The sequence below is a fragment of the Paracoccus sp. S3-43 genome (assembly GCF_029027965.1).
Lineage (GTDB): Bacteria > Pseudomonadota > Alphaproteobacteria > Rhodobacterales > Rhodobacteraceae > Paracoccus.
In genome coordinates this window covers 167,548-224,027 of the sequence record NZ_CP119082.1, presented here as the reverse complement: position 1 = coordinate 224,027, position 56,480 = coordinate 167,548, and the positions used below count along the sequence as shown (strand labels likewise).

Sequence of the window (56,480 nt, the reverse complement as noted above, 5' to 3'; positions counted from 1 at the left end):
TTCGCATGGCCGGAATTCCGCACGACCATTACGAGCCGAAGACAGGCTTCGAGAAATGGCTCCACCGCCGCCTGCCGATCGTCAGCCTGGTCTATGACACGCTGATGATCCCCACGCCGAAGAACCTGAACTGGTGGTGGATCTGGGGCATCGTCCTGGCCTTCTGCCTGGTCCTGCAAATCGTCACCGGCATCGTCCTGGTGATGCACTACACGCCGCATGTCGACCTGGCCTTCGCCTCCGTCGAACATATCATGCGCAACGTGAACGGCGGCTACATGCTGCGCTATCTGCACGCCAACGGCGCCTCGCTGTTCTTCTGCGCGGTCTATATCCACATCTTCCGCGGCCTCTACTACGGCAGCTACAAGGCCCCGCGCGAGGTGACCTGGATCGTGGGGATGCTGATCTATCTGTGCATGATGGGCACCGCCTTCATGGGCTATGTGCTTCCCTGGGGCCAGATGTCCTTCTGGGGCGCGACCGTCATCACCGGCCTGTTCGGCGCCATTCCCGGCATCGGCGGGGCCATCCAGCAATGGCTGCTGGGCGGACCGGCCGTTGACAACGCCACGCTGAACCGCTTCTTCTCGCTGCATTATCTGCTGCCCTTCGTGATCGCGGCCCTGGTCGCCGTGCATATCTGGGCCTTCCACACCACCGGCAACAACAACCCCACCGGGGTCGAGGTGCGCCGCGCCAGCAAGGAAGAGGCGGATAAGGACACCCTGCCCTTCTGGCCCTATTTCGTGATGAAGGATCTGTTCGCGCTTGGCCTCGTGCTGATCGTGTTCTTCGCGGTCGTGGGCTTCATGCCGAACTATCTGGGCCACCCCGACAACTATATCGAGGCCAACCCGCTGGCGACGCCCGCCCATATCGTGCCGGAATGGTATTTCCTGCCCTTCTACGCGATCCTGCGCGCCTTCACGGCGGATGTCTGGATCGTGCAGATCGTCCAGTTCCTGTCCTTCGGCATCATCGACGCCAAGTTCTTCGGCGTTCTGGCCATGTTCGGCGCGATCCTGGTCATGGCTCTGGTGCCTTGGCTGGACACCAGCCGCGTGCGCTCGGGCCGCTATCGCCCGCAGTTCAAGTGGTGGTTCTGGCTTCTGGCCTTCGACTTCATGCTGCTGATGTGGTGCGGCGCGATGCCGGCCGAGGAACCCTATGCCTCGATCTCGCTGGTCGCCTCGGCCTATTGGTTCGCCTATTTCCTGATCATCCTGCCCCTGCTGGGCGTGATCGAGAAACCCGAGCCGATGCCCGCCACGATCGAGGAAGACTACCTCGCGCATTACGATTCGCCCACGCGCATGGCCGAGTAAGGAGAGCCGGACAATGACCCTGAGAACCAAGACGCTCTCGGCTGCTCTGGCGCTGGCGATCTCTGCGGGGGGCTATGCCCTGGCGCAGGACGCGGCCACGCCCGCCCCGGTCCAGCAACCGACCGGGACGCAGCAGTCGTCCGAACCGGCCGCGACCCCTGCCCCCGCCGGGCAGGCTCCGGCCCAGACGCCCGCCGCCCCGGCGGAAGCCGGGTCCGGGCAATCCCCGACCGGGGAAAGCGCGACCGCCCCCACCCAGTCGTCCGAGCCGACATCGACTCCGGCCCCGGCCGAGCAGACCCCGATGGAGGCACCCGCCGCGCCGTCGGCCACCGCCGACACCGCGCCCGACACTGCGCCCGACACGGGGGCCGACACTGCGGCCGAGCCTGCTGCGGACGCGGCGGCGCCCGCGCCTGCCCAAGCGGCCCCCGCCGCCGAGGAACCGGCGGCCGAGGCAGCGCCTGCGGCCGAAGACCCCGCAGCCGAAGAACCTGCCGCCGAAGAACCTGCTGTCGAAGAGGCCCCCGCTGCGGAGGAACCCGCGGCTGAAGCCCCGGCTGCCGAGGGCACCCCGGCCCAGGAACCTGCCGCCGAGGAACCTGCCGCCGAGGCCGCCGAGCCGGAGGCGGCCGGTGAACCGGCCGCGGATGCCGTGCAGGTGACCGAGGGCGAGGAGGCCGCCGCTCCGGCCGAGACGACCGAGACCGTGGTGGCCGAGGAAGGCCATGACGACGTCGAGGGGGCGGCCGGGGAAGAACACGCCGCCGCCAGCCACGGCGCCCCGCATATCGAGGACATCTCGTTCAGCTTCGAAGGGCCGTTCGGCAAATACGACCAGTTCCAGCTTCAGCGCGGCTTGCAGGTCTATACCGAGGTCTGCGCGGCCTGCCACGGCCTGAAGTTCGTGCCGATCCGCACGCTGCACGACAATGGCGGCCCCGGCCTGCCGGAAGATCAGGTCCGCGCCTATGCGGCGAACCTGACGCCGATCCTGGATCCCGAGACCGGCGAGGAGCGCCCGCGCCTGCCGACCGACCATTTCCCGACCGTGTCGGGCGATGGCATGGGCCCGGATCTGTCGCTGATGGCCAAGGCCCGCGCGGGCTTCCATGGTCCGCAGGGCACCGGCATCAACCAGTTCCTGCGCGGCATCGGCGGGCCGGAATACATCCACGCCATCCTCACCAGCTATACCGGCGAGGACGTGGAACAGGCGGGCAGCGTCTTCTATCAGAACACCGCCTTCGCCAGCGGCAACATCGCCATGCCGCCGCCGCTGTCGGACGATCTGGTGACCTATGAGGACGGCACCCCCGCGACGGTCGACCAGATGGCCCGCGACGTGTCGGCCTTCCTGATGTGGACCGCCGAACCCAAGCTGACCGACCGCAAGCAGGTCGGCCTGGTGTCGGTGCTGTTCCTGATCGTGCTGACCTCGCTGCTGTATCTGACCAACAAGCGGCTGTGGGCGCCGCACAAGCGCAAGCTGCACCGCAAGCAGTGACCCGCAGTTCGACGAACCGGACGCGCCCCCAGCGGGGCGCGTTTTCCATTGCGCGGCCGGGCTGGACAAGCCGCGCGCTTCCGGCAACATCGCGCCAGGCAGCGGAGGGGGCGGTCTTATGGCAATCTGGAACCTGGGGTCGATCAATATCGACCATGTCTATCGGCTGGACCACCTGCCGCGACCCGGAGAGACGCTGGCCGCATCCCGCTATGTCCAGGGGCTGGGCGGCAAGGGCGCGAACCAGTCGGTCGCGGCGGCCTGCGCGGGCGCCGACACCCATCACCTGGGCGCCATGGGTCCGGCCGACGACTGGGTGATCGACCGGCTGTCGCGGCGGGGCGTCGTCACCACCGACATCCTGCGGATGGCGGACCAGGCCACCGGCCATGCCATCATCCTGCTGGACGGGCAGGCCGAAAACGCCATCGTCATCCATCCCGGCGCCAACCGGGCGCTGACGCCCGCGATGCTGGCTGATCCGCTATCGGAAATCGTGGCGGGCGATACGCTGCTGGTCCAGAACGAAACCAGTTGCCAGGTCGAGGCCGCGCGCGCCGCCCGGCAGGCTGGCGCCCGCGTGATCTATTCCGCCGCGCCCTTCGACATCGCCGCCCTGCGGGCGATCCTGCCCCATGTCTCGATCCTGGCGATGAACGCGGGCGAGGCCGAGGCGCTGTTCGCCGCCATCCCCGGCGACCTGCCGGTCGAGGGCCTGCTGATCACCCGAGGCGGAGAGGGTGCGGAATATCGCGATCTGGCCACCGGCACGGTGCATCGGCAGGCGGCGTTTCCCGTCGATCCGATCGATACCACGGGCGCGGGCGATACGTTCGCGGGGTATTTCGCGGCCTCGCTGGATCGCGGCGATCCGATTCCCCAGGCCCTGCGGCTGGCTTCCGCCGCCGCCGCGCTGAAGGTCACGCGGCACGGCGCGGGCGAGGCGATCCCGACCAGGGCCGAGGTGCTGGACTTCCTGGCCGCCCGGCCCGCAGGTCAACCCGCCAATCAGCCCACCAATCAGCCCAGCGAATAGCCGGTGCCGCGCACCGTGCGCACCGGGTTGTTGCCGCCGTTCTGCATCAGCGCCTTACGCAGCCGGCCCACATGCACGTCTATGGTGCGCGTATCCACATAGATGTCGCGGCCCCAGACCCGGTCCAGCAGCTGTTCGCGGGTCCAGACCCGGCCCGGCTTTTCCATCAGCGTGGACAGCAGCCGGAATTCGGTCGGTCCCAAATGCAGCGCCTGGCCCGCGCGAAAGACGCGGTGTTCGGCGGCATCCAGGATGATGTCGGCGAAGGACAGGCGTTCGCCCATGCTGGCAGGCCGGGTGCGGCGCAGCTGGGTGCGAAGCCGCGCCATCAGTTCCACCACGGAATAAGGCTTCACCACATAATCGTCGGCCCCGGTTTCCAGGCCCCGCACGCGGTCGGTTTCCTCGCTGCGCGCCGACAGCATGATGATCGGGATGCCGCGGGTCGCGGGGTCGGCCTTGACCTGGCGGCAGACCTCGATCCCCGAGACCTTGGGCAGCATCCAGTCCAGCACCATCAGGTCGGGCTGCTCCTCCTGGACCAGCAGCAGCGCGTCCTCGCCATTGTCGGCAACCACGACCGCGAAACCCTCGGCTTCCAGGTTGTATTGCAGAACCTCGCGCTGCGCGCCTTCATCTTCGACCACCAGGACGCAGGGGGCTTGCCGCGCCATCGCCTCAGCCCCCGGTGGTCGCGTCCGTCTCGACGAACGGCACGCTGTTGTCCTTGGGGCGCGAATCGTCGGGCAATTCGCCGAGAACCAGATAGATCACCTGTTCGGCGATGGCGGTGGCCAGATCGCCCATGCGCTCGACGTTCTTGGCGATGAAATGCAGGTGCATGCAGGCGGTGATGTTGCGCGGATCCTCCATCATGTGGGTCAGGAATTCGCGGAACAGCGCATTATACATCTGATCCACTTCCAGGTCGCGCTGGCGCACGTCCTCGGCCAGTTGCGCGTCGCGGCGGATATAGCTGTCCAGCGCGTCCTGGACCATCTGGCCGACGGCCGTGCTCATCCGGCGCAGGGCCAGGCCCGCGCCCTCGATGGGCGGCATCTGCGACAGGACATGGGTGCGCTTGGCCATGTTCTTGGCATAGTCGCCGATCCGTTCCAGCGAATGCGAGATCTTCATCACCGCCAGCACCATGCGCAGGTCGGTGGCGGTCGGCGCGCGCAGGGCGATCAGCCGGGCGGCATCCTCGTTCAGTTGCAGTTCAAGCGCGTCGACGGACTTGTCTCGGCGGCGGACCTGTTCGGCCAGCTCTTCGTCGCGGGTTTCCAGGGCGGTCGCGGCGTCCTGGATCGCGGCCTCGACCATGCCGCCCATCTTGACGGCAAGGGCCTGGATGGTTTCCAGGTCGCGGTCGAAGGCCGACGAGATATGTTTTTCGCGGTTCATGGATCCTGCCCTTTTGCTGCCTCAGCCGATCCGGCCCGAGATATAAGCCTCGGTCCGGCTGTCCTGCGGCTTGGTGAAGATGTCGTCGGTATCGCCGTACTCGACCAGGCTGCCCAGGTGGAAGAAGGCGGTCTTCTGGCTGACGCGGGCGGCCTGCTGCATCGAATGGGTGACGATCACCACGGAAAACTGGCTGCGCAGTTCCTCGATCAGTTCCTCGACCTGGGCCGTGGCGATGGGATCGAGGGCCGAACACGGCTCGTCCATCAGCAGAACCTCGGGCGAGGTGGCGACGGCGCGGGCGATGCACAGGCGCTGCTGCTGGCCGCCGGACAGGCCGGTGCCGGGTTCCTGCAGGCGGTCCTTGACCTCGTTCCACAGGGCGGCGCCGCGCAGGGCCTTTTCGACGATGGCGTCCAGCTCCGCACGGCTGCGCGACAGCCCGTGGATGCGGGGGCCGTAGGCCACGTTGTCATAGATCGACTTGGGGAAGGGGTTCGGCTTCTGGAACACCATGCCGACCTTGGCGCGCAGCTGCACCGGATCGACGCGGCGGTCATAGATATCCTCGCCGTCCAGCAGGATCTGGCCCTCGACGCGCGCGATGGGGATCGTGTCGTTCATGCGGTTGATGCAGCGCAGGAAGGTCGACTTGCCGCAGCCCGAGGGGCCGATGAAGGCGGTCACGGTCTTGTCCTGGATGTCCACGTCGACATCCTTCAGCGCGTGCTTGTCGCCGTAATAGACCTGGACCTTGCGGGCCGAGATCTTGATGTCTGTCTGGGTCACGGCGGTCTCCGCGCGGTTTATGTCGTACATCATAATGTCCTCTCTCGGTCCGATTACCAGCGGCGTTCGAACTTGCGGCGCAGCCAGATGGCAAGCAGGTTCATGCAAAGCAGGAAGACCAGCAGCACGATGATCGCCCCTGACGCCCGTTCGATGAAGGCCGGGTCCGACCGCTGCGTCCAGTTGTAGACCTGCACCGGCAGGGCCGAGGCCGGATCCATCAGCCCGCCCGGCAACCCGTCGGGGAAGTTGCGCACGAAGGCCACCATGCCGATCAGCAGCAAGGGCGCGGTCTCGCCCAAGGCCTGGGCCAGGCCGATGATGGTGCCGGTCAGGATGCCCGGCATCGCCAGCGGCAGGACGTGGTGGAACACCGACTGCATCTTCGACGCGCCGACGCCAAGCGCGGCGTCGCGGATCGACGGCGGCACCGCCTTCAGCGCCGCGCGGGTCGAGATGATGATCGTCGGCAGCGTCATCAGGGTCAGCACCAGGCCGCCGACGATGGGCGCCGATTGCGGCAGGCCCAGGAAGTTGATGAAGGCGGCCAGGCCCAGGATCCCGAAGACGATGGACGGCACCGCGGCCAGGTTCGAGATATTGACCTCGATCACGTCGGTCAGGCGGTTCTTGGGGGCGAATTCCTCAAGATAGATGCTGGCGGCGACGCCGATCGGCACGGCCAGGACCAGCACCACCAGCATCATGTAGAACGATCCCAGGATGGCGATGCCCACGCCGGCGGCTTCGGGACGCTGGTCCGAGGCATCGGCATTGGTCAGGAAGTTCCAGTTGAAGCGGGTGACCATCTCGCCCCGGTCGGCCAGTTCCTGCGCCAGCTGCAACTGCTGGGGCGAGGTGTTGCCGTCGCGCGCGGCGCTGTCCATGGTGACGCGGCCCTTGAAGAAGCCGTCGATCCGGCCCCCCACCAGCACGTCGAAATCGACGGTCTGGCCGATCAGGTCGGGATCGGCCAGCACACGGTCGCGAACCTGGGCCGAGGCGTCCTTGGAAATCAGGCTGTCGATGTCCTTTTCGGTCAGCCCCTCGATCTGGATGCCGTGGCGGGCGACCGTCGCCTCGACGGCGGTATCCAGCACCCGGCCATAGGCCAGGGTCAGAACCTTGGCCATCTCCTCGGGGTCGCGGTTGCCCTTGGGATCCAGGGCGGCGGCGTCCAGCGTCACGGGGATGTTCAGGTAGGTCTGGCGGAAAGCGCCCGACCCGTCGCGCAGGATCGTCGCCAGCAGCACCACAAGCGCGATCATGGAAATCGCGATTGCAGCGACGCCATATCCGCGGAAACGGCTTTCGGCGGCGTTGCGGCGGCGGGTGCGGGCGTCCTTGGCCAGCAGCGATCCGGTGCGGCGCGCGGGCGCGGCGGCGGGCTTGGAAAGCGGCATGTCGGTCATTCGTACTGCTCGCGATATTTGCGCACGATGTAGAGCGCGACCACATTGAGGGCGAGGGTAATGACGAACAGCGTCAGCCCCAGGGCGAAGGCCACCAGCGTCTCGGGCGAGTTGAAGTCGCTGTCGCCGGTCAACTGGCTGACGATCTTGACGGTGATCGTGGTCATCGCCTCCAGCGGGTTGAGGCTCATCTGCGCGGCGGCACCCGCGCCCAGCACCACGATCATCGTCTCGCCGATGGCGCGGGACGCGGCCAGCAGGACGGCGCCGACGATGCCCGGAAGGGCCGCGGGCAGCACCACCTGGCGCACGGTTTCCGAGGGCGTGGATCCCAGGCCCAGGGCGCCGTCGCGCAGGCTTTGCGGCACGGCGTTGATGATGTCGTCGGACAGCGAGCTGACGAAGGGGATCAGCATGATGCCCATCACCAGCCCCGCCGTCAGCACCGACGACCCCGAATTGCCCAGGCCCAGCGGTTGCGCAAAGTAATCGCGCAGCAGCGGCCCGACGGTGATCAGGGCGAACAGGCCATAGACGATGGTCGGGATCCCGGCCAGCACCTCGATCGCGGGCTTGGCGATGCTGCGGACCCGGCGGGTGGCGTATTCCGACATGTAGATCGCCGCGAACAGCCCGATGGGGACCGAGACCAGCAGCGCGATGAAGCTGATATACAGCGTACCCCACAGCAGCGGCACGATGCCCAGCTGCGAATTGCCCTGGAAGCGCGGCGTCCATTCGGTGCCGAAGAAGAAGGTTTTCCAGTCGTAAAGCTGGAAGAAGCGCCCGGTCTCGAAGACCAGCGACAGCACGATCCCCGCCGTGGTGACGATGGCGATCAGCGAACACAGCATCAGCAGGCCCAGCACCATCCGTTCGACCGCGTTGCGGGCCTGGAACTCCCGGCCGACGCGCATCACGCCCAGGCCCAGCCCGGCCACGGCGACGGCCAGCACCACCAGGCCGGCGACGGAACCGGAATTATCGGACAGCACCCCCGCCATGCGCAGGATCGAGGCGACGACCAGCACGGCCAGCGGCGGCAGCAGCGCGGTCAGCGCGACGCTGTAGCCGTGATAGGTCGGACGGCTGTGCAGCTTGCGGATATCCGGGCCGGCCGCCGCGAGGGCGCGACTGCGGCCAATGACATAGCCGGCGGCAGCCAGCAGGAAACTTGCGAAAACGGCCCATGACAGCGGCATTCGGGCGGTCCTTCATGAGGAACGGGAAGGACGGGCGGCACGGATCACCCGCGCCGCCCGCCTTAAGCGTTATTGCATGGTGGTTTCGTTGGCGACGGCTTCCTGGGTTGCGGCCAGTTCCGGGTCCGAGACCAGGCCGTATTCGGCCAGCGGGCCGTCGGGACCGGCAACCTCGTCCGAGACGAAGAATTCGACGAATTCCTTCAGGCCGGCGATTTCGCCGATATGCGCCTTCTTCACATAGAAGAACAGCGGGCGCGACACCGGGTATTCGCCCGAGGCGATGGTTTCGGTCGACGGGGTGACGCCGCTGATCGTGCCGACCTTCAGCTTGTCGGTGTTGTTTTCATAGAAGGACAGGCCGAACACGCCGATGCCGTTGGGCGAGCTTTCGATGCGGGCCAGCGTTTCCGTGTAATCGCCGTCGATGTCCACGGCCTTGCCGTCGGTGCGCAGCGTGGTGCAGGCTTCCTCGGCCGCGTCCTCGTCCATGCCCGAGGCCTTGAAGGCTTCCAGCGCGCCCGATTCCTCGCAGCCCGCCGCGATCACCTTCTCTTCGAAGACCTCGCGGGTGCCGTGCTTGGTGCCGGGGATGAAGGCCAGGATCTCTTGCTGGGGCAGATCCGGGTTCACCTGGTCCCAGGTGGTGTTCGGGTTGTCGACGACCTGGCCGTCCTTGACCACCTTGGCGGACAGGGCGTTGAACCAGTCGGCGGGGGTATAGGTGAAGTCCGGGCCGCTGGCGGCGTTGGCGAAGACGATCCCGTCATAGCCGATACGGACTTCCATGATGTCGGTCACGCCGTTGGCGGTGCAGGCCTCGCGTTCCTTGTCGCGGATCGGGCGGCTGGCATTGGCGATGTCGATGGTGTTTTCGCCGACGCCCTCGCAGAATTTCTGCAAGCCGCTGCCGGTGCCGCCGGATTCCACGACCGGAACGGGGAAACCGGCGTTCTCACCGAACAGTTCGGCCACGATGGTGGAATAGGGCAGGACGGTGGACGAGCCCGACACCTGAACCTGATCGCGGGCGGCAGCGGCGGTGGCCGAGGCGGCGATCACGGCCAGGGCCGAGACGGTGAATTTCACGGTGGACATGGATCTCTCCTGTTACTTCACGCCCAGAGTGGGGCTGTGCGTGACCTAAGCGCCACAGGTGACGCTTGTGCGAAAGAAACATGACAGTCGTGTGACAAGTCGCGGATTCATGGCGATTCCGCGCCGAAATTGTGACAATCAGCCGATCCGGCCGCGCGCGCCGCCGGTCTGGGCGCGGTCCATCAGCAGGTGGTCCAGAATCACGCAGGCCGCCATCGCCTCGGCCACGGGCACCGCGCGGATGCCCACGCAGGGGTCGTGGCGGCCCTTGGTGATCAGGTCGATGTCGCGCCCGTGGCGGTCGATGGTTCGGCGCGGCGTGGTGATGGAACTGGTCGGCTTGACCGAAAAGCGGACGATGATCGGCTGGCCGGTGCTGATGCCCCCCAGGATGCCGCCCGCGTGATTCGACAGATAGATCGGGCCGTCATTGCCCATGCGGATCTCGTCGGCATTGTCGGTGCCGGTCAGGGCGGCCGCCGCCATTCCCTCGCCGATCTCGACGCCCTTCACGGCATTGATCGACATCATCGCGGCGGCAAGGTCGGTGTCCAGCTTGGCATAGACCGGCGCGCCCAGGCCGGGGGGACAGCCCTCGACCAGCACCTCCACTGCGGCGCCGACGCTGTCCTGCGCCTTGCGGATGGCGTCCAGATAATCGGACCACTGATCCACCGCCGTCGCGTCGGGCAGGAAGAACGGGTTGTCGCCGATGGCGCGCGCGTCGAATTTCGCGCGGTCCAGATGCAGGGCGCCCATCTGCACCATGTATCCGGTGATCCGCAGGTCGGGCAGCAGATCGCGCAGCACCGCCTGGGCCACGCCTCCCGCCGCGACCCGCGCCGCGGTTTCGCGGGCAGACGAACGCCCGCCGCCGCGATAATCGCGATGGCCGTATTTCAGGTGATAGGTGATGTCGGCATGTCCCGGACGGAAGGCCTGCGCGATCTCTCCGTAATCCTTCGACCGCTGGTCGGTATTCTCGATCATCAGCTGGACGGGCGTGCCGGTGGTGCGGCCCTCGAAGACGCCCGACAGGATGCGGACCTGATCGGCCTCGCGCCGCTGGGTGGTGTGTTTCGAGGTGCCGGGGCGGCGGCGGTCCAGGAATTGCTGGATAAACCCCTCGTCCAGCGCCACGCCGGGCGGCACGCCGTCAACGGTCGCGCCCAGGGCGGGGCCGTGGCTTTCGCCCCAGGTGGTGAACCGGAATGCGCGGCCGAAGGTGTTGTAGCTCATGCGGTCTCTCCGGTCAGGGCCTTGAGTTCATAGATCAGGTCCAGCGCCTCGCGCGGGGTGAGGGCGTCGGGATGGATATCCTTCATCCGCGCGTCCAGCGGGCTCGGTTTCGCCCTGGCGGGCGGCGGCGCGGGTGGGGGGGCGCGGAACAGCGGCAGGTCGTCGATCAGCGCGGCGGGGCGGGCCGCGCCCTCGCGTTCGCCCGATTCCAGCGCGTCCAGCACGGAGCGGGCGCGGTCCACCACGGATGCGGGCAGCCCCGCCAGCCGCGCCACCTGCACGCCATAGCTGCGGTCGGCCGCGCCCTTCCTGACCTCGTGCAGGAAGATCACCTCGCCGTCCCATTCGCGCACCGCGACGGTGGCATTGTCCACGCCGTCCAGCTTGGCCGACAGGGCCGTCATCTCGTGGTAATGGGTCGCGAACAGCGCGCGGCAGCGATTCGCCTGATGCAGATGCTCCATCACCGCCCAGGCGATGGACAGGCCGTCCCAGGTCGCGGTTCCGCGCCCGATCTCGTCCAGGATCACCAGGGCGCGGTCGTCGGCCTGGTTGAGGATCGCGGCGGTTTCCACCATTTCCACCATGAAGGTGGACCGGCCCCGCGCCAGATCGTCGGCGGCGCCCACGCGGCTGAACAGCTGGCTGACCAAGCCGATATGGGCGCGGCGCGCGGGCACGAAGGCCCCGGCCTGCGCCAGCACGGCGATCAGCGCGTTCTGGCGCAGGAAGGTCGATTTCCCGGCCATGTTCGGCCCGGTCAGCAGCCAGATCGCCGGAGTCATGCCCTCGGTCAGCGCGCAGTCGTTGGCGACGAAGGCCTGCGCCTTGCGCTTCAGGGCGCGTTCCACGACCGGGTGGCGGCCCCCCTCGATGACAAAGGCGCGGCTGTCATCGACCTGCGGACGGATCCAGCCCTCGCCCGTGGCGATGTCGGCGAAGGCGGCGGCAAGGTCGATCTCGGCCAGGGCGCGGGCCGCCTGGCCGATCTGCGCCGCGCGGTCCAGCACGGCGGCGCGCAGGCGGTCGAAGATGCCCCGCTCGATCTCCAGCGCGCGGTCGCGGGCGTTGAGGATCCGGGTCTCCAGTTCCGACAGATCGACGGTGGTGAAGCGGATCTGGTTGGCGGTGGTCTGGCGGTGGATGAAGGTCGCGTTCAGGGGCGGGGCCATCATGCGTTCGGCATGGGTGGTGGTCGTCTCGATGAAATAGCCCAGCACATTGTTGTGCTTGATCTTCAGGCTTGGCACCCCGGCCAGCGCCGCATAATCGGCCTGCATCCCGGCGATCACGCCGCGCCCCTCGTCGCGCAACCGGCGGGTCTGGTGCAGGTCGGCGTCATGGCCCGCCGCCACGAATCCGCCGTCGCGGGCCAGCAGCGGCGGTTCGGCCACCAGCGCGTCGTCCAGCAGCCGGATCAGGTCATCCTGCCCGGTCAGGTCGCGCGCGGCCTCACGCAGCACCGGCACGGCGTCGCCGGCCAGGCGCGCCGCGATGGCCGCGCCCTGCGACAGCCCCGCCCGGATCGCCGCCAGATCGCGCGGCCCGCCCCGGTCCAGCGCCAGCCGCGACAGCGCCCGGTCCATGTCGGGCACGCGCGCCAGCGCGTCCCGCAGATCGGCCATCAGGCGCGGATCGTCCACCAGCGAGGCCACCGCGTCCTGCCGCGCATGGATCAGCGCCAGATCGCGGCTTGGCGCACCGATGCGGCGTTCCAGCAGCCGCGCGCCCGGTGCCGTCACCGTGCGGTCGATGGCCGCCAGCAGCGATCCCTCGCGCCCGCCGGACAGGGCCTGGGTCAGTTCCAGGTTGCGCCGGGTCGCCGCGTCGATCTGCATCGCCCCGCCCGCCCGTTCGCGCAGCGGCGGGCGCAGCAGCGGCAGCTTGCCCTTCTGCGTCAGATCCAGGTAATCGACGATGGCCCCCATCGCCGCCAGTTCCGCGCGGGTGAAGCTGCCGAACCCGTCCAGCGTCTCGACCCCATACAGCGCACACAGCCGCCGCCGCCCCGCCGCGCTGTCGAAGGCGGATGCGTGCAGGTCGGTCAACGCCGCCCCCGCATCCGCCGCCAGATCGTCCAGCCCCGACCCGTCGCAGGCCAGCAATTCGCGGGGCGCCAGCCGCGCCAGTTCCGGGGCCAGGCGCGGCAGCGGGCAGTCCATCACCTGAAAGGCGCCCGTGGAAATATCCACCCAGGCCAGCGCGCAGTCCTCGCGCACCTGCGCGAAGGCCGCCAGATAGTTGTGGTGCCGGGCCTCCAGCAGCGATTCCTCGGTCAGGGTGCCGGGCGTGACCAGCCGCACCACGTCGCGGGCCACCACCGATTTGGACCCGCGCTTCTTCGCCTCGGCCGGATCCTCCATCTGCTCGGCGATGGCCACGCGGAACCCCTTGCGGATCAGCGTCAGCAGATAGGATTCCGCCGCATGGACCGGCACGCCGCACATCGGGATCGGTTCGCCCCGATGCGTGCCGCGCTTCGTCAGCGCGATGTCCAGCGCGGCGGATGCCGCGATGGCGTCGTCGAAGAACATCTCGTAGAAATCGCCCATCCGATAGAACAGCAGCGCGCCGGGATTGGCGTCCCGGATCGCCAGGTATTGCGCCATCATCGGGGTGGGTTGATCGGTCACGTCCTTCGTCATGGCCGCTGTTCTAGCGGCTTGCGTGCCCGCGTGAAATCCCTACATTCAGCAGAACCTCGGGGAGCCATCCGGCTGAGACGCGGCGACGCGGACCCGTTGAACCTGATCCGGCTAACACCGGCGGAGGGAAGGTGGCGCTGTCCTTTCTTTCGTAATCCCATGAGAGGAGGCAGCGATGAAGATCCCCCTGATGATGGCCCTGCTGGCCGCGACCCCGGCCTTCGCGCAGGACAAGCCGGTCCTGACCGTCTATGCGGGCGAATCCATCACCAGCGAATGGGGCCCCGGCCCGAAGATCGAGCAGGGGTTCGAGGCCTTCTGCGCCTGCGACCTGCGCTTCCTGTCCGGCGACGAGCTGTCCCGCCTGCTGATGGAGGGCGAGCGGACCGAAGCCGATATCGTCTTCGGCCTGAACACCGACGTCACCGCGCGCGCCCGCGCATCCGGCCTGTTCGCGCCGCATGGGCAGGATACGTCCGATCTGTCGCTGCCGATCGCATGGACCGATCCGATCTTCCTGCCTTACAATTGGGGCGAAACCGCCTTCGTCTATGACGAGACGCGTCTGGAAAACCCGCCCGAAAGCTTCGCCGACCTGCTGGACGCGCCGGACGACCTGAAGATCGTGATCCAGGATCCGCGGTCCTCGGTCTCGGGGCTGGCGCTGCTGCTGTGGGTCAAGGCTGTCTATGGCGACAAGGCGCCGGACGCCTGGGCGAAGCTGGCGCCCAAGGTGCTGACCGTGACCAAGGGCTGGTCGGAATCCTACGGCATGTTCACGGAAGGAGAGGCCGACATGGTCCTGTCCTATACGACATCGCCCGCCTATCACATCGCCTCCGAAAACGACCGGACCAAGAAGGCCGCGATCTTCCCCGAAGGCCATTACTTCATGGCCGAGGTGGCGGCGCAGGTCCGCACCACCGACCAGCCGGAACTGGCGCAGCAATTCATGGACTGGATCCTGACGCCCGACTTTCAGCGGGTGATCCCGCTGGCGAACTGGTCGCTGCCCGCCAAGCTACCGCAGGCCGAATGGCCGCAGGTGATGCGCGGCCTGCCGCGCCCCGAAAAGACCCTGTTCTATACCGAGGACGAGGCCGAGGCGCTGCGACAGCCCGCGCTTGACGAATGGTTGCGGGCATTTTCCGGCTGACGCGAGCCGAGGTCGGGGGCGCAGCCGTCGCCACCGGCCTGGGGCTGCTGATCCTGGGCACGCTGACCGCCGTCACCTGGTCCGCGCGGGGGCTGACGGGGCTTGGCCCCTGGGACTGGCGCGCGGTGTGGTTCACGATCTGGCAGGCGGCAGTATCGGCCACGCTGTCGGCGGCCCTGGCGGTCCCGGTGGCGCGCGCCCTGGCCCGGCGGCGCTTTCCGGGGCGCGGGGTTCTGGTCACGCTGCTGGGCGCGCCCTTCATCCTGCCGGTGATCGTGGCGATCATGGGGCTGATCGCGGTCTTCGGCCGCAGCGGCGCGGTGAACGACGCCCTGCGCCTGATCGGCCTGCCCGAGGTCAGCATCTATGGCTGGCAGGGGGTGATTCTGGCGCATGTCTTCTTCAACCTGCCGCTGTCGGTGCGGCTGATCCTGCAAGGCTGGCAGGCGATCCCGGCGGAACGCTTCCGTCTGGCCGCGTCGCTGGGCTTTGCCCCCCGCGACACCGCGCGGCATCTGGAACGGCCGATGCTGCGGGCGGTGCTGCCGGGTGTCTGGCTGGCGGTGTTCCTGGTCTGCCTGACCAGCTTCACCGTCGCCTTGGCGCTTGGCGGCGGGCCGCGCGCGACGACCGTGGAACTGGCGATCTATCAGGCCTTCCGCTTCGATTTCGACCTGGGCCGGGCGGCCAGCCTGGGGCTGATCCAGATCGCGATCTGCGTGGCGGCGATGGGCCTGGCCCGATGGATCGCGATCCCGGCAGCGTTCGGGGCGGGGCTGGACGCGGCCCACCACCCCGCCGTGCCGGGGGGCTGGCGGCGGCTGGCCGATGCGCTTGTGATCACAGGGGCGGCGGGCTTCCTGATCTGGCCGATGGCGGCGGTCACGGCGCGCGGCCTGCCCCGCATCCCCGCCCTGCCGCCCGAGATGTGGGAGGCCGCGCTGCGGTCCATCGTCATGGCGCTGATCTCGGCCCTGCTGGCGCTGATCCTGTCGCTGGTGCTGGCCCTGTCGCTGGCGCGCGGGCGGATGCGCTGGATCGAGGCGGCGGGGATGCTGCCGCTGATCGCCTCGCCCCTGGTGCTGGGGACCGGGCTGTTCATCCTGCTGCGCCCCTGGGTCGCGCCGCAGGCGATGGCGCTGCCGGTGACGGTCGCGATCAACGCGGTCATGGCCCTGCCCTTCGGCCTGCGGGCTCTGATCCCGGCGGCGCGGAGCCTGCATCAGGACTATGGGCGGCTGGCCGATTCGCTGGATCTGCGCGGGCTGGCGCGGCTGCGGCTGCTGACCCTGCCGCGCCTGGCCCGGCCGCTGGGCTTCGCGGGCGGGCTGGCGGCGGCCTTGGCGATGGGCGATCTGGGTGTGATCACATTGTTCGCCGCCGACCGGCCGACGCTGCCCTTGCAGCTGTATCAGCTGATGAACGCCTATCGCATGGACGATGCGGCGGCTTGCGCGGTGCTGCTGATGGCGATCAGCTTCGGGCTGTTCTGGATCTTCGACAAGGGGGGCCGCCTTGCTTGAATTCGACGCCCTCCGCGCGACGCGCGGCGCCTTCAGCCTGACCGCCGACCTGACCGTCGAAGCGGGCGCGCGGGTGGCGGTGATCGGCCCGTCGGGGTCGGGAAAATCCACGCTGCTGTCGCTGGTGGGCGGGTTCCTGGCGCTGGATCGTGGGCGGATCCGGCTGGCCGGTCAGGACATCACCGCCCTGCCGCCGGGGCGGCGTCCGGTGTCGATGCTGTTCCAGGACCAGAACCTGTTCCCGCACCTGACGGTGGCGCAGAACGTGGGCCTGGGCCTGCGCCCCGACCTGCGGCTGTCCGAACCCCAGCGCTGCCGCGTGGCGCAGGTTCTGGCCGAGGTCGGGTTGGAGGGGATGGAGAATCGCCGCCCCGCCAACCTGTCGGGCGGCCAGCAAGGCCGCGTGGCCCTGGCCCGCGTGCTGCTGCGGGCGCGTCCGGTGCTGCTGCTGGACGAGCCCTTCGCGGCCCTTGGCCCGGCGCTGAAGGCCGAGATGCTGGGGCTGCTGGGGCGCATCGCCGACCAGACCAGGGCCACGGTGCTGATGGTGACGCATGATCCCGACGACGCCCGCAGCTTTGCCCCGCAGACGATCCTGGTCGATGACGGCGTGGCCCATCCGCCGGTCGCGACCGGGCCGCTGCTGGACAATCCGCCGCCGGGGCTGCGGGCTTATCTGGGGTGATCGACCGGAGTTGGCGAAGGCCATCGCCTTCCCCCCGTCGCGCCATATCAAGCTGAACCGCCGGGCCTTCAAGGCCCGGCCAGCGCCCGCCCCGCCCTCGGCGGGCGCCGGCCTTCCGTGGTCGTGGGACTGCGCCGTCTCTGGTTGCACCGTAGCGCGAAGGGCGGGGGAAACGCAGTGCGTTTCCTGATCCCGCCCTCCAAAGCGGGCTACAGGTTGAATACCCGTTCCGGCTGCACCGTGCCACCCTGATAGCGGCCGATGCAGACCGGCCCCTTGGCATCCGCGACCCAGACCAGATCGCCCCATTCCGCCGTGCCCGTCACCTGTCCCGGATTGCCGTTGCGGATCCGCACCGCGCCCTCGGGCGTGGCGCGCAGCATCGGCAGGTCGGCCAGCGCCACCTCCAGCGGCAGAAGCTGGCCGTCGAGCCAGTCCTGCGCCTCGCGGTCGATGCGGTCGAAGGGCACCGCCTCGCTGGCGTCGAAAGGCCCCGACCAGATGCGGCGCAGATGCGCGACATGGCCCAGGCAGCCGAGCGTGCGGCCCAGGTCGCGCGCGATGGAGCGGACATAGCCGCCCTTGCCGCAAACCATCTGAAACCGCGCGGTGTTGTGATCACAATCCAGCAAGCTCAGGCTGTCAACCCAGAGGGGACGGGCGGCCAGGTCCAGTTCCTCGCCCTCACGCGCCAGGTCATAGGCGCGCAGGCCATCGACCTTGACGGCGGAAAAGGCCGGGGGAACCTGCATGATCTGGCCGGTAAAGGCGGGCAGCGCGGCCTGGATGGCGGCACGGTCGGGCCGGGCCTCGGACCGGCGCAGCACCTCGCCCGAGGCGTCGTCGGTCGTCGTCTCGGCCCCCCAGGTGACCGTGAAGTCATAGCATTTCAGCGCGTCGGTAATGGTGGCGACGGTCTTGGTCGCCTCGCCCAAGGCCACGGCCAGGACGCCGGTCGCGTCGGGATCCAGCGTTCCCGCATGGCCCGCCTTCTTCGCATCCAGCGCCCAGCGGACCTTGGCCACCACCGCGGTCGATCCGACCCCGGCGGGCTTGTCCACGATCAGCCAGCCATTGATGTCGCGGCCCTTCTTGCGTGCCATGGGCTCCCCTTGCAAACGGAAGGCGGCGGCATAGCCAGCCGCCCGCGCAAGGTCAACCTGCGCTGTCCACCAGCCCGATGATCGGCCCCAGCGACCGGCCGAAATCGGCCCGGTTCACCCCCGGCGCATAGAGCCTGCTGATCGACCCGTCGAAATAGAGCGCATCGCGCACCCCCAGCCCGTCGCGGAACAGCCGCCCGAATTCGTGGAAGGTCACCGCCCGGTCGGAAATCGCGAACCACGCCCTCTGCCCGTCGGGCGACACGCCGACGCCGTTGCGGATATAGCGGCTGTCGGAATCGACCAGAAAACGCGGGTGCAGGTCGCCGTCGATCACCAGCATCGGCCCGGATTGCGTGGCAAGGCGGCAGTTGGGGCGGGCGGCGGCAAAGGTGCGGCTTTCGATCACCTGGAAGGGCCGCGCGCCGCCGGTGCAGAAGACGCCGTTCGGCAGCATCCCGAAATTGTCGTTGCTGCCGCCGGTGACGAGGGGCTGCAACTCCTCCCCGTCGATGACCAGCAGGCCCACCGGGCGGTAATCGGCGTGATACATGCCCGCGTTCATCGCGAAGGCCAGGCTCTCGCCCTGTGCCAGCGTGGCGCGGACATTGTTGAAATTGCGCAAGGGCTGGCCGTCCGGCCCGTCCTGCCACAGCCGCAGCGCGGGTTCCTGATCGGCGGATACCTCGCACACCACATAGCCCTGGCCGTCATGGGTTATCCGCCCGCAGCCGTCCGCCGCAGCCGGGATCGCCATCGCCAGCAGCATCCCGGCCGCCACGCCCAGGGGACGCAGGTCAATCGTCATCCGCGCCTTCCACGTCGCGGCGCACGCGTTCCTCGGCGAACAGGCGGCGGGTGTCGTCCATGCGGTCGAAGGTCTCGTCCAGCTGGAAGCGCAGTTGCGGCGCGTATTTCAGCGTCATCGCCTTGGCGACCAGATGGCGCAGTTCGGGCGCGTTGCGGCGCAGGGCGGCCAGCGCGTCCTCGGCATCGTGACCGCCCAGCGGCAGGACATAGGCGGTCGCCACCTTCAGGTCGGGCGAGGTGCGGACCTCGCCCACGGTGATCGAATGGCGGTTGAGATCCGGGTCGTGCACGCCGGCGCGCAGCAGCACGTCCGACAGGGTGCGGCGGATCAGCTCGCCCACGCGAAGCTGGCGCTGCGAGGGGCCGGGGCCATGGGAAAAACGGTTCTGTGCCATGCGTCCCGATGTAGGGGGTCGCGGGCCGCGCCGCAACGGGATATGACGCGGGGGACAGCCAGCGGAGGCCCTCATGAGCGATTTGCAGAACACCGACGCGCCCGCCCTGCCGGGGATCGTCGTCACCGGCGCCTCGGGGCGGATGGGGCAGATGCTGGTCCGGCTGATCGCGGACAACCCCGAGGTGCGGCTGGCGGGCGCGCTGGAACGGCCCGGCCATGCGTGGATCGGGCGCGACGTGGGCGAGGCGATGGGCGGCGCGCCCTTGGGCGTCACGGTCAGCGACGATGCGGTGGCGGTGATCGCGCAGGCGCAGGCGGTGATCGACTTCACCGCGCCCGCCGCGACGGTCGCCTTCGCCGAACTGACCGCGCAGGCCCGCGCGGTGCATGTGATCGGCACCACCGGGCTGGAACAGGCGCATCTGGATTACCTCAAGGCCGCCGCCCGCCACGCGCCGATCATCCGCGCGGGCAACATGAGCCTGGGCGTCAACCTGCTGGTCGGCCTGACCCGCAAGGTCGCCGCCGCCCTGGGGACCGATTGGGACATCGAGGTGGTCGAGGCGCATCACCGCATGAAGGTCGACGCGCCCTCGGGCACCGCGCTGATGCTGGGCGAGGCCGCCGCCGAGGGGCGCGGCGCTGCCCTGGCCGACCTGCGCACCCCCGCGCGCGAGGGGATCACCGGCGCGCGGGTGCCGGGGTCCATCGGTTTCGCCGCCATCCGCGGCGGCGACGTGGTGGGCGAACATGACGTGATCTTCGCGGGCGAGGGCGAACGGATCGTGCTGCGGCACCTGGCGACCGACCGGGCGATCTTCGCGCGCGGCGCCATCCGCGCGGCGATCTGGGGCCAGGACAAGGGGCCGGGCGAATACGACATGCAGGACGTGCTGGGGCTGAACTGATGACGGCCGCCGAAGATTGCCTGTTCTGCCGGATCGCGGCGGGCGAACTGCCCGCCCATGTCCTGCACGAGGACGACCATATCCTGGCCTTCCTGGATCTGTATCCGGTGCGGCCGGGCCATGCCCTGGTGATCCCCAAGGCGCATCATGTCTGGTTCGAGGATCTGCCCCCCGATCTGGCGACCCGCATCACCACCTGCGCGCAGGGACTGGCCCGCGCGATGAAGCGGCTTTACGGCGTGCCGCGCGTGGCGATGGTCTATACCGGCGTCCATGTCGCCCATGCCCACGCCCATGTCGTGCCGATGCATCATGTCCATGACGTGACCTCGCTGGCCTATCTGGGCGAGGGGCCGGACGGCTTCACCACGCCGCCGCAATTGCCGCCCGAGGAGATGGCGCGGATCGCGGGCGACCTGAAGGCGGCGCTTCAGGGCTGAATCAGGCAGCAGCCCGACAGCATCCGGGGCCGGTCGCCATGGATCACCAGCGTTGCCGACAGCCCATGAAGCCGGTCCGACATGCCGTCCGAACAGATCCGCGGCTGCGCCACCAGCGTCATGTCCCGCGCCACCACCACCCGCGCCGGATCGCGGAAGATGCCCGTGTCCAGCACCGCCTGGACGGGGCGGCGGTCGCCCCCCTGATCCTCGGGGCTGCGCAGGACCAGATCGCCGTCTTCGCGCTTGGCGTCCCAGAACGGCTCGGTCCCCAGGCAGCGGAAACCGGCGGGCAGCGCGCCCGGCTGCCAGACATCGCTGCGATAGGCCAGATGGCGCATCGAGACCCAGCCCGACGACTCACCCGCGTTGACCCGGCCCCAGCCGCGCCGTTCCTCGATCACCTCGATCCGCCGGGCGTCGGGGGCCAGGGTGCCGATGACCGTCGCCTGGGCGTTCGGTTCGGCCCGGATGTTCAGGACATCGCTTGCCACGACGCCCGTCACGTCGAACAGGGTGGGTAGGATATAGTCCTGCGTCGCGGCGGCGGGCCGGCCAGGGCCAGCGTCAGGGCAAGGGTGCGGAACATGAGCAATCCTTTTTCCGGCAGTCTAGCGGTTTCGGCGCCGAAGGCCACCGGGGTCCGTTCACGGATGGTTCCCCCCGCCCGCCGAAGCGGCTAGAACAGCCCCATGACGACGCGCCTGACCGCAGACCAAGACCTGACCGCCGCCCTGGCACGGATGCTGGCCGCCACGGCCCGGCCCGGCGACACGATCCTGCTGGACGGGCCGGTGGGGGCGGGCAAGACTCATTTCGCCCGCGCCTTCATCCGCGCCCGTCAGGGCGAGGCGGCCGAGGACGTGCCCAGCCCGACCTTCACGCTGGTCCAGACCTATGACGACCCGCTGGGCACCGAGATCTGGCACGCCGATCTGTATCGCCTGACCGATCCGTCCGAACTGGCCGAACTGGGCCTGGACGAGGCGCTGACCGACGCCATCTGCCTGATCGAATGGCCCGACCGGCTGGAGCACCTGCCGGACGGCGCGATCACCGTTGCCATCGCCGCCCAGGCCGACCCGGATCTGCGCGACATCACCCTGATCGCCCCGGACGCCGCCCGCATCGCCGCCCGCGCGGGGTTCGTGGCGCGGGCGGGATGGGGGGATGCGCGGGTGGTGCCGCTGGCCGGCGACGCCTCGGCCCGGCGCTATTTCCGGCTGGTCGGGAAGCGGGGCAGCGCGGTGCTGATGGACGATCCCTCGGGCGGCTGCGCGGCTTTCCTGGCGATGACCGGCTGGCTGCGCGGCCACGGCTTCGGCGCGCCCGCGATCCTGGCGCAGGATCCGGCGGCGGGGCTGCTGCTTGTTCAGGATCTGGGCGACGATCTGGTCGCCCGCGTGCTGGAACGCGACCCGGCGCTGGCCCCCGCGATCTATGACCGGATCGCGGATCTGCTGGTCGATCTGCACCGCCATCCGGTGCCGGATTTCGTGTCGCCGCTGGATGGGCCGACGCTTGCCGACCAGGTGGGCCTGTTCGCGGAGTGGTATCCCCAGGCGGCGGGCGCGGCGGGGGGTCAGGACATCGCCCCCCTGATCGCCCGGCTTCATGCCGACCTTGCCGCCGACATCCCCCCGGTCCTGTCCCTGCGCGATTTCCATGCCGAGAACCTGGTCTGGCGCGGCGACGCCCCTCTGGGTCTGATCGACTATCAGGACGCGGTGACCTGCCATCCGGCCTATGACCTGGTGTCCGCGCTGCAGGACGCGCGGCGCGACGTCGACCCCGCCATCGAGGCCGCCTGCGTCAGCCGCTATCTGGCCGCGACCGGCATGGACGCCCGGCGATTCCGCGCCGCCTATGCGCTGCTGGGGGCGCAGCGGAACCTGCGGATCCTGGGCATCTTCACCCGGCTGTGCCTGCGCGACGGCAAGCCGCGATATCTGGACTTCATGCCGCGCGTCTGGGGATATGTCGGGCGCAACCTCGCCCATCCGGCGCTGGCCCCGCTGGCGCGGGCGGTCCACGCCCTGCCCGCCCCCGACGCCGCCGTTGTCGAAAGGATCCGCGCCCGATGCGCCCGCTGATGATCTTTGCCGCCGGGCTCGGCACGCGGATGCGGCCGCTGACCGACACCCTGCCGAAGCCCCTGATCCCGGTCGCGGGCCGCACCCTGCTGGACCGGGCGCTGGATCTGGGGCGGGACGCCGGGGCCGGGCCGGTGGTCGTGAACACGCATTACCTGGGCGACCGGATCGCCGCGCATCTGGCGGGCCGCGACGTGGCGATCAGCGATGAACCCGGCACGATCCTGGACACCGGCGGCGGCTTGCGCCAGGCGCTGCCCTTGCTGGGCCAAGGCCCGGTGATGACGCTGAACCCCGATGTGGTCTGGACCGGGCCGAACCCGCTGGCCGCGCTGAACGCCGCCTGGCAGGCCGAGATGGAGGCGCTCTTGATGCTGGTGCCGCTGGACCGGGCCACCGGGCGGCAGGGGGCGGGCGATTTCAGCCTGGACGCGGCGGGCCGCATCAGCCGCCGGGGCGATTTCGTCTATGCCGGCGCGCAGATCATCCGCACCGACCGGCTGGCCGGGATCCCCGAGGCCGCCTTTTCGCTGAACCGCCTGTGGGATCTGCTGATCGCCGAGGGCCGGGCCTTCGGCATCGTCCATCCGGGCGGCTGGGGCGACGTGGGCTATCCCGAGGCGATCCCCCTGGCCGAGGCGGTGCTGGATGCGTGAGCCTGCTTTCCGCGGCCTTTTCGCCCTGCCGCCGGGCGTCGATTTCGCCCATGAATTCGTGGCGGGCTTCCTGGACCGCATGGCCGGACAGCCGCCCGAGGCGATGGCCCGCGTCACCATCTATGCCAATGCCGCGCGCACGCTGGCGGACCTGAAATGCGCCTTCGACCTGCGCGGCCCGCTGCTGCTGCCGCGCCTGCTGCCGGTCACGAACCTGGACATCCCCGCCCTGCTGAACCAGCCCGAGGCCGCGCCGCTGGCCCGGCGGCTGCAACTGGCCCGGCTGGTGGCGGGGCTGCTGAAGACCCGGCCCGACCTGGCCTCGGGCCATTCCATCGCGGCGCTTGCCCGGTCGCTGGCCGATCTGATGCAGGAAATGCAGTCCGAGGGCCTGGCCGCCGACGCGCTGGAGGGCATCGACACCGGCGATCACGCCCGGCACTGGCAGAACGCCCTGATCTTCCTGCGCATCGCCGCGCGGTTCCACCTGGACGGCCCGCCGATGGACCGCGCCGCGCGCCAGAGGCTGGCTGCGGAAACCCTGCTGCATGACTGGTCGCGGGGCGTGGACCTGCCCGACGGGCCGGTGATCGTCGCCGGATCGACCGGATCGCATGGCGCCACGCGGCTGTTCATGCAGGCGGTGGCCGGCCTGCCCGAAGGCGCGGTGGTGCTGCCGGGCTTCGATTTCGACCAGCCGCAAGCGGTCTGGGACGGCCTGGACCACGCGGTCGAGGATCATCCCCAGGCCCGCTTCGCCCCGCTGATCCAGGCCCTGGGCCGCCCGGCCCGCTGGACCGCCACCCTGCCGCCGGTGCCCGCCCGCAACCGGCTGGTGTCGCTGGCGCTGCGCCCCGCGCCCGTCACCGACCAGTGGATCGCCGAAGGCCCGCGCCTGCCCGACCTGATCGCGCCGACCGAGGGGCTGACCCTGATCGAGACCGAACAGCCGGGGCAAGAGGCCGAGGTGATCGCCCTGATCCTGCGCGATTGCGCCGAACGCCACGCGCCCGCCACGCTGATCGCGGCGGATGGCAACCTGATCCGGCGGGTCGGGGCCGCGCTGGACCGCTGGCGGCTGTGCCCGGACGAAAGCGCGGGCCAGCCGCTGTCCTTGACCGCGCACGGGCTGTTCCTGCGCCAGATCGCCGCCCTGTTCGGCGAGGCGCTGAGCATCGACCGCCTGCTGGTGCTGCTGAAACATCCCTTGGCCCTGACCGGATCGCCCCTGGTCGGCGCGAACGAGGCGCGGCTGCTGGCCCGCGACCTGGAACTGGACCTGCGCCGCAACGGCCCGGCCTTCCCGGACGGCGAATGCCTGCGGAACTGGGCCGCGAGGGGCGACGCGCTGCGCAAGACCTGGGCGGAATGGCTGGCCTCTATGCTGGACCGGATCACCCCCTTTGCGGCCGACCGCCCGGCGCGGCCCCTGCCCGACCGGCTGCGCGACCTTCTGGCCCTGGCGGATGCGCTTGCCGCCGGTCCCGGCGGCGATCCCGCCGCGTCCCGGCTGTGGCAGGACCGCGAAGGCTCGCTTCTGCGATCGACCATGGATCATCTGGCGGAACACGCGGCCCAGGGACCGGATCTGGGCGCGCAGGATTTCTGCGCCCTGCTGCTGGACGAACTGCACCAGCAATCCGTGCGGATCGACGGCGACGCCCATTACCTGCATATCCGCGGCCCGCGAGAGGCGCGGATCGTCGGCCACGGCCTGGTGATCCTGTCGGGGCTGAACGAAGGCGGCTGGCCCCAGCAGCTCAAGCCCGATCCCTGGCTGTCGCGGCAGATGCGGCTGGCCGCCGGGCTGCCGCTGCCGGAACGCCAGATCGGCCTGGCCGCGCATGACTTCCAGCAGGCGATGGGGGTGGAACAGGTGATCCTGACCCGCGCCCGCCGCGATGCCGAGGCCGAGACGATCCCGTCCCGCTGGCTGAACCGGCTGACCAACCTGATGGGCGGCCTGCCCGAACGCGGCGGCCCGCAGGCGCTTGCGGCGATGCGGGCGCGGGGCGACGCCTGGCTGGCCCTGGCGGCGGCGGTGTCCCGGCCGGCGCGCGCGCGGCCGCCCTGCGCCCGGCCCGCGCCGATCCCACCCGCGCCGCCCTTCCGCGACCTGCCGGTGACGGATGTGTCGCTGCTGATCCGCGATCCCTATGCGGTCTATGCCAAGCGCGTCCTGGGCCTGCGCCCGCTGCCCGCCCTGCGCCCCGAACCCGATGCCGCCCTGCGCGGCCAGACGCTGCACTCCATCGTCGAGGCCTGGCTGGGCACCAGGCCGGATCCCGGCATGACCCACGCGGCGCTGAAGGCCCGGTTCCTGGCCCTGACCGCCGCGATCCTGGAACGCGACGTGCCCTGGCCCGCCGCCCGCGCCTTCTGGGCCGCGCGGATGGAGCGGATCGCCGACCGGATCGTGGCCGACGAACTGGTCCGCCTGGCCGAGGGCCGCCCGGTGATCGTCGAAAAGCGCGGCAAGGTGGCCCTGGGGGGCATGGATTTCACCCTGACCGCCAAGCCCGACCGGATCGACCTGCTGCATGACGGGCGGGTGATGATCTATGACTACAAATCCGGCAAGCCGCCCACCGACAAGCAGATCGCGGCCTTCGACAAGCAGCTGATCCTGGAAGCCGCGATGGCCCGGCGCGGCGGCTTCGACGCGCTTGGCCCGGTGGATGTCGCGGGGATCCGCTATATCCAGCTTGGCGGAGAGGGCGAGACCCAGATCCGCGACCATTCCCCCGATCTGGAGGACGAGAACTGGGACGGCTTCCTGCGGCTGGTCGCGGCCTATCTGGCGGGGGATACCGGCTTCACGTCGCTGCGGGCGCCCGAACAGACCACCTATGCGGGCGATTACGATCATCTGGCGCGGTTCGGCGAATGGTCGCTGGCCGATGCCCCGCAGGTCGAGAAGGTCGGGGTGGACCAGGGAAACGCGCATGAATGAAGCCAGCCTGAACCAGATCGCCGCCGCCGATCCCTTGCGGTCCACCTGGCTCACGGCCAATGCCGGGTCGGGCAAGACCCGCGTGCTGACCGACCGGGTGGCGCGGCTGCTGCTGGCGGGGACCGCGCCCGAACGCATCCTGTGCCTGACCTATACCAAGGCCGCCGCGACCGAGATGCAGAACCGCCTGCTGCGCCGCCTGGGCCAATGGGCGATGCTGCCCGAGGACGCGCTGCGCCGCGAACTGGCCGACCTGGGCGAGGACCGCGAACCCGACCTGGCCGAGGCGCGCCGCCTGTTCGCCCGCGCCATCGAGACGCCGGGCGGGCTGAAGGTCCAGACCATCCACAGCTTCTGCGCGGCCCTGCTGCGCCGCTTCCCGCTGGAGGCGGGCGTGCCGATGGGGTTCCGGGAACTGGACGACCGCTCGGCCCGCGTGCTGCGCGCGCAGATCCTGGACCGGATGGCCGCCGACGGCGATCCGGCGATCCGCGACCTGACCTCGCTTGTCTCGGGCGACGACCTGGACGGCTTCCTGTCGGGCCTGGCCGAGGCCGATTTCGCCCGCGACCCCGATCCCGCGCCGATCTGGCGGTCCTTCGGCCTGCCCCCCGGCCTGGACGAAGGATCGCTGCTGGCCCGCGCCTTCGACGGGTCCGAGGGCGACCTGCTGGGCGCGCTGATCCCGATCCTGTCGGGCAGCGGCGCCAAGGACAGCAAGCTGGCCGAACAGCTTGCCAAAGGCAATTGGCGCGATCCGGGCCTGGCCGACCTGCATCTGCTGTGCAGATGCCTACTGTTCGGCGCGACCGCCAAGGCCCCCTTCGGTCCCAAGATCGGCGACATCCCGACCAAGGCCCTGCGCCAGGGCGCCTGCGCGCCCTTCATGGCCGATCTGGACGCGCTGATGGCCCGCGTGGCCGATGCGCGCCCCCTGGCCCTGGGCCTGACGTTGGCGCAGAAGACCCTGGCCCTGCACCGCTTCGCCCACAGCTTCACCCGGCTGGTGGCGGTGGAAAAATCCGCGCAGGGCTGGCTGGATTTCGACGACCTGATCCGCCGCACCGCCGAACTGCTGGAGGAATCCAGCATGGCGCAATGGGTTCTGTGGCGGCTGGACGGCGGCATCGACCATATCCTTGTGGACGAGGCGCAGGACACCAGCCCCGAACAATGGCGGGTGATCCGGCGGCTGACCGACGAATTCACCAGCGGCCAGGGCGCGCATGACCGTCCCCGCACGCTGTTCGTGGTGGGCGATCCGAAACAGTCGATCTATTCCTTCCAGGGCGCCGACATCGCGGTCTTCGAATCGGTCCGCGACCGCTTCCGCCAGGATTTCGAGGCCGTGGCCCAGCCCATGCAGCAGCGCGAGCTGGCTCATTCCTTCCGGTCGTCCCCGGCGATCCTGTCGCTGGTCGATACCGTCTTCCAGAGCGACGCCGCGCAGGGCCTGGGCGACCCGCCCCGCCACATCGCCTTCCGGGACAGCCTGCCCGGCCGGGTGGACATCTGGCCGCCGCTGCCCGAACCCGACAAGCCCGACCGCGGCGACTGGACGACGCCGGTCGACGCGCCCGCCGAAAACGCCGCCGACACGCAACTGGCCCGCGCCGTCGCGCGCGAGGTCGGGGCCATCGTCGGCACGCCCATCACCGACGCCAAGACCGGCCAGGTCCGCGCCATCGGGCCGGGCGACATCCAGATCCTGGTGCAGCGCCGGGCCGGGCTGTTCGACGACCTGATCCGCGAATTGAAGGCGGCAGGCCTGCCCGTGGCGGGCGCCGACCGGCTGAAGCTGGCCGCCGAACTGGCCGTGCGCGACATCACCGCCACGCTGTCTGTCGTCTCGACCCCCGAGGACGACCTTTGCCTGGCCGCGATCCTGCGCTCGCCCCTGTTCGGGCTGACCGAGGACGACCTGTATCGCCTGGCGGCAGGCCGGGGGCCGCATTACCTGTGGGAACGGCTGCGCGCATCGCCGCATCGCCTGGCCTACGAGGTGCTGAACGACCTGATGTCGAAGGCCGACCAGCTGCGCCCCTATGAACTGATCTCTCGGCTGCTGGTGCGCCACGGGGGCCGCGCCGCCCTGCTGGCCCGCCTTGGACCCGAGGCCGAGGACGGCATCGACGAACTGCTGTCGCAGGCCCTGGCCTATGACGCGGTGGAAACGCCCTCGCTGACGGGGTTCCTGGTCTGGCTGGGCCGCGACGACGTGCAGGTCAAGCGGCAGTTGCCGGGCGGCGGCGGCGGGCTGATCCGGGTGATGACGGTCCACGGATCGAAGGGGCTGGAAAGCCCGGTGGTGATCCTGCCCGAAACCCGCAGGCGCCGGGCCGGGCGCGGCCAGCCGCTGATCCGCCTGGACGACCGGCCCGCCTGGCGCGGCAGCGCCGCCGACCGCCCCGACCCGGTGGCGGAAGCCGTGGCCGACCTCGAGCTGCGCCAGGAACAGGAACGGCGGCGGCTTCTGTATGTGGCGATGACGCGGGCGGAAAGCTGGCTGATCGTGGCGGCGGCGGGCGATTGCGGATCGGGGCTGGACTCGTGGCATTCGATGATCGCCAGCGGCGCCGAACGCTGCGCCCTGCCCCGCGCCGACATCGAGATCGAAGGCATCGGCACCGCGCAGCGCCTGTCCTTCGGCGACTGGCCCGATCTGCCGGTCAGCCTGGCGCGCGCGCCCGCGCCGCCGGTGCGCCGCCCCGACTGGTCCGACCGCCCCGCCCCGCCGCCGCCGCCGCGCCTGCGGGCCGTGGCCGCCACTGCCCTGGGCGGGGCCAAGGTGATCGGCGGCCCGGAGGGGGACGGCGATCCGACGGCGGCCATGCTGCGCGGCACCCGGCTGCATCTTCTGCTGGAACGCCTGCCGCACCTGCCGCCCGCCGATTGGCCGCAGCGCGCGCGCGCCCTGCTGGCGGGGGCCGATGGCGGGCTGCCCGACGCGGCGGAACTGGCGGATCTGCTGGCCGAGGCGGCGGCGGTCATCACCGCCCCCGACCTGGCGGGGATCATGACGCCCGGTCCCGGCGCGCAGATCCTGTCCGAGGTCGCGCTGACCGCGCCTCTGCCGGTCCTGGGCATGATCCATGGCGCCGTCGACCGGCTGATCGTCACCGACGACCGGATCCTGGCCGTGGACTATAAATCGAACGCCGTCGTGCCCGACCGCCCCGAGGACACGCCCGAAGGGATCCTGCGCCAGATGGCCGCCTATCGCGCCGCGCTGCGGATGATCTGGCCCGCCCGTCCGGTGCGGATCGCGGTGCTGTGGACCGCCGCCCGCCGCCTGATGCCGATCCCCGACCCGGTCCTGGATCAGGTCATGGCCGCCCTTGACCGGCGCGCCATGGCTTCTTAGCTGTAGAGACCAGCCTTGCCGCATTCCCGCCGGCACCCATGAAGGAGCGAAAGCATGGCCACCGTGCATGTCAACGACAACCAGTTCGACAGCGAAGTCCGTCAGTCCGACACCCCGGTCGTGGTGGATTTCTGGGCGGAATGGTGCGGCCCCTGCAAGCAGATCGGCCCGGCCCTGGAAGAACTGTCCGCCGAATATGCGGGCCGTGTGAAGATCGTGAAGGTCAATGTGGACGAAAACCCCGAACAGGCCGCCGCCCTGGGCGTGCGCGGCATCCCGGCCCTGTTCCTGTTCAAGGGCGGAGAGGTCGTGTCGAACCGCATGGGCGCCGCCCCCAAGGCCGCGCTGAAAAGCTGGATCGACGAATCGATCTGACCTGTCCCCGCCGGTGAAGGGGCGGCGGCCTTGCATGGGCCGGCCGCCCTTTTTCATGGCCGCGGACAGCCGGCTTGCGAAGCCGGGGACGCGGCCATATCTGCAAGCCGAACGGTAAGGAAGATCCCGATGGCAGATGACAGATTCCCCGGCTGGCACGGCACCACGATCCTAGCGGTCCGGCGCGGCGGCAAGGTGGTGGTCGCGGGCGACGGACAGGTCAGCGTCGGCCCCACGGTGATGAAGGGCACCGCCCGCAAGGTGCGCCGCCTCAGCCCCGGCGGGCGCGACGTGGTGGTGGGCTTTGCCGGATCGACGGCGGATGCCTTTACCCTGCTGGAGCGGCTGGAAAAGAAGCTGGAGGCCGCGCCGGGCCAGTTGCAGCGCGCCTGCGTCGACCTGGCCAAGGACTGGCGCATGGACAAATACCTGCGCAACCTCGAAGCCATGCTGATCGTCACCGACGGGCAGGGGCTGTATGTCGTGACCGGCGCGGGCGACGTTCTGGAACCCGAACATGACGTGGCCGCCATCGGATCGGGCGGCAACTTCGCCCTGGCCGCCGCGCGCGGGCTGCTGGAAGGCGGCGGCGACGCGGAGGCCGTGGCCCGCAAGGCGATGGCCATCGCGGCGGATATCTGCGTCTATACCAACGGCAACCTGACGGTCGAGGTCATTGGCGGCTGACATCTCCTTCACGCCGGTCACCACAGCGGACCTGCCGCTGCTGGCGGCTTGGCTGGCGCAGCCGCATTGGCGCGACTGGTGGCGGGACGACGCCGAAACCGAGCTTGGCTCTATCCGCGACATGATCGAGGGCCGCGACAGCACGCGGCCCTTCTTGTTCCGGCTGGACGGCCAGCCCGTGGGCTATGTCCAGGTCTGGCGCATCGCGGATGCGCGGGTGGACCCCTGGATCACGGATGCGCCCTGGGTGATGGCCCTGCCCGACGATGCCGTGGGGGTCGATCTGTCCATCGGCCCTGCGGACCTGCTGTCGCGCGGCCTCGGCTCTGGCGCGCTGGCGGCCTTCGTCGCCCTGCTGCGGTCCGAGGGGCACCGGACGATCCTGATTGACCCCGATGCCGCCAACCTGCGGGCGGTGCGGGCCTATGAAAAGGCGGGGTTCCGGCCGATCCCGGAATTCCTTGGCCGCACCGGCGGCTGCCTGCTGATGCGGCACGAGGCGGATCCGGCTTCCTGACCCGCCCGTGGGCCGCCGCGCTGTTCCGCCGCCCTTCAAATTTCCGGCCTGAACATATATCTGCCGGACAGACCACAAAGGCAGACCCATGACCGACCTGACCCCGCGCGAGATCGTATCCGAACTGGATCGCTTCATCATCGGCCAGAAGGACGCCAAGCGCGCCGTGGCCGTGGCGCTGCGCAACCGCTGGCGCCGCAAGCAGTTGGGCGACGACCTGCGCGACGAGGTATACCCGAAGAACATCCTGATGATCGGCCCGACCGGCGTCGGCAAGACGGAAATCAGCCGCCGCCTGGCCAAGCTGGCGAACGCGCCCTTCATCAAGGTCGAGGCGACCAAGTTCACCGAGGTCGGCTATGTCGGCCGCGACGTGGAACAGATCATCCGCGACCTGACCGACGCCGCGATGATCGACACCCGCGACCGGATGCGCGAGGCCGTCAAGGCCCGCGCCCACAAATCGGCCGAGGATCGCGTGATCGAGGCCCTGGCCGGCAAGGACGCCCGCGACGGCACCCGGCAGATGTTCCGCGACAAGCTGAAGCGGGGCGAGCTGGACGACACCGTGATCGAGCTTGAGGTGCAGGACACCTCGAACCCGCTGGGCGCGATGGAGATCCCCGGCCAGCCCGGCGCCAGCCTGGGCGGGATGATGGACCTGTCGGGGCTGATGAAGGCCTTTGGCGGGCGGCGCGTGCGGCGCAAGGTCAGCGTGGCCGAAAGCTATGACCTGCTGATCGCCGAGGAGGCCGACAAGCTGCTGGACGACGACGCGGTCAAGGCCGCGGCCCTTGAGGCCGTGCAGCAGAACGGCATCGTCTTCATCGACGAGATCGATAAGGTCTGCGCGCGATCCGACGCCCGCGGCGGCGATGTCAGCCGCGAAGGCGTGCAGCGCGACCTGCTGCCGCTGATCGAGGGCACGACCGTCAGCACCAAATACGGCCCGGTGAAGACCGACCATATCCTGTTCATCGCCAGCGGCGCGTTCCATGTGGCCAAGCCCAGCGACCTGCTGCCGGAATTGCAGGGCCGGTTGCCGATCCGGGTCGAATTGCGCGCCCTGACCGAGGATGACTTCATCCGCATCCTGACCGAGACCGACAACGCCCTGACCCGGCAATACACCGCCCTGATGGCGACCGAGGGCGTCACCGTGGGCTTTGCCGACGACGGCATCGCGGCGCTGGCCCGCATCGCCGCCGAAGTGAACGCGGCGGTGGAAAACATCGGCGCCCGCAGGCTGTATACCGTGATCGAGCGCGTGTTCGAGGAACTGTCCTTCAGCGCCCCCGACAAGGGCGGCGAGACGGTCCAGGTCGACGCGGCCTATGTCGAACGCCATCTGGGCGACCTGGCGCGGTCGACGGATCTGTCGCGTTACGTCCTTTGACGGAACCGCCCGGCCCGGTCTAGGGTTGGCCAAGCGGAACAAGGGGACAGGGCGACATGGGTTACGTCTTTGGAATCATCGTCTTCGTGCTGGATGTCTGGGCCATCGCCTCGGTCATCAACACGAATGTCAGTCTGGGCACCAAGATCCTGTGGATCGCCCTGATCGCGATCCTGCCGGTGGTGGGGCTGATCATCTGGTATTTCATGGGGCCGAAGGCCAATTACGGCTAGGCGCGCGGGGACTGGTCCCGCGGGCATTTCTCTGACAGGTTTGCCGCAACCGTTTCCGTAAAGGTGGCGTTTGCGGCATCTTCTTTTGACCTTCGTCCTGATCCTCGCGGCCTGCGCGCCGCGCGGCGCCCTGGTCATGGCGCCGCCGGGGTTCCAGCCGCCCATCGCGGAAACGATCTGGGTCGCCTCGCAGCGCAGCCTGTCGGGCCAACACCTGCCGCAGCCCTGGTATTCGCGCCTCGACGTGTCGGTTCCGGTGGACCGGGGGCCGGGCATCCTGGCCTATCCCCGGTCCGACGGCGATCCCGACAGCCAGTTCCTGATCAGCGGCGGCGGCCGCCTGGCCGATGCGGCGGCCTTCCGCCGCGCCATCGAACGCGACCTGGCCCGGCGCGCGCCGGACGACCGCGACATCATCCTGTTCGTGCATGGCTATAACTACAGCTTCGCCGAAGGGGTCTATCGCAGCGCGCAACTGGCCCATGACCTGCAACTGCCGGGAATCCACGCGCATTTTTCCTGGCCCTCGCAGATGAAGCCCTATGCCTATTCCGGGGACCGGGACGCGGCGCTGTATTCCCGCGACGGGCTGGTGCAGGTGATCGACCTGCTGGCGCAGGCGCGGGGCCGGGGCCGGATCGTGCTGATGGCGCATTCCATGGGCGGGCAGCTGCTGATGGAGGGGTTGCGCCAGATGGCGCTGTCGGGGCGGCGCGACCTTCTTGACCAGATCAATTCGGTGATCCTGATCTCGCCCGACCTGGATCTGCGGTTGTTCCGGTCCCAGGTCAGCGCCATCGGGCGCCTGCCGGAACCCTTCATCATCATGACCTCGCCCCGCGACCGGGCGCTGCAACTGTCGGCGCTGATCTCGGACGAGCCGCTGCGGCTGGGCAATATTCCCGATGCGCGGCCGGTGGCGGACCTGAATGTCGTGGTGGTGGATACCGGCGCCTTCGACACCGGCTATGGCCATTTCAACGTGGCCAATTCCCCGGCCCTGCAAAGGATCCTGGCGCGGACCCGCGACCTGGACCGGATCCTGCCCGACCGGGGCGGGTCCGGTCCCGACCCGATCGGCGGCGCGGTCAGCCGGATCGAACAGGCGGTGCAGGTGGTGCTGTCGCCCGCCTTCTAGCCGCCCCGCTCTTCCGTCTGTCTGCGCAGATAGACGTAATAGGCCCCCTCGCCCCCGTGCCGGTAATGCGCGGCCGTCACCTGCTGGACCACGGGCGCCAAGGGCGGCATGTGCAGCCAGTGCGGCACCTGATGGCGCAGCGCGCCGGGGCGGGTGGGCAGCGGGCCGTGATCGCCGCGCCCCTTGCCGGTGATGACCAGGACCAGCCGCCGTCCCTGGGCATGGCTGGACAGGATGAAGCCGATCAGCCGGGGATGGGCGGCGGCCAGGGTCAGGCCGTGCAGATCCAGCCGCGCCTCGGGGGCGATCTTGCCCTGGGCCATGCGGCGATGGACCTTGTGATCCATGCGCAGGGGCTGCTGCGACAGCCGCTGCGCGGGCGAGGGGAAGTGCGGCAGGGGCGCGGCGGCATGTGCCCGGTCCGTCTGGCCGATGCTGAAATCGGCCAGGGGCGCGCGCGGCGGCATCGGCGGCTTGGAGGCCGGGCGGATGTCGGGATCGGCGGCGGGCCGGGGGCGTTCGGGATGCAGCGGCACGGCGCTGCGGGCGACGCGCGACCACAGTTCGCGGTCCTCGGGGGTCAGGCCCCGGCGCCGGGCCATCAGCCGGTCGCGACCAATTGCCAGTTCGGATCGTCCTGACCCATGCGGCGGGCAAAGGTCCAGGTGTCGCGTTGCTTGCGCGACGCCCTGGGATCGCCCTCGATGACGGTGCCGTCGGCGTCGCGGGTCGCGGCGATCAGTTCGCCCACGAACCGGACCGAAATCTCGGCCATGCCGGTGTCGCGGTCGTATTCCGCCCCGGCCAGGGCGGTCTCGCGCGTGCCGATATACTGGGCCGTCACCGTCTGGCCATTGGCGGCGCGGGCGTCGATGACCGACTGGAACGCCTGGGCCACGGGTTCGGCCAGGAAGGCCCGCACCTCGGACAGGTCGCCGCGTTCGAAGGCCATCAGGATCATCTCATAGGCCGATTTCGCGCCGTTCAGGAAATCCGTCACCCCGAAGGACGGCTCGGCCGCCTTCATCGCGGCCAGGGCGTCGGCCGAGGCGCTGCCCGCCGGCGCGTGGTCCAGGATGTCCTGATCCTCCTCGGTCGCGGAACCCTCGATCACGTCGAAGCGCGGGCGCGGCGCTTCGGGGGCATCGACCTGAGGAGGCTCGTACCCGCCGCGCGTGCCCAGGACATTGCGCAGCCGCAGGATCAGGAAAATCGCGATCCCTGCCAGGACAAGCAACTGCAACAGCGGGTTATTCATGCGATGGGCCTCATATCCGTCTTGGCTGGTATCTGCGATCTGCGCCATTATGTAGGGATCAGGGCGGGGCAAGTCCAGTTATCCCCGGCCCGAAAGGGGAATCCGCATGTGGTTGTTGTGGCTGTTCGTGTTGCTGCCGATCGTCGAGATCGCGCTGTTCATTCAGGTGGGCGGGCTGATCGGGGTCTGGGCGACGCTGGCCCTGGTGGTGCTGGCCTTCGTGCTGGGCGTGGCGGTGATCCGCAGCCAGGGCAACCAGGCCTGGGTGCAGGCGCAGCGCAGCCTGGCCGAGTTGCGCGACCCGTCCCGGCCGCTGGCCCATGGGATGATGCGGATCCTGGCGGGCGTCCTGCTGATCGTGCCGGGCTTCTTCACCGACGCCATCGGGCTGCTGCTGCTGATCCCGCCGGTGCGCGACCTGATCATGCGCCAGGCGTCGCGGCGGATGCGGGTCACGACCGTCCACATGACCCGGCGGGAAACCCATCGCCCGCCCTATGCCGACGGGGTGATCGACGCGGATTACGTGGTCGAGGACGCGCGCCCCGTCCGCAACCCTCGTCCGCCGGTGGACCTGCCCGAGGATCTGGCCGACGATGACGGCCGCCCTGCGCCGCGCGGCAATTCCGGCTGGACGCGGCATTGAGGCCGTGGCCCGCGCCTGATAGAAAGCGGCCGACAGCGATCCTTCAAGGAAAGACCCATGGCCGACGAAACCAACCCGAACGGCGCCGCGCCCGCAGCCGCGCAGGTGCGGATGCAGATCCTGGCGCAGTATATCCGCGACCTGTCCTTTGAAAACGCGGTGGCGACCAAGGGCGCGCCCCAGGGCGAGGTCCAGCCCGAGATCACCGTCCAGGTCAGCCTGGACGCCCGCAAGCGCGCGGGCGACAACCAGTACGAGGTGATCTCGAAATTCCGCGTCACCTCGACCAACAAGGGCGACAATTCGACCCTGTTTCTGGCCGAGCTGGACTATGGCGGGGTGTTCCTGATCGAGGGCGTGCCCGAAGACCAGATGCACCCGTTCCTGATGATCGAATGCCCACGGATGCTGTTTCCCTTCGTGCGGCGGATCATTTCGGACCTGACGCGCGACGGGGGCTTCCCGCCCTTCAACATGGACCCGGTCGATTTCCTGGCCCTGTATCGCCAGGAACTGGCGCGCCGGGCGCAGTCCCAGCAGGCGGGCGCCCCGGCGGATCAGCGGCTGTCCTGACCGGCCATGGCCGCCCGACCGCGCCGCGCCTGGCAGCGGATGCTGTCGGGCCGGCGTCTGGATCTGCTGGATCCGACGCCGCTGGATATCGAGATCACCGACATCGCCCACGGGCTGGCCTTCGTCGCCCGCTGGAACGGCCAGACGCAGGGCGACTGGCCTTATTCGGTCGCGGAACATTCGCTGCTGGTGGAAGATATCCTGGGGCGCCTGAATCCGGGGGTGGAGGCCCGCTGGAAACTGGCCGCGCTGTTGCATGACGCCCCCGAATATGTGATCGGCGACATGATTTCCCCGGTCAAGGCGGCGCTTGGCGCCGAATATGGCCGGATGGACGAACGCCTGGCCGCCGCCATTCACCGCCGTTTCGGCCTGCCTGCGGCCCTGCCTCCGGCCATCAAGACGAAAATCAAGACCGCCGACCGGATTTCAGCGCGGCTGGAGGCCGTTCAAATCGCCGGTTTCAGCGAAGCCGAGGCCCGGCGCCTGTTTCCCTTGCAAAACGACGCCATTATGTCTGTCCTGCATATCCAATTGCGCCCCCCGACGCAGGCGCGGGCGGCGTTTCTGGATCGTTTTCACGCATTGATGGAAACGGCAGACGATCCCGCCTGATCCAGGCCGTCCGCAGCGCGGGGCGGCCTTCGCAAAACGGCGCTCAGATCAGCAGGTCGTCCAACTGCTTGCCGCCATCCAAGCTTTCCTGGACCCAGCGGGGTTTGCGGCCGCGGCCGGTCCAGGTCATCGTCGGATCGCTGGGATTGGCATATTTCGGGGCGACCGTGCCCGACCGCCGGGGTTTTGCGCCGGTCAGGTCGGACAGGTTGAAACCATGCTCGCGCGCCGCTTCCTCGACCGCCGCCAGGGCTTCGCGGCGTTTCCGATCTTCATAAGAGTTAATCGCGCGGTCCAGTTTCCCCCGAAGATCACGCAGCTCCTTAAGCGTCATCTTGTCCAGGTCAAAGTTCATCTCGTTTACATCCGTATTGAATTGCTAATTCGCAATTTGATACAAGTGCGTTTCAATTACAAGATCGCTTAATATCTTTAACGCGGCCCGCGTTTGGCAAGAATTCGCTGAAGCGTGCGCCGATGCATATGCAATCGCCGCGCGGTTTCGCTGACATTGCGGTCGCATTGCTCGTAAACACGCTGGATATGTTCCCATCTGACCCGATCGGCCGACATCGGATTATCGGGCGGCGGCGGCAGGGATTCGCCGCTGGACAGCAACGCAGACGTAACGTCATTTGCGTCGGCGGGCTTTGCCAGATAATCCGTCGCGCCCATCTTGACCGCCGCCACGGCGGTCGCGATGGCCCCGTATCCCGTCAGCACGATGATGCGCGCGTCGGCCCGCAGGTCGCGCAGCGCCTCGACCACGTCAAGGCCGTTGCCGTCCTCCAGCCGCAGGTCGACCACCGCATAGGCGGGCGGCTGGCTGCGGATCATCGCCAGGGCGTCGGCGACGCTGAGGGCGGTGCGCGTGGCGAAGCCGCGCTTTTCCATCGCGCGGGCCAGCCGCGTCACGAAGATTTCGTCGTCGTCCACCAGCAGAAGCGACGGATCGGGACCAGGATCCGGCTGGGCAAAGTTGTCGTGTTCCATCATCCGCGTATCCGACCTTGGGTAAACGGCAACACTGCCGCAAGGACGGGTCGGGGGCAATCACTTCTCAGCCAAGGGCATCCACGAAGCAGCCGACGCGCTCGGCCATCGCCTCGGGCGCGGTGTCGCGCGGGAAGAAGGCGACGGTCTGGTTTCCGGGCAGGACCAGATAGGTATTGGTCATGTGATCGACCAGGTAATATTCCTGGTCCTCCTGGTCATTGACCTTGTAGTAATTCCGCCAGCCCTTGTTGACGGCGGCGATTTCATCCTCGGATCCGGTCAGGCCGATCATGTCGTCGGAAAACAGGCTGGTGAAATCGGCCACCACCTCGGGCGTGTCGCGGCCCGGATCGACGGTGATGAAGACCGTCTGCACATCCTTGCCCCGTTCGGCCAGCAGGGCCGCGGCCTCGGCATTCCGCGCGCTGTCCAGGGGGCAGACATCCGGGCAGAAGGTATAGCCGAAATACAGCAGCGAGGGTTTGGTGAAGACCTGGTCTGCCGTGACGCGCTGCCCGTCCTGGCGGGTCAGGGTGAAGTCGGTGCCGAAGCTGTCCATGCCGCCCGCGACCGTCCCGGCGCTGCATCGGGCGAAGCGGTCGCCGCCGTCGCGGCTTGCCAGCCAGGCGCCGCCCGCCCCCAGCAGGGCCAGGGCTGCAACGCAACCGATCAGCAGGATTTTGCGGTCGGCCATGATCAACCTCCTTCATTGCGCCCGAAGCGGCGCATTGATCGCCCATCCCGCCCCGCGTATCAAGATCCGCAACGTCGCACCCCCCCCCTTTCGGACCCCATGCCCGACCCCGTCGCCCCTCCCTCCGGCCCAGCTATCCAGGCCGAGCCGATCCGGATGCGGACCCTGGTCCTGCTGCGGTGGTTCGCGATCGCCGGGCAGACGGCGGCGGTGGTGGTCGCGCATCTGATGGGCATCGGTTTCGCCATCGTCCCCGTGCTGGCGCTGATCGCCGCCGCCGCCGCCCTGAACCTGTGGCAGGGGCTGTGGCCCCGGCGCCGCACCTCGGCCCGGCTGGCGGTGGTGCATCTGACCTTCGACGTGATCCAGATTTCGGCCCTGATGGCGCTGACCGGGGGGCTGGCCAATCCCTTCGCGCTGCTGGTCCTGGCGCCGGTGACGGTGGCCGCGACATCGCTGGACAGGCGCCAGACGGTGGCCCTGGGCCTGGCGACGATGATCCTGGTGTCGCTGGCGTCGCGCTTTGCGCTGCCCCTGCATGACGCGGGCGGGGGCGAGCTGATGCTGGCGCCGGTCCTGGCCTTGGGGCACTGGGCGGCGCTGATGATCGGGGTGGTGTTCTTCGCCGGCTATGCGCATCGGGTGACGGCGGAATTGCAGGCGACCTCGAACGCGCTGTTCGCGACGCAGATGGCCCTGGCGCGCGAACAGCGGCTGCAACATCTGGGCGGCGTCGTGGCGGCGGCCGCGCACGAGATGGGCACCCCCCTGGCCACCATCAAGCTGATCGCGGCCGAGCTTGCGGACGAGTTGGACGACCGCCCCGACCTGCAAGCCGACGCCATCGCGCTGCGCGATTCCGCGGTGCGCTGCGGCGACATCCTGCGCAGCATGGGCCGGGCGGGCAAGGACGACCTGCACCTGCGCAGCGCCCCCCTGCGCACCGTGCTGGAGGACGCCGCCGAACCCCATGCCGGACGCGGCCCCGTGGTCGAGATCCGCGCCGACGGCCCCGATATCCGCCGCGACCCCGCCATCATCCACGCGCTGCGCAACCTGATCCAGAACGCCGTCGATTTCGCCGCCGCCCGCGTGGTGATCGAATCGCAGGCCCGCGACGGCTGGCTGGCGGTGACGATCCGCGACGACGGTCCCGGCTATCCGCCCGCGCTGCTGGCGCGGATCGGCGATCCCTATCTGACCAGCAAGCGCGGCGGGCCGCAGCGCGCGGGCTATGACGGGATGGGCCTGGGCCTGTTCATCGCCAAGACGCTGCTGGAACGGTCGGGCGCGCGGCTGGATTTCGGCAATGGCGGGCCGGGCGCGGTCGTGACCGTCCGCTGGCCGCTGGACCGGATCGCCGTCGAGGCGCGCGGGGCCCTGGGCGACAATCCCCGGATGACATGACGTTTTTAACTGTTCGTTAAGCCCCTTCGCTTTAAGGTCGGCCAAACGCGAAGGAGCTTCTGATGTCCCTGCACGGTATCGGGCTGGTCTTGCTGGCGGTCTCGACGGGCACCGTCTCGGTCCTGCTGGCGGTCGCGCTGCTGCGGTGGTGGGACAGGGGTCCGGGGCAGCGCGGGCCGCGCCTGCCACAAGGACTGGACGGCAGCCTGAAGCCGATGGTGCTGCTGTTCCGGGGCCAGCGCCTGGTGGACGCGACGCCGCCCGCCCGCGCGCTGCTGGACCGCATCTCCGCGCCCGAAAGCGAATGGACCCGGCTGCTGCAATGGATCGGCCCGCGCTTTCCCGAGGCGATCGCCGGGCTGTCGCGGATCGGCCGGGCGGGCCGATTCGAATGCCTGGGCCAGTCCGGCACCGGCAGCGCCACCCTGCGGCTGCTGGTCGAACAGATCGATTCGGACCTGCTGCGGATCACCATCACCGACCCCCAGGCCGAATATGCGGGCATCGTCGTCGATTCGATGTCCCAGCAGGCGATGGAGGAGGAGCTGGACCTGCTGCGCCGGTCGCTGGACCAGACGCCGATGCTGGTCTGGCGCCAGGATGCCGAGGAACGCGTCACCTGGGCCAACGCCGCCTATCTGCGCAAGGCCGAGGCGCAGGCGGACGAACCCATCGGCTGGCCCCTGCCGCGCCTGCTGGATTCGCCGCGCCCCGTGCCCGGTGCCGGGACGCGGACGCGGCGCGCCTCGCTGACGCAGAACGGGGCGGTGTTCTGGTACGACTGCCACAGCCACCCGATCGGCGACCAGACGATGATGTTCGCCCTGCCCGCCGATGCCGCCGTGCGCGCCGAACGGTCCCTGCGCGAATTCGTCCAGACCCTGACCAAGACCTTTGCCGACCTGCCCATCGGCCTGGCGATCTTCGACCGGCAGCGGCATCTGCAACTGTTCAACCCGGCGCTGATCGACCTGACCAACCTGCCGACCGGCTTCCTGACCGCGCGGCCGACGCTGTTCGACCTTCTGGACAAGCTGCGCGAACTGCGGATGGTCCCCGAACCCAAGGATTTCCGAAGCTGGCGCCAGCAGATGAGCAATCTGGAAAGCGCCGCGGCCACCGGCCACCATGTCGAGGAATGGTCCCTGCCGGGCGGCCAGACCTATCGCGTGACCGGCAGGCCGCATCCCGACGGCGCCGTGGCCTTCCTGTTCGAGGACATCACCTCGGAAATGAGCCTGACGCGCCGCTTCCGTGCCGAAATGACGCTGGGCCACAGCGTGTTGGACGGCTTGGGCGACGCGGTGGCGGTGTTCGGCCCAGGCGGGCAGGTGATCATGTCGAACCGCCCCTATCGCGAGCTGTGGCCCGGCGCCGGAAGCCTGGCCGAGGCGCTGGCCTGCTGGCAGGCCCCGGCCGAGGCGGGACCGGGTGTCGCGGCCCTGGCCGCGCGGCTGACCCAAGCCGAGGCGGGGCTGCGCGACACCGGGCTGATGGCCGGACCGCAGGGGCAATTGCTGGGCTGGGCGGTCACCAAGCTGGGCGCCGGGCGGCAGATGGTGCGCTTTCGCCTGCCCGACCCCGCTGCCGCGACCCTGGCGGAGGACAAGGGGATGCTGGCAAGCGCGGGCTGACGCGCCTCAGCCCAGCCGGGCGAAAGCGGCCAGCACCACGCGTTCGGAGTCGTCCAGATACCCCGCCAGCATGGCCGCCGCCTGGGCCTGCTGGCCCTGGATCAGCAAGTCCAGGATCTGGGCATTGCGGTCGATATAGGGTTCGTGCAGCCGTTCGGGACTGTCCAGCAGCCCGAAGGCCAGCCGCAATTCCGCGATGATCTGCGCAAAGAATCCCTGCAACCGGGCGCTGTCGGTCAGCGCGACGATGGCGGCGTGGAATTCCATATTGGCGCTGCCGACCCTGCGCCAGTCCTGGATCTCGCGCGCGGCGCGGGCCTTTTCGACGGCGAGACGCATCTGCGCCACGGCCTCGTGCCGGGGCCAGGCATGGGCCAGGGCGGGCACCTCGATCAGCCGCCGCACGCGGTAGATGTCGACGATGCTGGCCATCGAGGGCACCGCGACGAACACCCCGCGATTGGGTTCGTGGCACAGCAGGCCCTCGCGCGTCAGCAGGCGGAACACCTCGCGCAGGGTATTGCGCGACACGCCCAGATCGGCGGCCAGCCGGGTTTCCGACAGCCGCCGACCCGGCGGCAAGGCGCCGCCGGTGATGTCATTGCGCAGCCGCGAGGCCGTTTCCTCGGCAAGCCCGGTCAGGTCGGTCCTCATCTTCCCCCCAGCATTCCCCGACCCAGGATGGACGGCCCCGGCAGGACAGGCAAGGCGATCCAGGGCGAATCAGGGGCTTTTCGAGGTCTTCCTGGCGGACAAACCCCGCCCTGCCTCGGCATCATCTGCCCGTTTCAAAGGCTCTCTTAAAATGGTTTGTTCAACAATCATACCACAAGTGTCAAATAAACGTTGACAGCCTGTCGCGCTGGCTTCACTTTTTCAAACATTCCGAAAGCGCCACCCTCCCTTGCAGCAGGAGCATGACTGATGAATGCCACCGCCGTTCCCACGGCCACCACTGCCACCCTGCGGGGCGGGCTGCTGGCGGCGATCTTCCTGATGGCGACCTCGGCCATCGGGCCGGGCTTCATCACCCAGACCGCGACCTTCACCGCCAAGCTGGGCGCGGCCTTCGCCTTCGCGATCCTGGCCTCGATCCTGATCGACTTCGTGGTGCAGCTGAACATCTGGCGGATCACCGCGCTGACCCGGAAGAACGCGTCGGAAACCGCCAATGCCGCGATCCCCGGCTCGGGCTATCTGCTGGCGGTGCTGGTGATGATCGGCGGGCTGGCCTTCAACGTCGGCAATATCGCCGGGGCGGGGCTGGGGATGAACGCCATGTTCGGCCTGGATCCGAAGATCGGCGGCGCGATCTCGGCCCTGCTGGCGATCGGGGTGTTTCTGTCGAAGCGGGCCGGGCTGCTGCTGGACCGGTCGCTGATCGGCTTGGGCATCCTGATGATCGTGATGACGCTGATCGTCGCCGTCACCTCGAACCCGCCGGTGGGCGAGGCGCTGCGCCAGACGATCTTTCCGGCCGTGATCGACTTTCCGACCATCACCACCATCGTCGGCGGCACGGTGGGCGGCTATATCACCTATTCCGGCGCGCACCGGCTGCTGGACAAGGGCCTGGTCGGCGAACAGCACCTGGCCGCCGTCACCCGCGCATCCCTGACCGGGATCGCCGTCACCGGCGTGATGCGCTTCGTGCTGTTCCTGGCGATCCTGGGCGTCGTCGCCTCGGGCGTGACGCTGGATCTGTCCAGCCAGGCGGCCAACCCGGCGGCGCAGGCCTTCGCCGCGGCCCTTGGCGACTGGGGGATGCGGATCTTCGGCGTGGTGCTGTGGGCGGCGGCCATCACCTCGGTCATCGGCGCGGCCTATACCTCGGTCAGCTTCCTGGTGGCCTTCATGGAGATGACCGAGCGCAGCCGCAACATCGCCACGGTGATCTTCATCGGGGTGTCGCTGGCCGTGTTCGTCGCCATCGGCACCGCGCCCGCCGCGCTGCTGGTCTTTGTCGGCGGCTTCAACGGGCTGATCCTGCCCATCGGCCTGACGATCTTCACCTATGTCGGCTTCGCGCGGTCCGACCTGATGGGCGGGCACCGCTATAACCGGCCGCTGCTGATCCTCAGCGCCATCGTCTGCGCGCTGACCTGGTATATGGGGTATCGGTCCATCGGCCCGATCTTCGCCTTCCTGGGCTTGTGAGGAGGACCACATGCGAACCATCGACCTGAACAGCGACCTGGGCGAGGGCTATGGCGCCTGGACCATGGGCGACGACGCGGCGATGCTGGAGATCGTCAGTTCCGCCAACGTCGCCTGCGGCTTTCACGCGGGCGATCCGCTGACCATCCGCGCGACCGTGGCGCAGGCGGCGGCGCGGGGCGTGGCGGTGGGGGCACATGTCTCCTATCCCGACCGGGTGGGCTTCGGGCGGCGTCCGATGGACGTGACCAGTGCGGAACTGACCGCCGACGTGATCTATCAGATCGGCGCCTTGCAGGGGATCGCGCGCGCCGCCGGGACGCGGGTCAGCTATGTCAAGCCGCACGGCGCGCTCTATAACACCATCGCCAACGACGCGCGCCAGGCCGATGCGGTGATCGCCGCGATCCGGGAAATCGACCCCTCGCTGGTGCTGATGGCGCTGGCCGGGGCGCCGATCCTGTCCCGCGCCGCGGATGCCGGGCTGGCGACCGTGGCCGAGGCCTTCGGCGACCGCGCCTATACCCCGGACGGCCAGCTTGTGTCGCGCCGGGAAAAGGGCGCGGTGCTGCATGACGCCGATGCCGTGGCGGCCCGGATGCTGCGCCTGGCGACCGAGGGCGTGATCGAGGCCGTGGACGGGTCCACCCTGCGCCTGTCCGCCGACAGCATCTGCGTGCATGGCGACAGCGCGGGCGCGGTGGACATGGCCCGCCGCATCCGCGAGGAACTGGTGGCGGGCGGCGTCGCCATCGCCCCCTTCGCGGGGACCGTCTGATGCGCCCCGATGTGGACACCGCCCGCGCAGCCCGGCTGGCCTGCCGCAGCACGGTCGCGCCGACCGCCGGCATGGCGCCGGGTTTCACGCAGTGCAACATGATCTCTCTGCCCGGCGATTGGGCCTGGGATTTCCTGCTGTTCGCGCAGCGCAACCCCAAGCCCTGCCCGGTACTGGACGTGACCGATCCCGGCAGCCACCAGACCGCCCTTGCGCCGGGGGCGGATCTGCGCAGCGACATTCCGCTGTATCGCATCTGGCGCGACGGGGTGCTGGCCGATGAGGTGCCCGATGCGACCCAAGCCTGGACCGAGCATCCCGACCTCGTGACCTTCCTGATCGGCTGTTCCTTCACCTTCGAGACCCCCTTGCAGGCGGCAGGGATCGAGGTGCGCCATATCGCCGAAGGCTGCAACGTGCCGATGTATCTGACCAACCGCCCCTGCCGCCCCGCCGGGCGTCTGCACGGGCAGATGGTGGTGTCGATGCGCCCCATCCCGGCGGACCGGGTGGCCGAGGCCGCGATGATCTCGGGCCGCTTCCCGGCGGTTCACGGCGCGCCGGTCCATGTCGGCGAACCCGGCGGCCTGGGGATCGCGGACCTGTCGCGCCCCGATTTCGGCGACCCGGTCCGGATCCGCGACGGAGAGGTGCCGGTCTTCTGGGCCTGCGGGGTGACGCCGCAGGCCGCCGTCATGGCCTCGAAACCGCCCTTCGCCATCACCCATGCGCCGGGGCATATGTTCGTGACCGACATCCCCGACAGCCACTGGCAGCTGTGACGATGCGCGTCCTTCCCGTGGGGCCGCGCACGCTGCTGGTGGAACTGGCCGATCTGGACGAAACGCTGGCGCTGTTCGACGCCCTGCTGACCGATCCCGTGCCGGGCGTGGCCGAGATCATCCCCGCCGCCCGCACGCTGATGGTCCGCGTGGCCCCCGGCTTTGCCGCCGATGGCGCGCTGGCGGCGGCGATCCAGGCGCGCCAGCCCGCGCCGGGCACGGCCCGCGCGGAAGGCCCGGTCGAAACGGTCGAGATCCCCGTGACCTATGACGGCGCCGATCTGGACGACGTGGCGCGCCACATGGGTGTGAGCGTGGCCGAGGTGATCGCCGCCCATCAGGCCGCCACCTGGCAGGTGGCCTTCTGCGGCTTCGCGCCGGGTTTCGCCTATATGACGGGCGACGATCCGCGCTTCGACCTGCCGCGCCGCCCCGCCCCGCGCACGCGGATCCCGGCGGGTTCGGTGGCGCTTGCGGCGCGGTTCTGCGGCATCTATCCGCAGGACACGCCGGGCGGCTGGCAGTTGATCGGCACGACCAGGCTGCCGATGTGGGATCTGTCCCGCGATCCGCCCGCCCTGCTGCGCCCCGGCATCCGCGCCCGCTTTGTCGAGGGCGTGGCCGAGCTGCATCCCGCAGCCGCGATGCCCGAACCCCAGGGCCAGCCCGCGCTGACCGTGGTGCAGACCGCCTTTCCCCTCGTCTTTCAGGACGAAGGGCGGCCGGGACAGGGCGGACAGGGCGTTTCGGCATCCGGTGCGCTGGATTTGGGCGCGATGCGCCGGGCGAACCGCGCGGTCGGCAATCCGTCGGGTGCGCCGGTCTTGGAAATCACCCTCGGCCCCGTCCGGCTGCGGGCGGACCAGCCCGTGACGCTGGCCCTGACCGGCGCGGGCCAGGCCATGCTGAACGGGCAGGCCCTGCCCCTGGCCTTCGCGCTCGATGCGGGCGATGAGGTTCTGATCCCGCCTCCCGCCTCCGGGATGCGCAGCTATCTGGCGCTGCGCGGCGGCTTCGACGTGGCCCCGGTGCTGGGCTCCGCCGCGACCGACACCCTGGCCTTCGTCGGCCCCGATCCGCTGGCCGCCGGGGCGCGGCTTTCTGCGGCGAACCGCCCCGCCGCCGCCATCGCCGCGCCCGAGGATCAGCCGCCGCTGCCCAAACCCGGCGACGTCATCGAACTGCCCGTCACCCTCGGCCCCCGCACCGACTGGTTCACCCCCGAGATGATCGCGCATTTCCTGTCCCAGGACTGGCTGGTCACGCCGCAATCGTCCCGCGTCGGCATCCGCCTGGAGGGCGCCGCCGTCACCCGCGACGAGGCCCGCGAACTGCCGTCCGAAGGCACCGAGACCGGCGCCATCCAGATCCCCCATTCCGGCCAGCCGGTGCTGTTCCTGGCCGACCATCCGCTGACCGGCGGCTATCCGGTGATCGCCACGCTGCTGCCGTCTGCGCTGGATCTGGCGGGCCAGATCCCGCCCGGCGCGCGCATCCGATTCACCGCAGCCGCCCCCTTCCAGGACATCGAGGCAACGCCATGACCCTTTTCGCCCAAGGCCCGATCCTGCCCCTGAACCGCCTGCTGATCGCCAACCGGGGGGAAATCGCCGTCCGCATCATCCGCGCCTGCCGCGACGAGGGGATCGAGACGGTGGCCGTCTATGCCGATGCCGACCGCGACGCGCCCTTCGTGGGCATGGCCGACCGGGCCTTCGCGCTTGGCGGCGACAGCCCGGCGGACAGCTATCTGGACGGGGGCAAGATCATCGCCATCGCCCGGCGCGCGGGGGCCGACGCGATCCACCCCGGCTATGGCTTCCTGTCGGAAAACGCCGGTTTCGCCCAGGCCGTGCAGGATGCGGGTCTGATCTGGATCGGCCCGGACCCTGCCGTGATCACCGCCCTGGGCGACAAGATCGAGGCGCGGCGCATCGCGGAATCGGTCGGCGCGCCGCTGGTCGCGGGCACCCCCGGCCCGGTGGAAACCCCCGCCGATGCCCTGGCCTTCGCGCGCGAACATGGCCTGCCCATCGCCATCAAGGCGGCCTTCGGCGGCGGCGGGCGCGGCATGAAGGTCGCCTGGCGGCTGGAGGAGGTGGAGGAGCTGTTCGGGTCCGCCACGCGCGAGGCGCTGACCGCCTTCGGCCGCGGCGAATGCTTCATCGAACAGTTCCTGGACCGCCCCCGCCATATCGAGGCGCAGGTGCTGGCCGACCGCCACGGCACCGTCAAGGTGATCGGCACGCGGGACTGTTCCCTGCAACGCCGCAACCAGAAGCTGGTCGAGGAAGCCCCCGCGCCATACCTCTCTGACGAACAGAGAGCGCGCATCCATGACAGCGCCCGTGCGATCTGCGCCCATGCGGGCTACAGCGGCGCGGGGACGGTGGAATACCTGCTGTCCGCGAACGGCACGATCTCGTTCCTGGAGGTGAATACGCGGCTTCAGGTCGAGCATCCCGTGACCGAGGAGACCACCGGCATCGACCTGGTGCGCGGCATGATCGCGGTGGCGCGCGGCGCAAGGCTGGCCGATGACGGCGTGCCCGCCCCGCGCGGCCACAGCATCGAATTCCGCATCAATGCCGAGGATGTGGCGCGCGGCTTCCTGCCCACCCCCGGCCCGGTGGACCGCTTCGATCCGCCCTCGGGGCCGGGCATCCGGCTGGACAGCGGCGTGGTTGCCGGATCCGTGATCCCCGGCAGCTTCGATTCGATGATGGCCAAGCTGATCGTCACCGGGGCGACGCGCGCCGAGGCCATCGCCCGCGCCCGCCGCGCCCTGGCCGAGTTCCGCATCGAGGGCGTGGCAAGCGTCCTGCCCTTCCACCGCGCGGTGCTGGACGCGCCCGATTTCCGCGCCGAGGATGGCCGCTTCGCGGTCCATACCCGCTGGATCGAGACCGACTTCGCCGACACCCTGGCCGCCGCCGTGGCCCCCCACGCGCGGGTGACGCCCGCCCAGGCCCCGTCGCTGCTGCGCCTTGCCATCGAGATCGACGGCAGGCGGCACGAGCTGGGCCTGCCCGCCGGAATCATGACCGCCGCCCCCGGTGCGCCCGCGCCCGCCGCCGCGCCTGAGGCCGCGCCCGAGACCGACGACGCCATCGTGACCGCCCCGGTCCCCGGCACCCTGACCGCCTGGCAGGTCGAGGACGGCGCGGCGGTTGAGCCGGGCCAGGTGATCGCGGTGATGGAGGCGATGAAGATGGAGACCCGCGTCGAGGCGCATCGCGCGGGCCGCATCCGCCAGACCGCCCAGGCGGGCGAGGTGCTGGGCTTCGGCGCGCCGCTGGCCCGGATCGACGACTGAAGGCACAGGCGCGCGGCAAGCCCCGCGCGCCGGTCCAAATCCCTTACAGAACCCGCATGATCGCGCCGCGCAGTTGGTCCACCGCCAGCGCGGCGAAGGTCAGCGCGCAGATGCCCATCATGATGTTGACCAGCAGCCCGTTGCGCCATTCGGCGGGGGTGCGGGCGGTGTTCAGGATCCACAGCAGCGTGATCGCCATGAAGGGCATGAACAGCGCGCCCAGCACGCCATAGGCCAGGATCAGATAGACCGGCTGGCCCAGGAACAGCATCACCATCGGCGGAAAGGTCAGCCAGAAGATATAGAACTTGTAGTATCGCCCGCCCGACAGCCGGTCGGGATGGTCATGCGGCTTGCCCTGCACATGGCCGAAGAAATCCGCGAACATCAGGCTGACGCCGTTCCAGACGCCCACCAGCGACGACATCGACGCCGCCCAGAAGCCCACCAGGAACAGCTTGCCCATCCAGGAACCATAGCGGTCGGCCAGCACGCCCGCCAGATCGACCATGCCCTGATCGCCGCTGCCGATGGCGATCTGCGCGGAATACAGAAGCTCGGCCCCGACGATCAGGGTCGAGACGACGAAGATCCCCGTCACCAGATAGGCGATGCCGTTGTCCAGCCGCATCACCTTCATGAAGCGCGGCGTGGCCCAGCCCTTTTCGCGCAGCCAATAGCCATAGGCCGCCAGCGTGATCGTGCCGCCGACGCCGCCCGCCACCGACAGCACGTTGATCATCGCGCCTTCCGGGATCACGGGAACCAGGCCCGCCGCGATCTCGGCCAGGTTCGGCAGGGTCAGGATGGCGGCCAGCAGCATGGTGACGAACATCAGGATCACCATGGCGGTCAGCACCTTCTCGAACAGGTCGTAGCGGCCGGACCAGACCAGGGCCAGGCCCAGCAGGCCCGACACGATCCCCCAGACCGCCACGCTGCCGAAGGGCAGCAGGGAATACAGCGCCAGCCCCGTCCCCGCCATCGCGGCGGCGCCGTAGACAAAGCCCCAGATGACGATATAGGGGCCGAAATACCAATGGGTCCAGCGGCCCAGGCTGGACCAGCCCTCGAAGATGGTGTTGCCGGTGGCCAGGCTGTAACGGCCCGCGCCCTCGACCAGGATCACCTTCATGATGCAGCCCGCGACCACCGCCCACAGCAGCGCATAGCCGTATTTGCTGCCCGCGACGGTGGTGGCGATCAGATCCGCCGCGCCGACGCCGGTCGCCGCCACGACCAGTCCGGGGCCGACAAGGTTCCATTTCGGCTCGGCTTCAGGGGTGTCGGGGCGGTGTGTCATCTGTCTCTCCGTTGGATTGTTCCTCGGTTTGACGGCTGGAAGGATCGAAGGCAACCTCGCCCTGCCAAAAAATCGGCGCGCTGCCGGCCGTCCATATCGTGGAACATGGATTGCGGATCTTCCGCCTTGCACCCGGTCATCGCGGCAATTTTCTGTTGCGCGGTGGGCGGAAATGGCCCTATCCCTGTCTCGCAAAGGGCAAATCCGCGTCCACATGATAGACGCGGCAGCGGCGGGGAGGCCGTTTTGCCCGGACCAGGGGGACGACGGATGCACCATGCCGAGGCGCAGGACGCCGAACTGGCGCTTGGCGGGATCGAGGCGCTGAGCGAACCCAAGCGCGCCGAGGTCTGGATGCGCCCGGTCGAAATCGCCGCCGCCGGGCTGCTGGTGGTGATGATCGTCACGGTGCTGGCCAATGTCTTTTTCCGCTATGTCCTGCACAAGCCGCTGATCTGGGGGGACGAGGTCGCCTCGATCAGCTTCATCTGGATGGCGATGCTGGGCGCGGCCCTGGCGGTGGACCGGCACGAACACATGCGGCTGACGGTGTTCCTGCCGCTGCTGCCCGACCGGCTGGCCCGCGTGCTGGAGATCGCGGGCAGCGTGCTGGTCTGCGTCCTGCTGGTGCGGCTGTTCCCGGTCGCCGTCGAATACGCATACGAGGAATCCTTCGTCACCTCGCCCGCCTTGCAGATCCCGATGTCCTGGCGCGCATCGGCCCTGCCTGCGGGGATCGGGCTGATGGCGCTCTTGATGGTGCTGTCGGTCATTCGCACCCGCGAATGGGGGGTGATCGTCGGCACGCTGGTCCTGGCGGGGGCGATCGCCGCCGCGCTGTGGTTTTCCAAGCCCGCGGTCCTGTCCCTTGGCAACTGGAACCTGCCGCTGTTCCTGGGCCTGTTCGCGGGCGGGCTGCTGGCGGTCGGCGTGCCCATCGCCTTCTGCTTCGCGCTTGCGACGCTGGGATACCTGACCTTCGCCACCCATGCCCCGGTCTTCGTGATGATGGGCCGCATCGACGAGGGGATGTCGTCGCTGATCCTGCTGTCGGTGCCGGTCTTCGTGCTGCTGGGCTGCATCCTGGACGCGACCGGCATGGGCCGCGCCATCGTCGGCTTCCTCGCATCCCTGTTCGGCCATGTGAAGGCGGGGATGAGCTATGTGCTGCTGGGCTCGATGTTCCTCGTCTCGGGCATTTCCGGGTCGAAGGTGTCGGACATGGCGACCGTCGCCCCCGCGCTGTTTCCCGAAATGCGCCGCCGGGGCCATTCCGCGCCGGACATGACCGCGCTGCTGGCGACCGGGGCGGCGATGGCCGATACCGTGCCGCCGTCCATCGTGCTGATCGTGCTGGGATCGGTCGCGGGCGTGTCCATCGCCGGGCTGTTCACCAGCGGCTTCGCCATCGCCATGGTGCTGCTGGTCGTGCTGGCGGTCCTGGCCCGCTGGAAGGCGCGCGGCGAACGGATGGAGGGCGTGCGCCGCGCGCCCCTGTCCACGATCGGCAAGACCGCCCTGATCGCCGCGCCCGCCCTGGTGCTGCCCTTCATGATCCGCGGCCTGGTCGGCGGCGGCGTCGCCACCGCGACCGAGGTCAGCACCATCGCCACCCTCTATGCCTTCATCATCGGCGCAGTTCTGTATGGCGGCATCCCGCTGCGGCGCACCGGCACGATGCTGATCGAGACCGCCGCCATGTCGGGCGCGATCCTGCTGATCCTGGGGGCGGCATCGGCCATGGCCTGGGCGCTGACGCAATCGGGCTTCGCGCGCGACCTGATGGTGCTGGTCACCGGCCTGCCGGGCGGCTGGATCGTGTTCATGCTGGCCTCGATCCTGATCTTCCTGGTGCTGGGCTGCGTGCTGGAGGGGCTGCCCGCCATCGTGCTGCTGGCGCCGATCATGTTTCCCATCGCGCGCGGCCTGGGCATCCACGACATCCATTATGCCATGGTGATCGTCACGGCGATGAACATCGGCCTGATGGCCCCGCCCATCGGCATCGGCTTCTATATCGCCTGCAAGATCGCCAATGTGCCTGCCGAACAGGTCATGGCGAAGATCTGGCCCTATCTGGCCGCGCTGATGGTGGGGCTGCTGGCCATCGCCGCCGTGCCCTGGTTCTCGACCGCGCTGCTCTCAAACTGAACCTTCTGGGAGGGAGGAAACCCATGACCATCAACCGCCGCACCATCCTGCTGAGCGCCGCCGCAGGCGCGCTTGCCACGCCCTTCATCCGGGTCCGGCCGGCGATGGCCGCCGAATTCAGCTACAAGGTGGCCAACAACCAGCCGCTGGACCATCCCAGCAACATCCGCCTGGCCGAGGCGCAGAAGGCCATCCTGGAAGCCAGCGGCGGGCGGTTCGACCTGCAAATCTTCCCGTCGAACCAGTTGGGCGCCGATACCGACGTGCTGGGCCAGTTGCGCTCGGGCGGGGTGGAATTCTTCCAGTTGTCCCCGGTGATCCTGTCGACGCTGGTCCCCAACGCCTCGATCAACGGCGTGGGCTTCGCCTTCCCGGACTATGACACCGTGTGGAAGGCCATGGACGGCGAACTGGGCGCCTATGCGCGCGGCCAGATCGAGGGCGCGGGCCTTGTGGTGATGGAGAAGATCTGGGACAACGGCTTCCGGCAGATCACCTCGTCCACGAAACCGATCGCCGCGCCCGCCGACCTTGACGGCTTCAAGATCCGCGTGCCCGTCTCGCCCCTGTGGACATCGCTGTTCACCGCCTTCGGATCGGCCCCCGCCTCGATCAACTTCGCCGAGGTCTATACCGCCCTTCAGACCGGCATCGTCGACGGGCAGGAAAACCCCCTGGCGATCATGAAGACCGCCAAGCTGTGGGAGGTGCAGAAATACTGTTCCATGACCAACCATATGTGGGACGGCTTCTGGATGCTGGGCAACCGCCGCGCCTGGAACGCCCTGCCCGAGGATGTGCAGCAGATCGTCGCCGACAAGTTCAACGCCTCGGCCGTGAAGCAGCGCGAGGATATCGCCGCGATGAACGCCACGCTGAAGACCGACCTGGAGGGCCAGGGCTTCGTCTTCAACGACGTCGATCCCAAGGCCTTCGAGGAGAAGCTGCGCGAGGCGGGCTTCTATGCCGACTGGAAAAAAACCTATGGCGACGAGGGCTGGGCCATCCTGGAAGCCGCCATCGGACGGCAGCTTGCCTGATGCGCGACGAGGCCGCCCCGGCTGACACTGGCGGAACGCAGGCGGTGGCGCGTGCGCTGTCGCTGCTGTCGCTGGTCGGGCGGGGCGGCGCGCGGGGGCTGGGGCTGGCGCAGCTGGCGGCGGCCTCGGGGCTTGCGCGGCCCACGGCGCGGCGGCTGCTGCTGGCGCTTGGCGCGGCGCGGCTGGTCGAACAGGACCGCGCGACCCGGCGCTATCACCTGGGGGCGGAAACCTATCTGCTGGCGGGCTTTGCCGCCGAACGCCACGGCATCCTGCACCATGCCCGCGACGCGATGGTTCGGCTGGCGCGCGAGACCGGCGACACGGTGCTGCTGACCGTGTCGCAGGACGACCATACCCTGTGTCTGGACCGGATCGAGGGCGATTTCCCGGTCCGCACCCATGCGCTGATGCGCGGCGACCGCAAGCCCGCCGGCATCGGCGCGGGGGCCTTGGCGATCCTGGCCGCGCTTCCCGAGGCCGAAGCGGCGGCGTTGCTGGACCGCGTGGCGCCGCTGGTGGACGACCTGATGCCCGTGCTGGTCGAGGATCTGGCCCTCGCCCGCGAACGCGGCCACGCGCTCAACCCCGGACGGATCATCGCGGGATCCTGGGGCCTGGGCGTGGCGATCCCGTGGCCGGGCGGGCGCCCGGCAGGGGCGCTGTCCATCGCCGCCGTTGAGCACCGCATGACCCCGGCGCGGCAGGCCGATCTGGCCGCCGCGCTGCACCGCGAGGCCGGGCTGATCGCCCGACGCCTCGCCGATCTGGACACCGAAAGGACCATCCCATGAACGAACCCCTGATCGTCGGCTGGGCGCACAGCAAATTCGGCAAGTCTGACTCGCCCGACACCATGGCCCTGATGGCCGAGGTTGCGCTGCCCGCGCTGGACCACGCGGGCATCCCCGCCGATGCCGTGGACGGCATCTTCACCGGCGTTTATAACAACGGCTTCCAGCGCCAGGATTTCCAGGGCGCGCTTGTCGCCATGGGCAGCCCGGACCTGGCGGGCGTGCCCTTCATGCGCACCGAAAACGCCTGCGCCACCGGGTCGGCGGCGCTGTATGCGGCGGCGGATTTCATCGCCTCGGGACGCGGCAAGGTGGCGCTTGTGATCGGCGCGGAAAAAATGACCGCCATCCCCATCGCCGAGGTGGGCGGCGTGCTGCTGTCGGCGAGCTTCGTGGCCGAGGAAGGCGACACGCCCGGCGGCTTCGCGGGCGTGTTCGGGCGGATCACCGACGCTTATTTCCAGCAGAACGGCGACCGGTCCGAGGAACTGGCGATGATCGCCGCCAAGAACCACGACAACGGCAGCCGCAACCCCTATGCCCATATGCAGAAGGCCTTCGATCTGGCCTTCTGCAACACGCCCTCGGACAAGAACCCGCTGGTCGCGGGGCCGCTGCGGCGCACGGATTGTTCGCTGGTGTCGGACGGCGCGGCGGCGATCGTGCTGGCCGCGCCCGAGGTGGCCGAGGGGCTGACCCGCGCCATCCGCTTCCGCGCGCGCCAGCAGGCGGGCGACATGCTGGCCCTGTCGCGCCGCGATCCGACCGAATTCGCGGGCGCGCATCGGGTCTGGCGGCAGGCCTTGGACCAGGCGGGGCTGGCGATCACCGACCTGTCGCTGGTCGAGACCCATGACTGCTTCACCACCGCCGAGATGATCGAATACGAGGCGATGGGCCTTGCCCCGCGCGGGCAGGGCTGGCGGGTGATCCGCGAAGGCACCACGCGCATGGACGGCGCGCTGCCCGTCAACCCCTCGGGCGGGCTGAAGTCGCGCGGCCATCCCATCGGCGCGACCGGCGTGTCGCAGCATGTCATGGCGGCGATGCAGTTGACCGGCGAGGCCGGGGGGATGCAGGTGCCGGGCGCGGAACTGGCCGGGGTCTTCAACATGGGCGGCACGGCGGTCGCCAACTATTGTTCCATCCTGGAGCGCGCGCGATGACCGACCCGGCGGGCGGGCTGGTCCCGGTGTCCACCCGCGTGATGAACCTTGCGGGTTTCCTGGCCCAGGCCGCCCGGCGCGACCCGGACGGCATCGCCCTGGTGATGGGCGATGCCCGCTGGACCTGGGCCGAGTGGAACGCCCGCGCCGATGCCCTGGCCCAGGCCTTGCAGACCCGGTTCGGGCTGCAAAAGGGCGACCGGGTGATGTGCCAGTCGCAGAACTGCATGGAGATGATGCAGGCGATGTTCGCCACCTGGCGCGCAGGCGGCGTCTGGGTGCCCGCCAACTTCCGCCAGACGCCGGAGGAAGTGGCCTATCTGGCCGAAACCTCGGGCGCGACGCTGATGTTCTGCAACGCCGGCTTTCCCGACCATGCGGCGGCCTGCGGGGTGACCATGCTGGCCTTCGGACAGGCGGATTTCGGCCCTGACGTGACCGCGATCACCGCCGACCACATGGGGGAACGCCCGCGGGTGGCCCCCGTGGACCGCGACGATCCCTGCTGGTTCTTCTTCACATCCGGCACCACCGGGCGGCCCAAGGCATCGGTCCTGACCCACGGCCAGATGGCCTTCGTGGTCACGAACCATCTGGCCGACCTGATGCCGGGGCTGACGGGGGCGGATGCCTCGCTGGTCGTCGCGCCCCTGTCGCATGGCGCAGGGGTGCATCAGCTGACCCAGGTGGCGCGCGGGGTGAAGACCGTGCTGCTGCCGACCGAACGGTTCGATCCGGCGCAGGTCTGGGATCTGGTGCGGGACTGGCGCGTGTCGACCATGTTCACCGTGCCGACGATCCTGAAGCTGCTGGTCGAACATCCCTCGACCGCCGATGCCGACACGTCGTCCTTGCGCTATGTGATCTATGCCGGCGCGCCGATGTATCGGGTGGACCAGCAAAGGGCGCTGAACAGGCTGGGCCCGGTGCTGGTGCAATATTTCGGCTTGGGCGAGGTGACCGGCAACATCACCGTCCTGCCCGCCCATCTGCATCAGGCCGAGGACGGCCCCGCCGCCCGCATCGGCACCTGCGGCCATGCCCGCACCGGCATCGAGATCCAGATCCAGGACGAT

Annotated in this window: 52 protein-coding genes and 1 riboswitch (1 of these 53 running past the window's edge); of the genes, 33 read left to right on the top strand and 19 right to left on the bottom strand. The window is 69.4% G+C overall.

The features are described from left to right. The first annotated feature begins 5 nt into the window (after positions 1–5). The 3 genes from petB (at position 6) to PXD02_RS01055 (ending at position 3,871) form a co-directional block, all read left to right on the top strand. Positions 6–1,328 carry a cytochrome b gene (gene petB, locus PXD02_RS01065; protein ID WP_275105142.1) on the top strand — a complete coding sequence of 441 codons (1,323 nt, stop codon included), beginning with the start codon at positions 6–8 and terminating at the stop codon, positions 1,326–1,328. A gap of 13 nt (positions 1,329–1,341) precedes the next feature. Continuing rightward, a complete protein-coding gene (locus PXD02_RS16755; protein ID WP_342759367.1) occupies positions 1,342–2,835 on the top strand; it encodes a cytochrome c1 in 1,494 nt (497 codons plus the stop codon). A 118-nt stretch (positions 2,836–2,953) separates the two neighbouring features. Next, a complete protein-coding gene (locus PXD02_RS01055; protein ID WP_275105141.1) occupies positions 2,954–3,871 on the top strand; it encodes a ribokinase in 918 nt (305 codons plus the stop codon). Here PXD02_RS01055 and phoB read toward each other — a convergent pair. The 8 genes from phoB to mutS form a co-directional block, all read right to left on the bottom strand. Then, positions 3,856–4,545, bottom strand: coding sequence for a phosphate regulon transcriptional regulator PhoB (gene phoB / locus PXD02_RS01050; RefSeq protein ID WP_275105140.1), 690 nt, complete (start codon positions 4,543–4,545; stop codon positions 3,856–3,858). The two genes, PXD02_RS01055 and phoB, sit on opposite strands and share 16 nt — an antisense overlap. 4 nt (positions 4,546–4,549) lie before the next feature. After that, positions 4,550–5,275 carry a phosphate signaling complex protein PhoU gene (phoU, locus tag PXD02_RS01045; protein ID WP_275105139.1) on the bottom strand — a complete coding sequence of 242 codons (726 nt, stop codon included), beginning with the start codon at positions 5,273–5,275 and terminating at the stop codon, positions 4,550–4,552. 21 nt (positions 5,276–5,296) lie between these two features. Next, positions 5,297–6,094, bottom strand: coding sequence for a phosphate ABC transporter ATP-binding protein PstB (gene pstB / locus PXD02_RS01040; protein WP_275106332.1), 798 nt, complete (start codon positions 6,092–6,094; stop codon positions 5,297–5,299). Positions 6,095–6,117: 23 nt separating this feature from the next. After that, positions 6,118–7,476: a phosphate ABC transporter permease PstA gene (pstA, locus tag PXD02_RS01035; protein ID WP_275105138.1), complete on the bottom strand. Its 1,359-nt coding sequence runs from the start codon at positions 7,474–7,476 to the stop codon at positions 6,118–6,120. Continuing rightward, positions 7,473–8,678 (bottom strand): phosphate ABC transporter permease subunit PstC, encoded by a 1,206-nt coding sequence (gene pstC, locus PXD02_RS01030; RefSeq protein ID WP_275105137.1) that lies wholly within the window; start codon positions 8,676–8,678, stop codon positions 7,473–7,475. The genes pstA and pstC overlap by 4 nt, the downstream gene beginning before the upstream one ends. A gap of 69 nt (positions 8,679–8,747) precedes the next feature. After that, complete coding sequence (locus PXD02_RS01025) at positions 8,748–9,776, bottom strand: substrate-binding domain-containing protein (protein WP_275105136.1); 1,029 nt, start codon at positions 9,774–9,776, stop codon at positions 8,748–8,750. A 138-nt stretch (positions 9,777–9,914) separates the two neighbouring features. Continuing rightward, positions 9,915–11,015: a chorismate synthase gene (aroC, locus tag PXD02_RS01020; protein WP_275105135.1), complete on the bottom strand. Its 1,101-nt coding sequence runs from the start codon at positions 11,013–11,015 to the stop codon at positions 9,915–9,917. Next, the gene (mutS, locus tag PXD02_RS01015) at positions 11,012–13,627 is read right to left on the bottom strand and encodes a DNA mismatch repair protein MutS (RefSeq protein ID WP_275106331.1); all 2,616 of its coding nucleotides are present in this window, start codon (positions 13,625–13,627) and stop codon (positions 11,012–11,014) included. Before mutS ends, aroC begins: the two co-directional genes overlap by 4 nt. An 80-nt stretch (positions 13,628–13,707) precedes the next feature. Continuing rightward, a riboswitch (TPP riboswitch) is annotated at positions 13,708–13,806 on the top strand. 29 nt (positions 13,807–13,835) lie between these two features. Here mutS and PXD02_RS01010 point away from each other — a divergent pair. The 3 genes from PXD02_RS01010 to PXD02_RS01000 are packed head-to-tail and all read left to right on the top strand — an operon-like array spanning position 13,836 to position 17,024. Next, positions 13,836–14,816, top strand: coding sequence for a thiamine ABC transporter substrate-binding protein (locus PXD02_RS01010; protein ID WP_275105134.1), 981 nt, complete (start codon positions 13,836–13,838; stop codon positions 14,814–14,816). After that, entirely contained in the window at positions 14,792–16,339 is a 1,548-nt protein-coding gene (locus PXD02_RS01005) for an ABC transporter permease family protein (protein ID WP_275105133.1), read from the top strand. The genes PXD02_RS01010 and PXD02_RS01005 overlap by 25 nt, the downstream gene beginning before the upstream one ends. Beyond that, complete coding sequence (locus tag PXD02_RS01000; RefSeq protein WP_275105132.1) at positions 16,332–17,024, top strand: thiamine ABC transporter ATP-binding protein; 693 nt, start codon at positions 16,332–16,334, stop codon at positions 17,022–17,024. Before PXD02_RS01005 ends, PXD02_RS01000 begins: the two co-directional genes overlap by 8 nt. Before the next feature lie 209 nt (positions 17,025–17,233). Here PXD02_RS01000 and truB read toward each other — a convergent pair whose 3' ends face one another. From truB to rbfA, 3 genes are read right to left on the bottom strand one after another with little or no spacing between them, the layout of a single operon-like run. Further along, complete coding sequence (gene truB, locus PXD02_RS00995; RefSeq protein WP_275105131.1) at positions 17,234–18,127, bottom strand: tRNA pseudouridine(55) synthase TruB; 894 nt, start codon at positions 18,125–18,127, stop codon at positions 17,234–17,236. A 52-nt stretch (positions 18,128–18,179) separates the two neighbouring features. After that, entirely contained in the window at positions 18,180–18,935 is a 756-nt protein-coding gene (locus PXD02_RS00990; RefSeq protein ID WP_275105130.1) for a phosphodiester glycosidase family protein, read from the bottom strand. Next, complete coding sequence (rbfA, locus tag PXD02_RS00985; RefSeq protein WP_275105129.1) at positions 18,925–19,332, bottom strand: 30S ribosome-binding factor RbfA; 408 nt, start codon at positions 19,330–19,332, stop codon at positions 18,925–18,927. The genes PXD02_RS00990 and rbfA overlap by 11 nt, the downstream gene beginning before the upstream one ends. Before the next feature lie 73 nt (positions 19,333–19,405). Here rbfA and dapB point away from each other — a divergent pair, with 73 nt between their 5' ends. Together dapB and PXD02_RS00975 are read left to right on the top strand one after the other, a co-directional pair. Further along, on the top strand, positions 19,406–20,242 hold the full coding sequence (gene dapB / locus PXD02_RS00980) for a 4-hydroxy-tetrahydrodipicolinate reductase (protein ID WP_275105128.1): 837 nt from the start codon (positions 19,406–19,408) through the stop codon (positions 20,240–20,242). Continuing rightward, a complete protein-coding gene (locus PXD02_RS00975; protein WP_275105127.1) occupies positions 20,242–20,682 on the top strand; it encodes an HIT family protein in 441 nt (146 codons plus the stop codon). Before dapB ends, PXD02_RS00975 begins: the two co-directional genes overlap by 1 nt. Here PXD02_RS00975 and PXD02_RS00970 read toward each other — a convergent pair. Beyond that, positions 20,673–21,176 (bottom strand): SH3 domain-containing protein, encoded by a 504-nt coding sequence (locus PXD02_RS00970; RefSeq protein WP_275105126.1) that lies wholly within the window; start codon positions 21,174–21,176, stop codon positions 20,673–20,675. The genes PXD02_RS00975 and PXD02_RS00970 overlap by 10 nt on opposite strands. Positions 21,177–21,374: 198 nt before the next feature. On the opposite strand from PXD02_RS00970, the gene tsaE reads away from it, so the two are divergent. The 10 genes from tsaE to PXD02_RS00920 all read left to right on the top strand — a co-directional run bounded on the left by tsaE (position 21,375) and on the right by PXD02_RS00920 (position 34,094). Continuing rightward, a complete protein-coding gene (gene tsaE, locus PXD02_RS00965; protein WP_275105125.1) occupies positions 21,375–22,775 on the top strand; it encodes a tRNA (adenosine(37)-N6)-threonylcarbamoyltransferase complex ATPase subunit type 1 TsaE in 1,401 nt (466 codons plus the stop codon). Further along, positions 22,763–23,431, top strand: a complete 669-nt coding sequence (locus PXD02_RS00960; RefSeq protein WP_275105124.1) for a nucleotidyltransferase family protein — start codon at positions 22,763–22,765, stop codon at positions 23,429–23,431. The genes tsaE and PXD02_RS00960 overlap by 13 nt, the downstream gene beginning before the upstream one ends. Continuing rightward, a complete protein-coding gene (addB, locus tag PXD02_RS00955) occupies positions 23,424–26,384 on the top strand; it encodes a double-strand break repair protein AddB (protein WP_275105123.1) in 2,961 nt (986 codons plus the stop codon). Before PXD02_RS00960 ends, addB begins: the two co-directional genes overlap by 8 nt. After that, positions 26,377–29,748 (top strand): double-strand break repair helicase AddA, encoded by a 3,372-nt coding sequence (gene addA / locus PXD02_RS00950; RefSeq protein ID WP_275105122.1) that lies wholly within the window; start codon positions 26,377–26,379, stop codon positions 29,746–29,748. The genes addB and addA overlap by 8 nt, the downstream gene beginning before the upstream one ends. A gap of 54 nt (positions 29,749–29,802) precedes the next feature. Continuing rightward, positions 29,803–30,123, top strand: coding sequence for a thioredoxin (gene trxA / locus PXD02_RS00945; protein ID WP_275105121.1), 321 nt, complete (start codon positions 29,803–29,805; stop codon positions 30,121–30,123). A gap of 129 nt (positions 30,124–30,252) precedes the next feature. Beyond that, positions 30,253–30,810 carry an ATP-dependent protease subunit HslV gene (gene hslV / locus PXD02_RS00940; RefSeq protein ID WP_275105120.1) on the top strand — a complete coding sequence of 186 codons (558 nt, stop codon included), beginning with the start codon at positions 30,253–30,255 and terminating at the stop codon, positions 30,808–30,810. After that, positions 30,800–31,327 (top strand): GNAT family N-acetyltransferase, encoded by a 528-nt coding sequence (locus PXD02_RS00935; protein WP_275105119.1) that lies wholly within the window; start codon positions 30,800–30,802, stop codon positions 31,325–31,327. The genes hslV and PXD02_RS00935 overlap by 11 nt, the downstream gene beginning before the upstream one ends. Positions 31,328–31,415: 88 nt before the next feature. Then, positions 31,416–32,723 carry an ATP-dependent protease ATPase subunit HslU gene (gene hslU / locus PXD02_RS00930; protein ID WP_275105118.1) on the top strand — a complete coding sequence of 436 codons (1,308 nt, stop codon included), beginning with the start codon at positions 31,416–31,418 and terminating at the stop codon, positions 32,721–32,723. 56 nt (positions 32,724–32,779) lie between these two features. Next, entirely contained in the window at positions 32,780–32,956 is a 177-nt protein-coding gene (locus PXD02_RS00925; protein ID WP_275105117.1) for a PLD nuclease N-terminal domain-containing protein, read from the top strand. Positions 32,957–33,026: 70 nt separating this feature from the next. Then, positions 33,027–34,094, top strand: coding sequence for an alpha/beta hydrolase (locus PXD02_RS00920; protein WP_275105116.1), 1,068 nt, complete (start codon positions 33,027–33,029; stop codon positions 34,092–34,094). Here PXD02_RS00920 and PXD02_RS00915 read toward each other — a convergent pair. Beyond that, entirely contained in the window at positions 34,091–34,696 is a 606-nt protein-coding gene (locus PXD02_RS00915) for a Smr/MutS family protein (RefSeq protein WP_275105115.1), read from the bottom strand. The genes PXD02_RS00920 and PXD02_RS00915 overlap by 4 nt on opposite strands. Next, positions 34,696–35,352, bottom strand: coding sequence for a Tim44/TimA family putative adaptor protein (locus PXD02_RS00910; protein WP_275105114.1), 657 nt, complete (start codon positions 35,350–35,352; stop codon positions 34,696–34,698). Before PXD02_RS00910 ends, PXD02_RS00915 begins: the two co-directional genes overlap by 1 nt. Before the next feature lie 106 nt (positions 35,353–35,458). Here PXD02_RS00910 and PXD02_RS00905 point away from each other — a divergent pair, with 106 nt between their 5' ends. From PXD02_RS00905 to PXD02_RS00895, 3 genes are read left to right on the top strand one after another with little or no spacing between them, the layout of a single operon-like run. Beyond that, on the top strand, positions 35,459–35,998 hold the full coding sequence (locus PXD02_RS00905; protein WP_275105113.1) for an FxsA family protein: 540 nt from the start codon (positions 35,459–35,461) through the stop codon (positions 35,996–35,998). Between the two features lie 57 nt (positions 35,999–36,055). Next, positions 36,056–36,571, top strand: coding sequence for a protein-export chaperone SecB (gene secB / locus PXD02_RS00900; RefSeq protein WP_275105112.1), 516 nt, complete (start codon positions 36,056–36,058; stop codon positions 36,569–36,571). A 6-nt stretch (positions 36,572–36,577) separates the two neighbouring features. Next, positions 36,578–37,186, top strand: a complete 609-nt coding sequence (locus PXD02_RS00895; RefSeq protein WP_275105111.1) for an HD family hydrolase — start codon at positions 36,578–36,580, stop codon at positions 37,184–37,186. Positions 37,187–37,229: 43 nt separating this feature from the next. Here the strand turns inward: PXD02_RS00895 and PXD02_RS00890 are convergent, their stop codons facing one another. The 3 genes from PXD02_RS00890 to PXD02_RS00880 form a co-directional block, all read right to left on the bottom strand. Then, complete coding sequence (locus tag PXD02_RS00890; protein ID WP_126152669.1) at positions 37,230–37,541, bottom strand: H-NS histone family protein; 312 nt, start codon at positions 37,539–37,541, stop codon at positions 37,230–37,232. A 77-nt stretch (positions 37,542–37,618) separates the two neighbouring features. Then, a complete protein-coding gene (locus PXD02_RS00885; protein ID WP_275106472.1) occupies positions 37,619–38,179 on the bottom strand; it encodes an ActR/PrrA/RegA family redox response regulator transcription factor in 561 nt (186 codons plus the stop codon). Positions 38,180–38,246: 67 nt separating this feature from the next. Continuing rightward, complete coding sequence (locus PXD02_RS00880) at positions 38,247–38,876, bottom strand: SCO family protein (RefSeq protein ID WP_275105110.1); 630 nt, start codon at positions 38,874–38,876, stop codon at positions 38,247–38,249. A gap of 156 nt (positions 38,877–39,032) precedes the next feature. On the opposite strand from PXD02_RS00880, the gene PXD02_RS00875 reads away from it, so the two are divergent. Together PXD02_RS00875 and PXD02_RS00870 are read left to right on the top strand one after the other, a co-directional pair. After that, on the top strand, positions 39,033–40,283 hold the full coding sequence (locus PXD02_RS00875; protein ID WP_473092041.1) for an ActS/PrrB/RegB family redox-sensitive histidine kinase: 1,251 nt from the start codon (positions 39,033–39,035) through the stop codon (positions 40,281–40,283). Positions 40,284–40,345: 62 nt separating this feature from the next. Next, positions 40,346–41,917 (top strand): PAS-domain containing protein, encoded by a 1,572-nt coding sequence (locus PXD02_RS00870; protein ID WP_275105108.1) that lies wholly within the window; start codon positions 40,346–40,348, stop codon positions 41,915–41,917. Between the two features lie 6 nt (positions 41,918–41,923). Here PXD02_RS00870 and PXD02_RS00865 read toward each other — a convergent pair whose 3' ends face one another. Continuing rightward, positions 41,924–42,571 carry a GntR family transcriptional regulator gene (locus PXD02_RS00865; RefSeq protein ID WP_275105107.1) on the bottom strand — a complete coding sequence of 216 codons (648 nt, stop codon included), beginning with the start codon at positions 42,569–42,571 and terminating at the stop codon, positions 41,924–41,926. 270 nt (positions 42,572–42,841) lie between these two features. On the opposite strand from PXD02_RS00865, the gene PXD02_RS00860 reads away from it, so the two are divergent. Genes PXD02_RS00860 through PXD02_RS00840 form a run of 5 tightly spaced genes read left to right on the top strand, consistent with a single transcriptional unit; the run spans position 42,842 to position 48,950 of the window. Further along, the gene (locus PXD02_RS00860; protein ID WP_275105106.1) at positions 42,842–44,074 is read left to right on the top strand and encodes an NRAMP family divalent metal transporter; all 1,233 of its coding nucleotides are present in this window, start codon (positions 42,842–42,844) and stop codon (positions 44,072–44,074) included. Between the two features lie 10 nt (positions 44,075–44,084). Next, positions 44,085–44,852 carry a LamB/YcsF family protein gene (locus PXD02_RS00855; protein ID WP_275105105.1) on the top strand — a complete coding sequence of 256 codons (768 nt, stop codon included), beginning with the start codon at positions 44,085–44,087 and terminating at the stop codon, positions 44,850–44,852. Further along, a complete protein-coding gene (locus tag PXD02_RS00850; RefSeq protein WP_275105104.1) occupies positions 44,852–45,634 on the top strand; it encodes a putative hydro-lyase in 783 nt (260 codons plus the stop codon). The genes PXD02_RS00855 and PXD02_RS00850 overlap by 1 nt, the downstream gene beginning before the upstream one ends. A gap of 2 nt (positions 45,635–45,636) precedes the next feature. Beyond that, a complete protein-coding gene (locus tag PXD02_RS00845; RefSeq protein WP_275105103.1) occupies positions 45,637–47,178 on the top strand; it encodes a 5-oxoprolinase subunit B/C family protein in 1,542 nt (513 codons plus the stop codon). Further along, positions 47,175–48,950, top strand: coding sequence for an acetyl/propionyl/methylcrotonyl-CoA carboxylase subunit alpha (locus PXD02_RS00840; protein ID WP_275105102.1), 1,776 nt, complete (start codon positions 47,175–47,177; stop codon positions 48,948–48,950). Before PXD02_RS00845 ends, PXD02_RS00840 begins: the two co-directional genes overlap by 4 nt. Before the next feature lie 43 nt (positions 48,951–48,993). On the opposite strand, the gene PXD02_RS00835 is transcribed toward PXD02_RS00840, so the two are convergent. After that, on the bottom strand, positions 48,994–50,253 hold the full coding sequence (locus tag PXD02_RS00835) for an Nramp family divalent metal transporter (RefSeq protein ID WP_275105101.1): 1,260 nt from the start codon (positions 50,251–50,253) through the stop codon (positions 48,994–48,996). Between the two features lie 270 nt (positions 50,254–50,523). Between PXD02_RS00835 and PXD02_RS00830 the strand changes: the two genes are divergently transcribed. The 5 genes in view from PXD02_RS00830 to PXD02_RS00810 are tightly spaced (at most 23 nt apart) and all read left to right on the top strand, a layout consistent with a single transcriptional unit that may run on beyond the window. Next, positions 50,524–52,404 carry a TRAP transporter large permease gene (locus PXD02_RS00830; RefSeq protein WP_275105100.1) on the top strand — a complete coding sequence of 627 codons (1,881 nt, stop codon included), beginning with the start codon at positions 50,524–50,526 and terminating at the stop codon, positions 52,402–52,404. Between the two features lie 23 nt (positions 52,405–52,427). Then, complete coding sequence (locus PXD02_RS00825; protein WP_275105099.1) at positions 52,428–53,444, top strand: TRAP transporter substrate-binding protein; 1,017 nt, start codon at positions 52,428–52,430, stop codon at positions 53,442–53,444. After that, entirely contained in the window at positions 53,444–54,238 is a 795-nt protein-coding gene (locus tag PXD02_RS00820; RefSeq protein ID WP_275105098.1) for an IclR family transcriptional regulator, read from the top strand. The genes PXD02_RS00825 and PXD02_RS00820 overlap by 1 nt, the downstream gene beginning before the upstream one ends. Continuing rightward, a complete protein-coding gene (locus PXD02_RS00815; protein WP_275105097.1) occupies positions 54,235–55,404 on the top strand; it encodes an acetyl-CoA acetyltransferase in 1,170 nt (389 codons plus the stop codon). The genes PXD02_RS00820 and PXD02_RS00815 overlap by 4 nt, the downstream gene beginning before the upstream one ends. Further along, positions 55,401–56,480 carry the 5' portion of an acyl-CoA synthetase gene (locus tag PXD02_RS00810; protein WP_275105096.1) on the top strand. 510 nt of this gene lie beyond the right edge of the window, so only the first 1,080 of its 1,590 coding nucleotides appear in the window; its start codon is at positions 55,401–55,403; its stop codon lies off the right edge, out of view. The genes PXD02_RS00815 and PXD02_RS00810 overlap by 4 nt, the downstream gene beginning before the upstream one ends.

Coding starts and splice junctions, on each gene's coding strand:
- PXD02_RS00845 (WP_275105103.1), top strand. CDS start 45,637: ATGCGCGTCCTTCCCGTGGGGCCGCGCACGCTGCTGGTGGAACTGGCC.
- addA (WP_275105122.1), top strand. CDS start 26,377: ATGAATGAAGCCAGCCTGAACCAGATCGCCGCCGCCGATCCCTTGCGG.
- truB (WP_275105131.1), bottom strand. CDS start 18,127: ATGGCACGCAAGAAGGGCCGCGACATCAATGGCTGGCTGATCGTGGAC.
- PXD02_RS01025 (WP_275105136.1), bottom strand. CDS start 9,776: ATGTCCACCGTGAAATTCACCGTCTCGGCCCTGGCCGTGATCGCCGCC.
- pstA (WP_275105138.1), bottom strand. CDS start 7,476: ATGACCGACATGCCGCTTTCCAAGCCCGCCGCCGCGCCCGCGCGCCGC.
- PXD02_RS01055 (WP_275105141.1), top strand. CDS start 2,954: ATGGCAATCTGGAACCTGGGGTCGATCAATATCGACCATGTCTATCGG.
- PXD02_RS00905 (WP_275105113.1), top strand. CDS start 35,459: ATGTGGTTGTTGTGGCTGTTCGTGTTGCTGCCGATCGTCGAGATCGCG.
- phoU (WP_275105139.1), bottom strand. CDS start 5,275: ATGAACCGCGAAAAACATATCTCGTCGGCCTTCGACCGCGACCTGGAA.
- PXD02_RS00990 (WP_275105130.1), bottom strand. CDS start 18,935: ATGACGATTGACCTGCGTCCCCTGGGCGTGGCGGCCGGGATGCTGCTG.
- PXD02_RS00870 (WP_275105108.1), top strand. CDS start 40,346: ATGTCCCTGCACGGTATCGGGCTGGTCTTGCTGGCGGTCTCGACGGGC.
- PXD02_RS00850 (WP_275105104.1), top strand. CDS start 44,852: ATGCGCCCCGATGTGGACACCGCCCGCGCAGCCCGGCTGGCCTGCCGC.
- rbfA (WP_275105129.1), bottom strand. CDS start 19,332: ATGGCACAGAACCGTTTTTCCCATGGCCCCGGCCCCTCGCAGCGCCAG.
- PXD02_RS01010 (WP_275105134.1), top strand. CDS start 13,836: ATGAAGATCCCCCTGATGATGGCCCTGCTGGCCGCGACCCCGGCCTTC.
- PXD02_RS00960 (WP_275105124.1), top strand. CDS start 22,763: ATGCGCCCGCTGATGATCTTTGCCGCCGGGCTCGGCACGCGGATGCGG.
- PXD02_RS00915 (WP_275105115.1), bottom strand. CDS start 34,696: ATGGCCCGGCGCCGGGGCCTGACCCCCGAGGACCGCGAACTGTGGTCG.
- PXD02_RS00860 (WP_275105106.1), top strand. CDS start 42,842: ATGAATGCCACCGCCGTTCCCACGGCCACCACTGCCACCCTGCGGGGC.
- trxA (WP_275105121.1), top strand. CDS start 29,803: ATGGCCACCGTGCATGTCAACGACAACCAGTTCGACAGCGAAGTCCGT.
- tsaE (WP_275105125.1), top strand. CDS start 21,375: ATGACGACGCGCCTGACCGCAGACCAAGACCTGACCGCCGCCCTGGCA.
- PXD02_RS00855 (WP_275105105.1), top strand. CDS start 44,085: ATGCGAACCATCGACCTGAACAGCGACCTGGGCGAGGGCTATGGCGCC.
- PXD02_RS01005 (WP_275105133.1), top strand. CDS start 14,792: ATGGTTGCGGGCATTTTCCGGCTGACGCGAGCCGAGGTCGGGGGCGCA.
- PXD02_RS00895 (WP_275105111.1), top strand. CDS start 36,578: ATGGCCGCCCGACCGCGCCGCGCCTGGCAGCGGATGCTGTCGGGCCGG.
- PXD02_RS00835 (WP_275105101.1), bottom strand. CDS start 50,253: ATGACACACCGCCCCGACACCCCTGAAGCCGAGCCGAAATGGAACCTT.
- PXD02_RS00840 (WP_275105102.1), top strand. CDS start 47,175: ATGACCCTTTTCGCCCAAGGCCCGATCCTGCCCCTGAACCGCCTGCTG.
- PXD02_RS00885 (WP_275106472.1), bottom strand. CDS start 38,179: ATGGAACACGACAACTTTGCCCAGCCGGATCCTGGTCCCGATCCGTCG.
- addB (WP_275105123.1), top strand. CDS start 23,424: ATGCGTGAGCCTGCTTTCCGCGGCCTTTTCGCCCTGCCGCCGGGCGTC.
- PXD02_RS00880 (WP_275105110.1), bottom strand. CDS start 38,876: ATGGCCGACCGCAAAATCCTGCTGATCGGTTGCGTTGCAGCCCTGGCC.
- phoB (WP_275105140.1), bottom strand. CDS start 4,545: ATGGCGCGGCAAGCCCCCTGCGTCCTGGTGGTCGAAGATGAAGGCGCG.
- PXD02_RS00875 (WP_473092041.1), top strand. CDS start 39,033: ATGCGGACCCTGGTCCTGCTGCGGTGGTTCGCGATCGCCGGGCAGACG.
- pstB (WP_275106332.1), bottom strand. CDS start 6,094: ATGTACGACATAAACCGCGCGGAGACCGCCGTGACCCAGACAGACATC.
- PXD02_RS00975 (WP_275105127.1), top strand. CDS start 20,242: ATGACGGCCGCCGAAGATTGCCTGTTCTGCCGGATCGCGGCGGGCGAA.
- PXD02_RS00865 (WP_275105107.1), bottom strand. CDS start 42,571: ATGAGGACCGACCTGACCGGGCTTGCCGAGGAAACGGCCTCGCGGCTG.
- PXD02_RS00820 (WP_275105098.1), top strand. CDS start 53,444: ATGCGCGACGAGGCCGCCCCGGCTGACACTGGCGGAACGCAGGCGGTG.
- pstC (WP_275105137.1), bottom strand. CDS start 8,678: ATGCCGCTGTCATGGGCCGTTTTCGCAAGTTTCCTGCTGGCTGCCGCC.
- PXD02_RS00825 (WP_275105099.1), top strand. CDS start 52,428: ATGACCATCAACCGCCGCACCATCCTGCTGAGCGCCGCCGCAGGCGCG.
- PXD02_RS00890 (WP_126152669.1), bottom strand. CDS start 37,541: ATGAACTTTGACCTGGACAAGATGACGCTTAAGGAGCTGCGTGATCTT.
- PXD02_RS00815 (WP_275105097.1), top strand. CDS start 54,235: ATGAACGAACCCCTGATCGTCGGCTGGGCGCACAGCAAATTCGGCAAG.
- petB (WP_275105142.1), top strand. CDS start 6: ATGGCCGGAATTCCGCACGACCATTACGAGCCGAAGACAGGCTTCGAG.
- hslU (WP_275105118.1), top strand. CDS start 31,416: ATGACCGACCTGACCCCGCGCGAGATCGTATCCGAACTGGATCGCTTC.
- PXD02_RS00830 (WP_275105100.1), top strand. CDS start 50,524: ATGCACCATGCCGAGGCGCAGGACGCCGAACTGGCGCTTGGCGGGATC.
- PXD02_RS00910 (WP_275105114.1), bottom strand. CDS start 35,352: ATGAATAACCCGCTGTTGCAGTTGCTTGTCCTGGCAGGGATCGCGATT.
- hslV (WP_275105120.1), top strand. CDS start 30,253: ATGGCAGATGACAGATTCCCCGGCTGGCACGGCACCACGATCCTAGCG.
- PXD02_RS00925 (WP_275105117.1), top strand. CDS start 32,780: ATGGGTTACGTCTTTGGAATCATCGTCTTCGTGCTGGATGTCTGGGCC.
- aroC (WP_275105135.1), bottom strand. CDS start 11,015: ATGAGCTACAACACCTTCGGCCGCGCATTCCGGTTCACCACCTGGGGC.
- mutS (WP_275106331.1), bottom strand. CDS start 13,627: ATGATGGCGCAATACCTGGCGATCCGGGACGCCAATCCCGGCGCGCTG.
- dapB (WP_275105128.1), top strand. CDS start 19,406: ATGAGCGATTTGCAGAACACCGACGCGCCCGCCCTGCCGGGGATCGTC.
- secB (WP_275105112.1), top strand. CDS start 36,056: ATGGCCGACGAAACCAACCCGAACGGCGCCGCGCCCGCAGCCGCGCAG.
- PXD02_RS16755 (WP_342759367.1), top strand. CDS start 1,342: ATGACCCTGAGAACCAAGACGCTCTCGGCTGCTCTGGCGCTGGCGATC.